The 56,751-nt window shown below is 73.3% G+C and carries 49 protein-coding genes and 1 riboswitch (1 of these 50 only partly in view); of the genes, 19 read left to right on the top strand and 30 right to left on the bottom strand.

What is annotated here, in order from left to right; all coding sequences use genetic code 11:
- Window positions 1–274: 274 nt before the first annotated feature.
- The 3 genes from ABTX81_RS08875 to ABTX81_RS08885 are packed head-to-tail and all read right to left on the bottom strand — an operon-like array spanning window position 275 to window position 3,506.
- Window positions 275–1,354 (bottom strand): threonine aldolase family protein, encoded by a 1,080-nt coding sequence (locus ABTX81_RS08875; protein WP_350542801.1) that lies wholly within the window; start codon window positions 1,352–1,354, stop codon window positions 275–277.
- Window positions 1,351–2,109, bottom strand: coding sequence for an SDR family oxidoreductase (locus tag ABTX81_RS08880; RefSeq protein WP_350542539.1), 759 nt, complete (start codon window positions 2,107–2,109; stop codon window positions 1,351–1,353). Before ABTX81_RS08880 ends, ABTX81_RS08875 begins: the two co-directional genes overlap by 4 nt.
- Window positions 2,106–3,506: a DUF6421 family protein gene (locus tag ABTX81_RS08885; protein ID WP_350542540.1), complete on the bottom strand. Its 1,401-nt coding sequence runs from the start codon at window positions 3,504–3,506 to the stop codon at window positions 2,106–2,108. Before ABTX81_RS08885 ends, ABTX81_RS08880 begins: the two co-directional genes overlap by 4 nt.
- 354 nt (window positions 3,507–3,860) lie before the next feature.
- On the opposite strand from ABTX81_RS08885, the gene ABTX81_RS08890 reads away from it, so the two are divergent.
- On the top strand, window positions 3,861–4,436 hold the full coding sequence (locus tag ABTX81_RS08890; RefSeq protein ID WP_350542541.1) for a DUF5134 domain-containing protein: 576 nt from the start codon (window positions 3,861–3,863) through the stop codon (window positions 4,434–4,436).
- A 153-nt stretch (window positions 4,437–4,589) separates the two neighbouring features.
- Window positions 4,590–5,552: a M56 family metallopeptidase gene (locus ABTX81_RS08895; protein ID WP_350542542.1), complete on the top strand. Its 963-nt coding sequence runs from the start codon at window positions 4,590–4,592 to the stop codon at window positions 5,550–5,552.
- A gap of 56 nt (window positions 5,553–5,608) precedes the next feature.
- Here ABTX81_RS08895 and ABTX81_RS08900 read toward each other — a convergent pair whose 3' ends face one another.
- Window positions 5,609–6,040 (bottom strand): MarR family winged helix-turn-helix transcriptional regulator, encoded by a 432-nt coding sequence (locus tag ABTX81_RS08900; protein WP_350542543.1) that lies wholly within the window; start codon window positions 6,038–6,040, stop codon window positions 5,609–5,611.
- 88 nt (window positions 6,041–6,128) lie between these two features.
- Here ABTX81_RS08900 and ABTX81_RS08905 point away from each other — a divergent pair, with 88 nt between their 5' ends.
- The gene (locus ABTX81_RS08905) at window positions 6,129–7,652 is read left to right on the top strand and encodes an MFS transporter (RefSeq protein WP_350542544.1); all 1,524 of its coding nucleotides are present in this window, start codon (window positions 6,129–6,131) and stop codon (window positions 7,650–7,652) included.
- A 257-nt stretch (window positions 7,653–7,909) separates the two neighbouring features.
- Window positions 7,910–8,515, top strand: coding sequence for a TetR/AcrR family transcriptional regulator (locus tag ABTX81_RS08910; RefSeq protein ID WP_350542545.1), 606 nt, complete (start codon window positions 7,910–7,912; stop codon window positions 8,513–8,515).
- A gap of 76 nt (window positions 8,516–8,591) precedes the next feature.
- On the opposite strand, the gene ABTX81_RS08915 is transcribed toward ABTX81_RS08910, so the two are convergent.
- Window positions 8,592–9,458 (bottom strand): Sco1979 family transcriptional regulator, encoded by an 867-nt coding sequence (locus tag ABTX81_RS08915; RefSeq protein WP_350542546.1) that lies wholly within the window; start codon window positions 9,456–9,458, stop codon window positions 8,592–8,594.
- Between the two features lie 415 nt (window positions 9,459–9,873).
- Between ABTX81_RS08915 and ABTX81_RS08920 the strand changes: the two genes are divergently transcribed.
- Window positions 9,874–10,401: an ATP-binding protein gene (locus tag ABTX81_RS08920; RefSeq protein WP_350542547.1), complete on the top strand. Its 528-nt coding sequence runs from the start codon at window positions 9,874–9,876 to the stop codon at window positions 10,399–10,401.
- 330 nt (window positions 10,402–10,731) lie between these two features.
- On the opposite strand, the gene ABTX81_RS08925 is transcribed toward ABTX81_RS08920, so the two are convergent.
- Window positions 10,732–10,995 carry a DUF397 domain-containing protein gene (locus ABTX81_RS08925; RefSeq protein ID WP_350542548.1) on the bottom strand — a complete coding sequence of 88 codons (264 nt, stop codon included), beginning with the start codon at window positions 10,993–10,995 and terminating at the stop codon, window positions 10,732–10,734.
- 513 nt (window positions 10,996–11,508) lie between these two features.
- Between ABTX81_RS08925 and ABTX81_RS08930 the strand changes: the two genes are divergently transcribed.
- The 3 genes from ABTX81_RS08930 to ABTX81_RS08940 all read left to right on the top strand — a co-directional run bounded on the left by ABTX81_RS08930 (window position 11,509) and on the right by ABTX81_RS08940 (window position 14,772).
- Window positions 11,509–12,426, top strand: coding sequence for a hypothetical protein (locus ABTX81_RS08930; RefSeq protein ID WP_350542549.1), 918 nt, complete (start codon window positions 11,509–11,511; stop codon window positions 12,424–12,426).
- A gap of 525 nt (window positions 12,427–12,951) precedes the next feature.
- A riboswitch (cyclic di-AMP (ydaO/yuaA leader) is annotated at window positions 12,952–13,080 on the top strand.
- On the top strand, window positions 13,067–14,413 hold the full coding sequence (locus ABTX81_RS08935; protein WP_350542550.1) for a transglycosylase family protein: 1,347 nt from the start codon (window positions 13,067–13,069) through the stop codon (window positions 14,411–14,413). It overlaps the preceding riboswitch by 14 nt.
- Before the next feature lie 158 nt (window positions 14,414–14,571).
- Window positions 14,572–14,772 (top strand): hypothetical protein, encoded by a 201-nt coding sequence (locus tag ABTX81_RS08940; RefSeq protein ID WP_350542551.1) that lies wholly within the window; start codon window positions 14,572–14,574, stop codon window positions 14,770–14,772.
- A 58-nt stretch (window positions 14,773–14,830) separates the two neighbouring features.
- Here ABTX81_RS08940 and ABTX81_RS08945 read toward each other — a convergent pair whose 3' ends face one another.
- The 7 genes from ABTX81_RS08945 to ABTX81_RS08975 all read right to left on the bottom strand — a co-directional run bounded on the left by ABTX81_RS08945 (window position 14,831) and on the right by ABTX81_RS08975 (window position 25,635).
- Window positions 14,831–15,850, bottom strand: a complete 1,020-nt coding sequence (locus ABTX81_RS08945; RefSeq protein WP_350542552.1) for a LacI family DNA-binding transcriptional regulator — start codon at window positions 15,848–15,850, stop codon at window positions 14,831–14,833.
- A 25-nt stretch (window positions 15,851–15,875) separates the two neighbouring features.
- A complete protein-coding gene (locus ABTX81_RS08950; protein WP_350542553.1) occupies window positions 15,876–17,582 on the bottom strand; it encodes a glycoside hydrolase family 13 protein in 1,707 nt (568 codons plus the stop codon).
- A 61-nt stretch (window positions 17,583–17,643) separates the two neighbouring features.
- A complete protein-coding gene (locus ABTX81_RS08955) occupies window positions 17,644–18,555 on the bottom strand; it encodes a sugar ABC transporter permease (protein WP_350542554.1) in 912 nt (303 codons plus the stop codon).
- Between the two features lie 37 nt (window positions 18,556–18,592).
- The gene (locus ABTX81_RS08960; protein WP_350542555.1) at window positions 18,593–19,594 is read right to left on the bottom strand and encodes a carbohydrate ABC transporter permease; all 1,002 of its coding nucleotides are present in this window, start codon (window positions 19,592–19,594) and stop codon (window positions 18,593–18,595) included.
- A 113-nt stretch (window positions 19,595–19,707) separates the two neighbouring features.
- Window positions 19,708–20,985 (bottom strand): extracellular solute-binding protein, encoded by a 1,278-nt coding sequence (locus ABTX81_RS08965; protein ID WP_350542556.1) that lies wholly within the window; start codon window positions 20,983–20,985, stop codon window positions 19,708–19,710.
- Window positions 20,986–21,292: 307 nt separating this feature from the next.
- Window positions 21,293–22,378, bottom strand: a complete 1,086-nt coding sequence (locus tag ABTX81_RS08970; RefSeq protein ID WP_350542557.1) for an aldose epimerase family protein — start codon at window positions 22,376–22,378, stop codon at window positions 21,293–21,295.
- 221 nt (window positions 22,379–22,599) lie between these two features.
- Window positions 22,600–25,635: an ATP-binding protein gene (locus tag ABTX81_RS08975; RefSeq protein ID WP_350542558.1), complete on the bottom strand. Its 3,036-nt coding sequence runs from the start codon at window positions 25,633–25,635 to the stop codon at window positions 22,600–22,602.
- A gap of 294 nt (window positions 25,636–25,929) precedes the next feature.
- Between ABTX81_RS08975 and ABTX81_RS08980 the strand changes: the two genes are divergently transcribed.
- The 3 genes from ABTX81_RS08980 (at window position 25,930) to ABTX81_RS08990 (ending at window position 29,178) form a co-directional block, all read left to right on the top strand.
- A complete protein-coding gene (locus ABTX81_RS08980) occupies window positions 25,930–26,877 on the top strand; it encodes a terpene synthase family protein (RefSeq protein WP_350542559.1) in 948 nt (315 codons plus the stop codon).
- 218 nt (window positions 26,878–27,095) lie between these two features.
- Window positions 27,096–28,619 (top strand): acetaldehyde dehydrogenase ExaC, encoded by a 1,524-nt coding sequence (gene exaC, locus ABTX81_RS08985; protein WP_350542560.1) that lies wholly within the window; start codon window positions 27,096–27,098, stop codon window positions 28,617–28,619.
- 235 nt (window positions 28,620–28,854) lie between these two features.
- On the top strand, window positions 28,855–29,178 hold the full coding sequence (locus tag ABTX81_RS08990; protein WP_350542561.1) for a nuclear transport factor 2-like protein: 324 nt from the start codon (window positions 28,855–28,857) through the stop codon (window positions 29,176–29,178).
- A gap of 10 nt (window positions 29,179–29,188) precedes the next feature.
- Here the strand turns inward: ABTX81_RS08990 and ABTX81_RS08995 are convergent, their stop codons facing one another.
- A complete protein-coding gene (locus tag ABTX81_RS08995) occupies window positions 29,189–30,442 on the bottom strand; it encodes a serine hydrolase (protein WP_350542562.1) in 1,254 nt (417 codons plus the stop codon).
- Between the two features lie 30 nt (window positions 30,443–30,472).
- Between ABTX81_RS08995 and ABTX81_RS09000 the strand changes: the two genes are divergently transcribed.
- The 4 genes from ABTX81_RS09000 (at window position 30,473) to ABTX81_RS09015 (ending at window position 36,509) form a co-directional block, all read left to right on the top strand.
- The gene (locus tag ABTX81_RS09000) at window positions 30,473–31,015 is read left to right on the top strand and encodes an NUDIX hydrolase (RefSeq protein WP_350542563.1); all 543 of its coding nucleotides are present in this window, start codon (window positions 30,473–30,475) and stop codon (window positions 31,013–31,015) included.
- Between the two features lie 21 nt (window positions 31,016–31,036).
- Window positions 31,037–31,873, top strand: a complete 837-nt coding sequence (locus ABTX81_RS09005; protein WP_350542564.1) for a TetR/AcrR family transcriptional regulator — start codon at window positions 31,037–31,039, stop codon at window positions 31,871–31,873.
- A 133-nt stretch (window positions 31,874–32,006) separates the two neighbouring features.
- The gene (locus ABTX81_RS09010; protein WP_350542565.1) at window positions 32,007–33,932 is read left to right on the top strand and encodes a hypothetical protein; all 1,926 of its coding nucleotides are present in this window, start codon (window positions 32,007–32,009) and stop codon (window positions 33,930–33,932) included.
- A 285-nt stretch (window positions 33,933–34,217) separates the two neighbouring features.
- A complete protein-coding gene (locus tag ABTX81_RS09015) occupies window positions 34,218–36,509 on the top strand; it encodes a glycosyl hydrolase family 18 protein (protein ID WP_350542566.1) in 2,292 nt (763 codons plus the stop codon).
- 59 nt (window positions 36,510–36,568) lie between these two features.
- Here the strand turns inward: ABTX81_RS09015 and ABTX81_RS09020 are convergent, their stop codons facing one another.
- From ABTX81_RS09020 to ABTX81_RS09070, 11 genes are all read right to left on the bottom strand, one after another.
- A complete protein-coding gene (locus ABTX81_RS09020) occupies window positions 36,569–37,276 on the bottom strand; it encodes a spermidine synthase family protein (protein WP_350542567.1) in 708 nt (235 codons plus the stop codon).
- A gap of 103 nt (window positions 37,277–37,379) precedes the next feature.
- Complete coding sequence (locus tag ABTX81_RS09025) at window positions 37,380–38,438, bottom strand: YeiH family protein (protein ID WP_350542568.1); 1,059 nt, start codon at window positions 38,436–38,438, stop codon at window positions 37,380–37,382.
- Window positions 38,439–38,445: 7 nt separating this feature from the next.
- Window positions 38,446–39,012, bottom strand: a complete 567-nt coding sequence (locus ABTX81_RS09030) for a cysteine dioxygenase family protein (protein WP_350542569.1) — start codon at window positions 39,010–39,012, stop codon at window positions 38,446–38,448.
- A gap of 86 nt (window positions 39,013–39,098) precedes the next feature.
- Window positions 39,099–40,004 carry a LysR family transcriptional regulator gene (locus ABTX81_RS09035; RefSeq protein ID WP_350542570.1) on the bottom strand — a complete coding sequence of 302 codons (906 nt, stop codon included), beginning with the start codon at window positions 40,002–40,004 and terminating at the stop codon, window positions 39,099–39,101.
- Between the two features lie 126 nt (window positions 40,005–40,130).
- A complete protein-coding gene (locus ABTX81_RS09040; protein WP_350542571.1) occupies window positions 40,131–41,000 on the bottom strand; it encodes an amino acid ABC transporter permease in 870 nt (289 codons plus the stop codon).
- On the bottom strand, window positions 40,997–41,641 hold the full coding sequence (locus tag ABTX81_RS09045) for an amino acid ABC transporter permease (protein ID WP_350542572.1): 645 nt from the start codon (window positions 41,639–41,641) through the stop codon (window positions 40,997–40,999). Before ABTX81_RS09045 ends, ABTX81_RS09040 begins: the two co-directional genes overlap by 4 nt.
- Window positions 41,642–41,655: 14 nt before the next feature.
- On the bottom strand, window positions 41,656–42,543 hold the full coding sequence (locus ABTX81_RS09050) for a glutamate ABC transporter substrate-binding protein (RefSeq protein WP_350542573.1): 888 nt from the start codon (window positions 42,541–42,543) through the stop codon (window positions 41,656–41,658).
- 10 nt (window positions 42,544–42,553) lie between these two features.
- Entirely contained in the window at window positions 42,554–43,282 is a 729-nt protein-coding gene (locus tag ABTX81_RS09055) for an amino acid ABC transporter ATP-binding protein (protein WP_350542802.1), read from the bottom strand.
- Between the two features lie 50 nt (window positions 43,283–43,332).
- Window positions 43,333–43,575: a LapA family protein gene (locus ABTX81_RS09060; protein ID WP_344337169.1), complete on the bottom strand. Its 243-nt coding sequence runs from the start codon at window positions 43,573–43,575 to the stop codon at window positions 43,333–43,335.
- Window positions 43,576–43,700: 125 nt separating this feature from the next.
- Entirely contained in the window at window positions 43,701–45,473 is a 1,773-nt protein-coding gene (locus ABTX81_RS09065; protein WP_350542574.1) for an ABC transporter ATP-binding protein, read from the bottom strand.
- Window positions 45,470–47,368, bottom strand: coding sequence for an ABC transporter ATP-binding protein (locus tag ABTX81_RS09070; RefSeq protein ID WP_350542575.1), 1,899 nt, complete (start codon window positions 47,366–47,368; stop codon window positions 45,470–45,472). The genes ABTX81_RS09065 and ABTX81_RS09070 overlap by 4 nt, the downstream gene beginning before the upstream one ends.
- A 268-nt stretch (window positions 47,369–47,636) precedes the next feature.
- On the opposite strand from ABTX81_RS09070, the gene ABTX81_RS09075 reads away from it, so the two are divergent.
- Window positions 47,637–48,500 (top strand): aldo/keto reductase, encoded by an 864-nt coding sequence (locus ABTX81_RS09075; protein WP_350542576.1) that lies wholly within the window; start codon window positions 47,637–47,639, stop codon window positions 48,498–48,500.
- Between the two features lie 205 nt (window positions 48,501–48,705).
- On the opposite strand, the gene ABTX81_RS09080 is transcribed toward ABTX81_RS09075, so the two are convergent.
- Window positions 48,706–49,572, bottom strand: coding sequence for a MarR family winged helix-turn-helix transcriptional regulator (locus tag ABTX81_RS09080; protein ID WP_350542577.1), 867 nt, complete (start codon window positions 49,570–49,572; stop codon window positions 48,706–48,708).
- Window positions 49,573–50,148: 576 nt separating this feature from the next.
- On the opposite strand from ABTX81_RS09080, the gene fabG reads away from it, so the two are divergent.
- Window positions 50,149–50,916, top strand: a complete 768-nt coding sequence (gene fabG, locus ABTX81_RS09085; RefSeq protein ID WP_350542578.1) for a 3-oxoacyl-ACP reductase FabG — start codon at window positions 50,149–50,151, stop codon at window positions 50,914–50,916.
- 231 nt (window positions 50,917–51,147) lie between these two features.
- On the top strand, window positions 51,148–51,906 hold the full coding sequence (locus ABTX81_RS09090) for a phosphatase PAP2 family protein (protein WP_350542579.1): 759 nt from the start codon (window positions 51,148–51,150) through the stop codon (window positions 51,904–51,906).
- On the opposite strand, the gene ABTX81_RS09095 is transcribed toward ABTX81_RS09090, so the two are convergent.
- Window positions 51,903–52,091, bottom strand: a complete 189-nt coding sequence (locus tag ABTX81_RS09095; protein WP_030392181.1) for an I78 family peptidase inhibitor — start codon at window positions 52,089–52,091, stop codon at window positions 51,903–51,905. The genes ABTX81_RS09090 and ABTX81_RS09095 overlap by 4 nt on opposite strands.
- A 134-nt stretch (window positions 52,092–52,225) precedes the next feature.
- On the opposite strand from ABTX81_RS09095, the gene ABTX81_RS09100 reads away from it, so the two are divergent.
- A complete protein-coding gene (locus tag ABTX81_RS09100) occupies window positions 52,226–52,498 on the top strand; it encodes a DUF6343 family protein (RefSeq protein WP_350542580.1) in 273 nt (90 codons plus the stop codon).
- A gap of 100 nt (window positions 52,499–52,598) precedes the next feature.
- Here the strand turns inward: ABTX81_RS09100 and ABTX81_RS09105 are convergent, their stop codons facing one another.
- From ABTX81_RS09105 to hpnH, 3 genes are all read right to left on the bottom strand, one after another.
- Window positions 52,599–54,068, bottom strand: coding sequence for an aspartate aminotransferase family protein (locus ABTX81_RS09105; protein WP_350542581.1), 1,470 nt, complete (start codon window positions 54,066–54,068; stop codon window positions 52,599–52,601).
- Window positions 54,058–55,995, bottom strand: coding sequence for a 1-deoxy-D-xylulose-5-phosphate synthase (gene dxs, locus ABTX81_RS09110; RefSeq protein ID WP_350542582.1), 1,938 nt, complete (start codon window positions 55,993–55,995; stop codon window positions 54,058–54,060). The genes ABTX81_RS09105 and dxs overlap by 11 nt, the downstream gene beginning before the upstream one ends.
- Before the next feature lie 136 nt (window positions 55,996–56,131).
- Window positions 56,132–56,751: the 3' portion of an adenosyl-hopene transferase HpnH gene (hpnH, locus tag ABTX81_RS09115; RefSeq protein ID WP_350542583.1), read on the bottom strand. It continues 406 nt past the right edge of the window; 620 of the gene's 1,026 nt are visible here — the last part of the coding sequence; its start codon lies off the right edge, out of view — the gene reads right to left on this strand; the stop codon is at window positions 56,132–56,134.

Raw genomic sequence — 56,751 nt, forward strand, 5'->3', positions numbered from 1 at the left:
CGTTGACTTTTGGCACGCTGTTGAGTTCTCAAGGAACGGACGCTTCCATCAGGCGGCTTTCACACCGGCCCTCCGGGCGCTTCGTTCTTTCGTGTTTCCAGCTTATCAGATGTTTTCCGCTCCGTTTTCCGGAGTTTCATTCAACCGACTTCGCTTTCCGCTTGTCCCCGCTCTCTCGCGGCGACTCCGGAACTGTATGGGAGGCGGCACGCCACATGCAAATCGTCCCGCCCTGCTGGCGCAGGACGGGACGATCGGCGCTCGGAGCAGCAGCTCAGGCGCGGCCCATCTCCTCGGCGATGGCCGCCGCGAAGGCGTCGATGTCGGCCTCCGTGGTGTCGAAGGAACACATCCAGCGGACCTCGCCGGTGTGCTCGTTCCAGAAGTAGAAGCGGTAGCGCTTCTGCAGCCGCTCGCTCACCTCGCGCGGGAGGATCGCGAACACGGCGTTCGCCTGGGCCGGGCGGACGACGGTCACGCCGTCGATCTCGCGGACGGCCGCCTCCAGCCGGCCGGCCATCGCGTTGGCGTGGCCGGCGTTGCGGAGGTAGAGGTCGCCGGAGAGCAGCGCCTCGAACTGGACCGAGACGAAGCGCATCTTCGACGCGAGCTGCATCGAGGTCTTGCGCAGGAACTTGATGTTCCGGACCTTCTCGGGGTTGAGCACGACCACGCACTCACCGAGGAGCAGGCCGTTCTTCGTGCCGCCGAAGGACAGCACGTCGACGCCGACGTCCGTGGTGAAGGCGCGCAGCGGCACGCCGAGCGAGGCGGCGGCGTTGGCCAGGCGCGAGCCGTCCACGTGGACCAGCATGCCGAGCTGGTGCGCGTGGTCGACGATCGCCCGGATCTCCTCCACGGTGTAGAGGGTGCCGAGTTCGGTGCTCTGGGTGATCGAGACCGCGAGCGGCTGCGCGCGGTGCTCGTCGCCGTAGCCCCAGGCCTGCTGGTCGATGAGCTCGGGGGTGAGCTTGCCGTCCGGGGTGGGGACGGTGAGCAGCTTGATGCCGCCCATCTTCTCCGGCGCGCCGCCCTCGTCCACGTTGATGTGGGCGGTGTCGGCCGCGATCACCGCGCCCCAGCGCGGGAGCAGGGCCTGCAGGGCGACGACGTTGGCGCCGGTGCCGTTGAAGACGGGGTACGCCTCGGCCTGCTCGCCGAAGTGGCGGCGGAAGACGTCCTGCAGGTGGGCGGTGTAGTCGTCCTCGCCGTAGGCGACCTGGTGGCCGCCGTTGGCGAGGGCTATCGCGGCGAGGATCTCGGGGTGCACGCCGGCGTAGTTGTCGCTGGCGAAGCCGCGGACGGCAGGGTCGTGCCGCCGTACCGCGTCCGTGGTGCCGGAGGGGTCGGTCATCGGGCTGTCAGCCACAGGTGCTGTCCGTTCAGTTCTTCTGCGGGGCGGTCCCAGAGGCCCGCCAGGTGTGCGGCGAGGTCGGCGGTGTCGGTGAAGCCGGCGAACTTCGCGTCCGGCTTCTCGGCACGCATCTCGGGACTGACCAGCGCCTTGATCACCAGGATGGCAGCCGCGGCGGTGGGCTTGCCGTCCTCGGCGGTGGTCTCCTTGCGGAAGGAGTCCGCCATGGCGAGCGTCCAGGCCTCGGTGGCGGCCTTGGCGGCGGCGTAGGCGGCGCCGCCCGAGGTGGGCTTGTGGGCGGCGGCGGCGGAGATCATCGCGTACCGACCGGACTCGCTGCGGACCAGCGCGGGCTGGAAGGCCAGCGAGGTGTGCTGGAGCGTGCGCACGACGGTGTCGTGCAGGAAGTCCCAGTCGTCGATCCGGCTCTCGAAGAAGCTCTTGCTGCCTCGCCAGCCGCCCACCAGGTGGAAGACGCCGTCGACGTGGCCGTGCTCGGCCTCCAGGTGGTCGGCCCAGTCGTGGACCTCCTGCGGGTCGAGGAGGTCGATGACCTGGCCGCTGATCCGCGCGCCGCGCACGGCGACGCGCACGGTGTCGAGCGCGGCCTCCAGGCGCTGGGCGTCGATGTCGGCCCCGACGACGGTGGCGCCGTCGGCGGCGAGGCGGCGCAGCACGGCCTGGCCGGCCGGGCCGCTGGCTCCGGCCACGGCGATGACCTTGCCGGTCAGCGGTCCCTTGGGTGCGGTGGTCACGCGGCAGCTCCCTGCAGGCCGGCACCGGTGATGCCGGCGGTCGAGGCGATGACGCCGCCGAGCTTCTTCGAGAGGGCCTCGTAGAACATGCTCAGCGGGAACTCGTCGGGGAGCACAGCGTCGCACAGGGCCTTGTTGAGCGCCTTGCCGTCGGTGATGTCGAACGGCAGCGCCTCGGTGCCCTTGGCCCAGGTGGAGGCGGGGTGCGGGGTGAGGTAGCGGGAGACCAGCTCGTAGGCGGCGACCCAGTGGGCCGGCTTGGGGCGGTCGATGCCCTCGCGGTAGAGGGTCTCGATCTCGGCGCAGAGCGCGTTGGTGACCTGCGGGGCGCGGTCCCAGTCGATGCTGAGGCGGTTGTCGCGCCACTGGAGCGCGTTGTGCTTGTGCAGGTAGGCGAAGAGCAGCTGGCCGCCCATGCCGTCGTAGTTGCGCACCCGGTCGCCGCTGAGCGGGAAGCGGAAGAGGCGGTCGAAGAGGACGGCGTACTGGACGTCGCGGGCGTGCTCGTTGCCCTCGGCCTCCAGCTGCACCGCCTCCTTGAAGGTGGTGAGGTCGCAGCGGAGCTCCTCCAGGCCGTACATCCAGAACGGGCTGCGCTGCTTGATCATGAAGGGGTCGAACGGCAGGTCGCCGTGGCTGTGGGTCCGGTCGTGGATGAGGTCCCAGAGCACGAAGGTCTGCTGGGTGCGCTCCTGGTCCTGGAGCAGGCTCGCGGCGTCGGCGGGGATCTCCAGGCCGAGCAGGTCGACGGCGTTGCCGGTGACGACGCGGAAGCGGGCGGCCTCGCGGTCGCAGAAGATGCCGCCCCAGGTGAAACGTTCCGGCGCCTTGCGCACGGCCACGGTCTCGGGGAAGAGGACGGCGGAGTTGGTGTCGTAGCCGGCCGTGAAGTCGGTGAAGGTGATCGGCACGAACATCGGGTTGTCGAAGCGGGTGCGCTCCAGCTCGGCGAGCCACTCGGGCCAGACGACGTTCAGCAGCACGGCCTCGAGGTTGCGGTCCGGGTTGCCGTTCTGGGTGTACATCGGGAAGACGACCAGGTGCTGCAGGCCGTCCTCGCGCTGGTCGGCGGGCTGGAAGGCGAGCAGCGAGTCCAGGAAGTCGGGCTCCCGGTAGCCGGTGTCGGCCCACTTGGCCAGGTCGGCGTCGACCGCGGCCAGGTAGGCGGCGTCGTGCGGGAAGTGCGGGGCCAGCTCCGCGACGGCGGTGCGCACGGTGGCGACCAGCGGGTCGACGGTCTGGCGCTGCACGGCGGCCAGGTCGATGGAGCCGTCCTTGGACTGCAGGGGGCGCAGGGTCTCGACGGCGTCCTTCAGTCGCAGCCAGGCCGGGTGCTCGGCGAGGTTCTGGGCCGGGGCGTCGGCCGCCACAGCGAGCCTTGGCGAAAGATTCTGCATCGTGGACTCACTTCGACAGGAGGGTTTTCAACGAGACCACCATAAGTACGAAAGGTTCTCCTGTTCAAGGGGGGGCCTGGCGGCGGATCTTCCGTGACCCGCCGACGGCGCGGGCGCGGCCGGTGCGCGAACAGGGCGCGGAACCTTCCGGACGGGGCGGGACGAAGGCCCCCAAGGCGACCATGCCGCGCGTGTCCGGGGCCCGCCACCGGGGAAGAAGTCCGGGGCCGGCGCGGACGGACGGTCCGCACCACGCCGGGCACGCCCATGCGCCCCCGGACACGCCCTGCTGCACGCGGCGGCGAGCGCCGATCGTGGACGGGACGCCCGTCCGCGCCGCCCGGGAGGCCGACGTTGCACGGTCCGAACCTGGTCAGCTGGCTGCTCGCCGTCCTCACGGCGGCCTCCGGGGGCTACTGCCTCTCCCGGCTGCGCCACGCCCCGTGCGCACCGGCGGAGGGCACGGCCCGCCCGGCGGGCACCGGGTGGCGGCTGCGCGCTCATGAGTCGGACCTCGCCGAGGGGCTGATGGGCTGTGGGATGGCGGCCATGACGGTGGCCGGGTCGGCCGTGCCGGGCGAGGTGTGGGCCTGGGTGTACGGCCCGCCCGCGGTGTTCCTGCTGCTGGCGGCCGCCCGCCGCCCGGCCCGGCGCGCGCACCGGCTGCACCATGCCGTCGGCGCGCTGGCGATGACATACATGGCGCTGGTGATGGCGGCCGCGCCCGGCCACGTCGGGCACCACGCGACGGCGGACTCGCCGGCGCTGACCGGGGCGCTGCTGGTCTACTTCGGCGGCTGCGCGCTCTGGTCCGGCAGCCGGCTGCTGAGCGGGCCCGGCGGCACGGTGCCGGTGCCCTCGGCCGGGCTCCCCCGGGCCTGCCGGCTGTCGGTGGTCATCGGCATGTTCGCCATGCTGCTGACCATGTAGCCGCCGTACGGCGCCGCCGGAAGCCGCCGCGCCGGGGCCGGGTCGTGGCGTTGGTCACTGGGTGGCCGAAAGTCGTGCCACCCCGCCCCGGCAGCGCATAAGTTGGCGGGAAGCGCACTGTCGCGCTCCGTGCGTCCTCGGGGAGCCCATGCCATGACGGCCCTGCTCGGCCTGCTGCTGCTCGGACTGCTGCTCGCCACCACCGCTCCCCGGCTGCTGACCCGGGCGCGCTGGGTGGAGCGTGAACCGGTGCTGGCGCTGCTGGTCTGGCAGTGCCTGGTGGTGGCCGTGCTGCTGTGCTGCGCGCTGAGCCTGGTGCTCGCCGCGATGGCCGCCCTCCCCGCCCTGCGCGCGGTGCTGTTCTCCTGCGCCCCGACCGGTGTCGAGGCCGCGTACGGACTGCACAACGCCGAGGGCTGGGGCCGACTCTGCGCGGCGGTGCTGGCGGCGGGCGGCCTGCAGACGGTGGTCGCGCTGACCCGCGAGGTCCGGACGGCGAAGGCGCTGCGCGCCCGTCGGCACGCCCAACTCGCCGAGCTGTCACCGCCGTTGCCGGAGTCGATCGAACCGGCCTCGGGGCAGGGCGCCCGGCCGCGCCGGGAGCGGCTGGTGGTGCTGGAGAACGTCCGCCCGGAGGCCTGGTCGCTGCCGGGGCAGGACTCCCGGCTGGTGGTGACCACCGGGGCGATGCGGCAGCTGACCGACCGGGAGCTGGCGGCGGTTCTCAGCCACGAGCGCGGGCACGTCCGGGCCCGGCACCACTGGCTGGCCCAGGGCGCCCAGGCGCTCGCCTCCGGATTCCCCGGGGTCGGGGTGTTCAGCGCGTTCCGGGACCAGGTCGGCGAGTTGGTGGAGCTGGCGGCGGACGACCGGGCGGCGCGCCGGCACGGGCGGCACACCACGGCCCTGGCGCTGGCGGAGATGAATCTGGCGCGCGGGGTGTTCGGTTCCTGCCCGCCCGGGCTGGCACAGTCCCCGAAGCGGGTGGACCGGCTGCTGGCGGGGCGCCCTCGGCTGTCCGTCCCGAACCGGCTGCGGCTGACCCTGGTCGCGCTGGCGGCGCCGGCCGCGGTCGTGGTGCTGGCCGCCACGCCGGGGCTGCTCGCCCTGCGCTGACCGCCGCCGGGCCGGCCGCCCGGAGGAGCGGCAGCGGAATCGGGAGGGGCGGCGGGTCAGTCCGTGATCGGCCCGCAGGGGGCCACCGGGTCGTCGGCCAGGGTGAGCGAGAGCACCTCGCGGTGCAGCGGGCGCGCCTCGGTGTAGCGCCGGTGGCCGTCCTCGGTGAGCGCGACCTTGATGCCGCGCCGGTCGTCGGTGCACATCGCGCGGGTGACCAGTCCGGCCTTCTCCAGCCGGCCGATCAGCCGGGAGAGCGCGCTCTGGCTGAGGTGCACGGTGGGGGCCAGCTCCTGGACGCGCAGCCCGTGGCCGGTGCCGTCGCAGCCCTCGACCAGGCGTTCCAGCACTTCGAACTCGCTCATGCCCAGGCCGTGCTTCTCGCCGAGCTCGCGGTCGAGCAGGCAGGCGGTCTGGGCATGCCGGGCCAGCAGGTCGCGCCACTGGGCGACCAGACCTGCCTCCGCCGGGGAGTCGAGTTCAGCCACGCCGCCACAGTATCACAGGCGGGAGCAACTTATGCGTTAACATCTTATTCACTTGCATTGGATGCATGTGCATGTAGTCTCTTGCGCCATGACCACAGCGACCGCCACGACACCCGACGCATCGTCAGCTGCCGGGGGCCACTGGACTCCCCGCCTCTGGGGCACCCTGATCGTGCTCTGCGCCGCGCTCTTCCTGGACGCCCTCGACGTCTCGATGGTGGGCATCGCCCTGCCGTCCATCGCCTCCGAACTGCACCTGTCCACCTCCACCCTCCAGTGGGTGGTCTCCGGCTACGTGCTCGGCTACGGCGGCCTGCTGCTGCTCGGCGGCCGCACCGCCGACCTGCTCGGACGCCGCCGGGTCTTCCTGACCGCGCTCGCCGTCTTCGCCGCCGCCTCCCTGCTCGGCGGCCTGGTCGACGACGGCGGCCTGCTGATCGCCGCCCGCTTCCTCAAGGGCGTCGCGGCCGCCTTCACCGCGCCGGCCGGCCTGTCGATCATCACCACGACGTTCCCCGAGGGCCCGGCCCGCAACCGGGCGCTGTCGATCTACACCACCTGCGGCGCCAGCGGCTTCTCGCTCGGCCTGGTGCTGAGCGGACTGCTCACCTCGGTCGGCTGGCGCTGGACCTTCCTGATGCCGGTCCCGATCGCGCTGATCGCCCTGGCCTTCGCCGTGCGGCTGCTCCCCCGCCCGGTCGAGGAGAAGGCGCACGGCCGCTACGACGTGCTCGGCGCGATCACCGGCACCGCCGCCGTCCTACTGCTGGTCTTCACCGCCACCGAGGCGCAGGGCGCGGGCTGGCTCAGCGCCCGCACCCTGGGCTCGCTCGCCGTCGTGGTGCTGCTCGTCGCCGCCTTCCTGGTGGTCGAGAGCCGCACCGCGCACCCGCTGGTGCGGCTCGGCATCTTCCGCAACGGCGCGGTCGCCCGGGCCAATGTGATCGCCTTCGCGATGGCCGGCGCGTACGGCGGCTTCCAGTTCGTGGTCACCCTCTACCTGCAGGACCTGCTCGGCTGGTCGGCCCTGGCGATGGCGCTCGGGCTGCTCCCGGCCGGGGCGATGATCGCCCTCTCGGCGCCGTTCATGGGCCCGGTGGTGGACCGCTTCGGCACCGGCCGCCTGCTGCCGATCGGCCTGCTCGCCCTGGTCGGCGCGTTCGCGCTGTTCCTGCGGCTGGACGAGCACAGCTCCTACCCGGCGCTGGTGCTCCCGTCGATCGTCCTGCTCGGCGTCGGCTTCGCGCTGGCCTTCCCCTCGGTGAACATCGCCGCCACCGACGGCGTGGCCGACGAGGAGCAGGGACTCGCCTCCGGACTGGTGAACACCGGGATCCAGGTGGGCACCGCGGTCGTCCTGGCCGGCGCCACCGCGATCATCACCGCCGGCACCGGGGGCGGCACCGGCGCCCAGGCCCAGCTCGACGGGTACCGGCCCGCGCTGCTCTTCGTCACCGGGGTCGCCCTGGTCGGTCTGGTGATCGCCGTCACGGGTGCCGTGCTCGACCGGCGGAAGAAGTCAACTCCCCCAGCGGTGCCGGACTATGATTATCCGTCAATGGGCCGGGAAGACCTGGCTGTGCGGCGCGGCGAGATCCTCAGCAAGAGCTGACCCACCGGCACGGGACGACGACGGGGGCTGCCCGACCGGCGGGCTCCCGACTCCCACCCTCGCCGTCGGGCAGGCGCCGGCTCTACCAAACCCCCGTGTTGGTAGGGCCGGCGCCTCCGTACGAACCGAACCGGACCGCCCGACCAAGGGACGGACGCCGCGGTTCGGTCGCCGGCCCGGCCAGTATATTGGCCGCCAGCCAACGAACGTACGGAGCAGACACGATGGCACCTCGCGGGGATTCGGTCAATGAGGAGATGCGTCAGCGCTCCCGGCGACGCATCATGCGGGCCACCGTCGAACTGGTCGACCAGCGCGGATACGCGGGCACCACGCTGACCGACATCGCCGAGCGGGCCGGGCTCGCGCGCGGGCTGCTGTCCTACTACTTCGACGGCAAACGGCTGCTGATGCAGTCCGCGACCCACCGGATGATGCACCAGACGCTCTCCGCCGCCCTCGACGAGCTGGCCCCCGACGCGGGCCCGGAGGCCCGGCTGGCCCGGGCCATCGACGCGGTGCTCGGCCTGGCCATGGACCATCCGCGGGTGATGCGCTCGCACCTCGCGCTGATCCTCGACCCGGACACCGGCGCCTTCGTCCAGGACCCGGAGCAGCAGCGGCTGGGCGCCATCCTCCAGGGGCTGCTGCGCGACTGGGGCGCGCCGGACCCGGCGGCCGAGCACGCCGTGCTGCGCAGCGCGCTGATGGGCGGTTGCATAGGCGTGCTGCTGCCCGGGGCGGAGCTGCCGCTGGCGCCGATCCGCGCCGACCTGTTCGGCCGCTACGACCTGCCCTGGCAGCTGGGCCGCCCGCCGCAGCCGCTGCCGCCGGAACGGGAGCGGCCGCCGGCCCGCGGCTGACCCGCGGCGGCCGGCGGCCGCTCCCCCGTCGTGCTCCGGTCGCCTCCCGGTCCCCCGGCCGGCTCCCGGCTCCCGCTCAGCGCTCCTTCAGGATCGAGGCCAGCAGGTCGATGGTGCGCTCGGGCGTGAGACTGTCCACGCAGAGCCGCTCCATGACCTGGATGTAGGCGTCGACGTCGTCGCGCTTGTCCAGGTAGAGCGCGCTGGTCAGCTGTTCCAGGTACACCACGTCGGCGAGGTCCTGCTCGGGGAAGCGCAGGATGGTGAACGCACCGGACTCACCGGCGTGCGCGCCGAATCGGAACGGCATGACCTGGATGACGACGTTGGCCTGCTCGGCGGCGTCGATCAGGTACTGGACCTGGCCGCGCATCACCTTGGGCCCGCCGACCGGACGGCGCAGCGCGGCCTCGTCGATGACCGCCCAGAGCCGCGGGCTGTTGCCCTCGGTGAGCAGCTTCTGACGGCGCATGCGCAGGCTGACCCGGCGTTCCACCTCCTCCTCGCTGATCACCGGCCGGCTCTGGCCGAAAACCGCCCGCGCGTACTCCTCGGACTGGAGCAGGCCGGGGACGAACTGGACCTCGTAGGTACGGATGAGGGCAGCGGCCTCCTCCAGGCCGACATAGGTCTGGAACCAGCCCGGCAGGACGTCGTTGAAGCTGTGCCACCAGCCCGACTTGTTCGCCTCGCGGACCAGGCCGAGCAGTGCCTCGCGTTCGAGGCCGTCGTCCACGCCGTAGAGGCTGAGCAGGTCGGCGACGTCGCGTTCCTTGAAGCTGACCCGGCCGAGTTCCATGCGGCTGATCTTGGACTCGGACGCGCGAATCGCGTAGCCCGCGTCCTCGCGGGTGATGCCGCGCGTCTCGCGGAGCCGGCGCAGCTGGGAGCCGAGGAGGATCCGGCGGACCATCGAGCCGCCGCCCGGCTGAACTGTGGTCATGCGGTCCTAACCTCCACCTAGGGCAAACAGCGCACAGTCTGCCATCAGTTGAGCGCTCACGGTGCCGATACTGACGGATGTTCCTATCAGTTCTGCACTCCTCACACCAGGATGCACGTGCAGACGGCGCTTGCATATGCCATTTGAACGACTGCACGTGAATCGACTCTTGCATCTGCAGTGAGCGCAGAGCACGATGGTGCACGTGCACCTGCACATCCCTGGCAATCCCGCGGGCTCCGCGTCGACCCCACGCGCGACTCCGTGCACCGGCCCGGTAGCGCCCCCGCGCCTCCGGGCCCTCGTGCGCGCGCGCCTGGTCGAGGGGGCGGCCGCGCGGCCGAGCGAGTCGGAGGTGACCGGCATGACCCCGGCGGGTCCAGCCGTGTCCGCCCCCTTATGGGAGGAGCTCTTCATGAGCACCGGAACGGCTTTGGCAGTCGACCCCCTTGTGGTCACCTGTACGCTCGCACCCCGCTACGAGGCCGTAAGAACCGCGCGCGACTTCGCCAGGAACGCCCTGCAGCGGTGGGGGCTGGGCGAGCTCTTCGACGACGTCGCGCTGGTGGCATCCGAGCTGGTGACCAACGCGCTGCGGCACGCGATCGGCGCGTGTCCCACCGCCGCGGACGACTACGACTTCCCCACCCAACCGGCCGTCGAGGGCCGGCTGCCGATCCGAATAAGCCTCGTGCACCGCGCTCCCCAGGTGGTCTGCGCGGTGAGCGATCCCAGCAGCATCGGCCCGGTGGCCCGGGAGGCGGACTTCGTGGCGGAGTCCGGCCGGGGCCTGCACCTGGTCGACTCGTTCAGCCGCTCCTGGGGCTGGCACCCGCTGGGCAGCGGCAAGGTCGTCTGGGCCCTGTTCGAGGCGGAGGAGGCCCAGCGGCCGACACCCGCCCCGGTGGCCGAGTTCGGCGGACGGCACCGGCGCTCGGCCTGATCGGCGCTCAGGTCGGCGGGTACCCGGGCGGCTCCGCGTCCGGCGGAACGTCCCCACGGAACCACCACAGCACGGCGAACGACACCCCGGTAGTGGCGACCGGCGGCCCTCGGGCAGCGGGCACCGGCAGCCCCCGGCGGTGGCGGCCCCCCTTCCGGTCCGTGTGACGGCGGCCCGGTACGGCGGCGGCCCACGCGCGAGCCGTGACGTTTCGGGCGCGCCCTGGCGCGGGGACCCCGGGCCGCGGCCGGGCGGACATCCGGACAAAGACAAAGGCCGTCGTGGTGTCAGCACCCACGACGGCCCCCCGATGGTGAAGCCGACGGCCGGTCAGACCGCCAGGTGGTCGAACTCCCCGTCCTTGGCCCCCAGGAGCAGTGCGGCGATCTCGGCCCGGGTGTAGATGAGGGCCGGCCCGTCCGGGAACCGCGAGTTGCGCATCGCCACCTCGCCCCCCGGGAGGGCGGCGAACTCGACGCAGTTCCCCTGGGAGTTGCTGTGCAGGCTCTTCTGCCAGACCACACCCTCGAGGTCGGTGGCGGCCATCCCGTTGTACGGGCCGTACGTGTCGTGCGTGTCGCGCGTGTCGTGCATAGAAATCTCCCGAAGAGCTCCGGAGTGGGTCGTTCAGCTCGGCGCCCCGGCCTCGGCCGAACGGACGGGCCGGCCCCGTACCGGCCCGGCACAACGCCTCACTTGACGTGATGATAGCTCCAGTGCACGTGCATCAGCACGGGACGTTGCAGGTGCACGGCCTTTTCGACACCGAACCGGAACTCTTCACCGGGCCCCCTGCTGACGGTACGTAAACGGACAAAGGCGACTGAATCGGCAAGCCTCCGATAACCGCCCGTAGGCGACCACCCGCCGAGTGTTGATCTTCGAACGCCGGGAGTCGTCCTTTCGTGACCCTCCGTCAGGTCGCCCGGGCGCTGTGAGACATCTCACGCGCGGAGGCGGCAACGCGGTTCCCGTTCCCGCGCATCTGAGGGGGTACCGGGAGAACTGCCGCCCGGGGGCCGGTTATGTCCGATTTTCGCAGTGGCCGTCCCGGCTGCTCGGTAGCCGACTGCGGACCGGGTGGACCGATGTCCTACGATCTCCGCCATGAGCACCGCAGCCATCCCGGGCGCGCCACTGCCCGTCCGCACTCCAGGCTCCCGTGCGCGGGGGCGCCACCGCCGTCCCGAGCGCCCCGAGATCCCGGCCGGTTCCCCGGCCCTGCTGCTCGCCGTCCCCACGGCCGCCGGGCCCGACTCCCGGCCCGTCGTCGAGGAGCTGCTGTCCATCGTCCGCAGCGAGCAGAACGGCGTCCGGACCGCCGCCGGCTACCTGCCCTCCGGTGACGCCGACGGCGAGACGGGCGACGAGCGCACCGTCGCCGAGCTGCTGGCCGAGGCGGCCGGGGCCGGCCTGCCCGCGCCGGTCGTGGTGCCGCTGGTGCCCGGCCCGCACGACTTCCTCCCCGGACTGCACGCGCTGGCCGCCGAGTACGGCGCCTTCGTCACCGACGCGCTGGGCCCGCACCCGCTGCTCGCCGAGGCCGTCCACGTCCGCCTCTCCGAGGCCGGACTGGCCCGCGCCGACCGGGCCCGGCTGTTCGCCATCGCGACCGCCGCCGACGGCGTGGTGCTCACCACCGTCGGCGGGCAGGCCGCGGCCGACGCCGCCGGCATCACCGGCATGCTGCTGGCCGCCCGGCTCGCCGTGCCGGTCGTGGCCGCCGCGCTGGACGTGCCCGGCTCGGTCGCCGACGCCGTCGCCCACCTCAAGGAGATGGGCGCCCAGAACCCGGCGCTGGCCCCGCTGGTGATCGGCCCGGAGGCGGACGCCGAACTGCTCGCCACGGCCGCCGAGGAGTCCGGCTGCCCGTCGGCCGCGCCGCTGGGCGCCTACCAGGCGGTCGGCCAGCTGGTCGCCTCCACCTACCTGGCCGCGCTGCCGGCCGTCGACCCCGGGGCCGACGGGGCCGGCGCCGCCGAGGAGGACGGCCCCCGCGCCGTCGGACGGCACGCCGCCCAGTAGCACCCCCCGCGCGAAGGGCCCGGAACGGACGCACCGTTCCGGGCCCTTCTCCGTGCCCCAGGGCCCCGTGCGGGCGGATCGAGCGCGCCGGCGGCGGCGGTGACGCCCCCTCCGGCGGTACCCGGGGGCGTGATGTCCGCTCTGCGGTGCTTTGCCCGGTGATGTGCTCCGCGCGGCCGGTGGCCGGACGGAGGCCGTCCGACGCCTCCTCGGCGCCCGCCGGTGCGCGTCCCTTTCCCGGGACGGCCGCGGCGCGCGGGCGCGGTGCCGGCGTCCTGAGGCACAGGCAGGTGCGTTGACCGCGAACGGTGTTGCGGGAAACCGGTCATTTCCGATCATGAAGGACGGCCGCCCGACCGGGTTTTCGTCAACCGTGACGAGCGTCACACATGTTTGCGGTTTGAACTCGCCTCTGCTTAACGTGCTCCCCGTTCGTGGCCACACGGACCCAGCACGTCCGCGACGCCGAGTCCTGCCGTCGGGCGCGCTGGCAGCGCAATGCACCACGGCAGGAGCGGGGGAACCACAGGTAGTTCGCCCAGGACCGGTCCTCACGGGCCGGCCCCGGGCTAGGGGTGAAGCCGCGCCCACAGCGCGGCCGGGCAACTCCAGCCCGAATCCGACAGCTCACCTCGCAGGCGTGGGAGAGGACCGCGTCTTCATGCTGCCCACCAACGGCACCCGACTGTCCGGCCGTACCCGTCGCGCGATCGCCGCCCTCGGCGTCGCGGGCATCGGCCTCACCATCCCCTGCCTCACCGCCGGCACCGCCTCGGCCGCCTCCGTCGCCACCTGGGACAAGGTCGCCCAGTGCGAGAGCGGCGGCAACTGGAGCATCAACACCGGCAACGGCTTCTACGGCGGCCTCCAGTTCACCAACTCCACCTGGTCCGCGTTCGGCGGCACCGCGTTCGCCGCGCGCGCCGACCTCGCCACCAAGGACCAGCAGATCGCGACCGCCGAGAAGGTCCTGGCCGTCCAGGGCCCCGGCGCCTGGCCGGTCTGCTCGGTCCAGGCCGGTCTGACCAAGGGCGGCACCCCGGCCGCGGTGGACACCTCCGCCGCCGCCGAGCCCGCCGCCCAGACTCCGGCCCCGGCCGCCAAGCCGGCCGAGAAGCCCGCCGCGCAGCAGCCGGCCGCCAAGCCCGCCGCCGAGCCGCGGACCCAGGCCCCGGCCGCCACCACCCCCGCCCCCGCCGCCGCGCAGCGCCAGGGCGGCCAGCAGTGGCGTCAGCAGACCGGCCAGCAGACCGGTCAGCAGGCCGCCGAGGACTACACCGTGGTCGCCGGCGACTGGCTGTCCAGCATCGCCGACGAGCACCAGGTCCAGGGCGGCTGGCAGCGGCTGTACGAGCTGAACCGCGCCACCCTGGCCGACGGCCCGCACACCATCTACCCGGGCCAGCACCTGACCCTGGGCGAGCGCGGCGGCGAGCAGGGCTTCGACTGGTTCAACCGCTCCCAGGGCGGCAAGACCCAGACCCAGACCCAGACCCAGACCCAGCCCCAGACCCAGGCCCCGGCCACGCAGACCCAGAGCCAGACCCAGAGCCAGGCGCCCGCCGCCAAGCCGACGAGCAAGCCCGCCGCGCAGGCCGAGACCCAGGCCCCGGCCCAGACCGCCACCGGCAGCATGGCCGCCGCCGTCGCCTTCGCCCAGTCGAAGGTCGGCCAGGCCTACGTCTACGGCGGCACCGGCAACGGCGGCTGGGACTGCTCCGGCCTGACCCAGGCCGCGCTGCGCGCCGCGGGCGTCTCCGTCCCGCGCGTCGCCGCCGACCAGGCCGCCGCGTCCACCCACGTCTCGCTGGACGCCCTCAAGCCGGGCGACCTGCTGTTCTGGTCCAACAACGGCAAGGACTCCGGCGTCTACCACGTCGCGCTCTACATCGGCGACGGCAAGTACATCGAGGCCGCCAACCCGAGCTCGGGCGTGCGCCAGCAGACGATCGCCAACTGGGCCCCGGACTTCGCCGGCCGGGTCTGATCCCGTCACACCGCCGCCCCCGGGGAGAGTCCGGTCGCTCCCCCCGGGGGCGGTGGCGTGCCCGGGCGCGCCGGATCGTGCCCGGTCGCCGGGCGGCCATGGTCAAACCGGGGTGACGCCGGGCATGCTGCTGCTCTGCACCCGAGAAGGAGTCACCCATGGCCCAGGTCACCGTCTCGCTCGACGCCAACCTCGCGATCGACGTGATGATGCTCTCCGGCACCAAGAGCCCGCAGGACGCCGTCGAACTGATCCTCCGCGACTACCTGGAGCGGGGCCGGCGCACCGAGACCCGCACCGGCGACGCCGCCGACGGCCACCGGGTCGGCCAGGAGCGCCCGGCCGCGCAGGAGGGCTGAGCGGGCACGCCGAAGGGGCCCGGGAGCGGATCGCTCCCGGGCCCTCCGTGGTCCCCCCTCAGCGCGCGCGGGCCCCGGTCGAGCCGCGCATCACCAGCTCCGGCTGGAACATGAACTCCCCGCGCTGCGCGGCGTTCCCGCCGACCTCCTCCAGCAGCGCGTCCACCGCGGCGGTGGCCATCGCCTCCACCGGCTGGCGGACCGTGGTCAGCGGCGGCTCGGTGAAGGCGATCAGCGGCGAGTCGTCGAAGCCGACCACCGAGACGTCCTGCGGCACCGACAGGCCCCGCTGACGGACCGCCCGGATCGCGCCGAGCGCCATCATGTCGCTGCCGCAGACGATCGCCGTACAGCCCTTGTCGAGCAGTGCCCCGGCCGCCGCGTGCCCGCCCTCCACGCTGAACAGCGTGTGGTGGACGAGCCCCCCGGCCTCCTCGGCGGAGAGCCCGAGCACCTCCCGCATGGCGGCGGTGAAGCCCTCGATCTTGCGCAGCACCGGCACGTACCGCCGCTGTCCGACGGCCAGGCCGATCCGCTCGTGGCCGAGTTCGGCCAGGTGCTGGACGGCCATCCACATCGCGGCGCGGTCGTCCGGCGAGATGAACGGCGCGTCGATCCGCTCGCTGTAGCCGTTGATCAGCACGAACGGCACCCCGCGCCCGGCCAGCCGGGCGTACCGGTCGTGGTCGGCGGTGGAGTCGGCGTGCAGGCCGGAGACGAAGACGATGCCCGCCACGCCCCGGTCGACCAGCATCTCGACCAGTTCGTCCTCGGTCGAGCCGCCCGGCGTCTGGGTGCAGAGCACCGGTGTGAAGCCGTGCCGGCTCAGCACCTGCTCGATCACCTGGGCCAGGGCCGGGAAGATCGGGTTGCTCAACTCCGGGGTGATCAGCCCGATCAGCCCGGCGCTGCGCTGGCGCAGCCGGGTCGGCCGCTCGTAGCCGAGCACGTCCAGGGCCGCCAGCACGGTCTGCCGGGTGGTGGCCGAGACGTTCGCCTTGCCGTTGAGTACGCGGGAGACGGTGGCTTCGCTGACCCCCGCCTGCGCCGCGATGTCTGATAGTCGCGCCGTAGTCACGGTTCCAGAGCCTATTGCAACCACGTCAGACCGCCCACCAGTCGGTGCTGTCCGCGGCGAGCACCGCCTCGCCGTCCGCCACCACCGGGTCGGCGCCGGCGGAGGTGAGCAGCAGCCGGCCGGGCGCCGGTATCCGCACCGGGGCGCCGGTGGTGTTGACGGTGCAGACGAAGGAGCCGCGGCGGAACAGCAGGGTGCCCTCGGGGCCGTCCAGCCATTCGACGTCGGTGCCGGCGCCGAGTTCGGGCCGGGCCTTGCGGACGGCCAGCGCCGAGCGGTAGAGCTCCAGGGTGGAGGTCGGGTCGCCGGTCTGCGCCTCGACGCTGAGGGCGGCCCACTCGGCGGGCTGGGGCAGCCAGGAGGGTCCGCCGGCGGTCGGGCCGAAGCCGTACGGAGCCTCGGTGCCGGACCACGGGATCGGGACGCGGCAGCCGTCGCGGTAGCCGTCCTGGCCGGCCTGGCGGAAGAACGACGGGTCCTGGCGGACCTCGTCGGGCAGGTCGGTGACGTCCGGCAGGCCGAGCTCCTCGCCCTGGTAGACGTAGGCGGAGCCGGGCAGCGCGAGCATCAGCAGGGTGGCGGCGCGGGCGCGGCGCAGGCCGAGTTCGCGGTCGCCGGGGGTGCGGATCTGGGTGCCGAGGCCGGGCGGGTTGGCGAACCGGGTGGCGTGCCGGGTGACGTCGTGGTTGGAGAGCACCCAGGTGGTGGGGGCGTCGACGGGGCGCATCGAGTCGAGCGAGAGGTCGATCACGGCGCGCAGTTCGGCGGCGTCCCAGGAGGTGCCGAGGTACTGGAAGTTGAACGCCTGGTGGAGTTCGTCGGGCCGCACGTAGTTGGCGGTGCGCTGGACGGTGGGGGTCCAGGCCTCGGCGACGCCGATCCGCTGTCCCGGGTACTCGTCGAGGATCTTCCGCCAGCTGCGGTAGATCTCGTGCACGCCGTCCTGGTCGAAGAAGGGCATGACGTCGTTGCCGAGCAGCTTGAGCTGGTCGGCGCCGCCGAGGTCGGGCAGGCCGGGGGCCTTGACCAGGCCGTGGGCGACGTCGATGCGGAAGCCGTCGACGCCCATGTCCAGCCAGAAGCGCAGGATGGAGCGGAACTCGTCGGCGACGGCCGGGTTGTCCCAGTTGAAGTCGGGCTGCTCGGGGGCGAACAGGTGCAGGTACCAGTCGCCGGGGGTGCCGTCCGGGTCCTCGGTGCGGGTCCAGGCCGGACCGCCGAAGATGGACTCCCAGTCGTTGGGCGGCAGTTCGCCGTTCCCGCCCTTGCCGGGGCGGAAGTGGTAGCGGTCGCGCAGCGGGGAGCCGGGCCCTTCGCGCAGGGCGCGCTTGAACCACTCGTGCTGGTCGGAGGAGTGGTTGGGGACGAGGTCCACGATGATCCGCAGGCCCAGCTGGTGGGCGTCGCGGATCAGCGCGTCGGCGTCCAGCAGGGTGCCGAACATCGGGTCGACGGCCCGGTAGTCGGCGACGTCGTAGCCGGCGTCGGCCTGCGGGGAGGCGTAGAACGGCGAGAGCCAGACGGCGTCCACGCCGAGGTCGCGCAGGTAGGGCAGGCGGCTGCGGATGCCGGGCAGGTCGCCCATGCCGTCGCCGTTGGAGTCGGCGAAGCTGCGCGGGTACACCTGGTAGATGACCGCGTCCCGCCACCAGCCTCTGTCCGCGGCGGCACCGGCCTCGTGAGCGGTGGCGTCGGCGGCGGGCCGGGAGGTGTCGGCCAGGTTCTGGGTCATGGACGGTATCCCTTGGGGAGTGTGGCGGGCGGAGCGGTCGGGACGTCGGCGGGGACGTCGGTCAGGACTTCGAGGCGCCGGCGGTCAGGCCGGTCACCAGGTGGCGCTGCACCAGGTAGAAGAGGACCGAGGAGGGGATGGCGATCAGCACGGCGGTGGCGGCCATCAGGTTCCACTGGGCGTCGTGCTCGCTGACGAAGGTCTGGAGTCCGACGGCCAGGGTGTACTTGTCGGAGCTGAGCATGAAGGTGGAGGCGAAGGCGACCTCGGCCCAGGCGGTGAGGAAGGAGTAGAACGCGGCGACCGCCAGGCCGGGGCGGGCGAGCGGCAGCACCAGCCGCCAGAAGGTGCCGAACGGGGTGAGGCCGTCGACCCGGCCGGCCTCGTCGATCTCCACCGGGATGGTGTCGAAGTAGCCCTTCATCAGCCAGGCGCAGTACGGCACGGTGGTGGTCGAGTAGACCAGGATCAGGCCGACGTAGCTGTCCAGCAGGTCGAGCTCGGAGAGGATCGTGTACATCGGCACGATCAGCACCGCGATCGGGAACATCTGGGTGACCAGCAGCGACCACATCAGCGGCTTGTGGCCGGGGAAGCGCATCCGGGAGACGGCGTAGCCGGTGGAGGCGGCGATCAGCACGCCGAACACGGTGGTGACGCCGGAGACCAGGAAGGCATTGCCGAACCACCGGAAGAAGTCGGTGTCGAACAGCACCGTCTCGTAGTTCGAGAGGGTCAGCTTGCCGAGGATCTCGCCGGGGTGCAGGTAGTCGGTCTTGTCCGGGCCGAACGAGACGTAGAGGATCCACGCCACCGGGAACAGCGCGATCAGGCTGGCCAGGATCAGCGCGCCGTGCATCAGGGCCTTGGCGAGCGGGCCGGTCCCGCCGCGGGGGCGGACCTTGGCCGGCCGGGCGGCGGGGGCCGCGGGGCGCGCGGCGAGGGGGGTGGGTCGGTCGGTGGTGGTGCTCATCGGGGTGCCTCCTTCGTGGTCGCTGGGTTCGCCGGGGTCAGCCGTTCGCCCGCTCGTTGCGGGCGAGCCAGCGGCGGTAGAAGGCGGTGAAGACGATCAGGATGGAGAGCAGGATGACGCCGTAGGCGGCGGACTGCGCGTAGTCCCGGGGCTGCTGGCCGAAGCCGAGCCGGTAGGCCCAGGTGACCAGCAGCTGGGCGTCGGGGGCGCCGTTGCCGAACAGCAGGAAGATGACGGCGAACTGGTTGAACGTCCAGATGATGCCGAGCAGGACGACGATCGAGGAGACGGTGCGCAGGCCGGGCAGGGTGACGTGGCGGAACCGCTGCCAGGCGGTGGCGCCGTCCATCTCGGCGGCCTCGTACAGCTCGGCGGGGATCGACTGGAGGCCGCCGAGCAGCGAGATCATCATGAACGGCACGCCGACCCAGGTGTTGACCAGGACGGCGGCGGCCTTCTGCGCGGTCGGGTCGTCCAGCCAGCCGGGCTCGGGCAGGTGCAGGGCGGAGAGCAGGCCGTTGACGGCGCCGCCGTCGGCGAGCATCAGCCGCCAGGAGAAGACGGTGACGAAGGTCGGCACGGCCCAGGGCAGGATGAGCAGCATCCGGTAGACGGCGCGACCGCGCAGCTTCTGGTTGAGCAGCAGGGCGAGGCCCAGGCCGATGGTGTAGTGCAGGCCGACGCAGAGCGCGGTCCAGGCGATGGTCCAGACGAAGTGCGACCAGAAGCGGTCGTACGAGCCGGGGCCCCAGAGGATGTCGGCGTAGTTGTCGAAGCCGACGAAGTGGTAACTGGCCGGGATCTCGTTGGCGCCGATCTTGCGGGCGACGTTGAGGCTGTTGGCGTCGGTGAGGGTGAGCCAGAGGCCCTCGGCGAGCGGGTAGAGCACCAGGACGCCGAGTACGAGGATGACCGGTGCGATCATCGCGTAGGCGTACCAGTGCTTGGCGTACGAGCGCTTGAGGCGCTCCATCAGGCCCGGACGCGGATCGCGCTGCCGGCTGCCCTGGCCGGTGGCGCCCTGCACGGCGACTGACATGGTTCGACACCTTCTCGGGGGAGGTCCGCCGCCTCGCTTCGGCGACTGCTGCTACGGGTCCGGCCGCCCGGCCCGCCGGGGGAACGGCGGGCCGGACGGCTGGGAGGGAAGGACTACTTGGCGAAGCCCGGGAGGAGCTTGGCGTAGTCCGTGGCGACGGTGTTCAGGCCGTCCTGGGTCGCGGTGCCCTGGACGATCTTGCCGAGGTTGGTGCCCAGCGACGCGAACAGCGAGCTGTACTCCGGCAGTTCGGGGCGCGGCTTGGCGCTCGACAGCACGGCCTGGAAGCCGGCGATGCCGGGGTCGGCCTTGACCTCGGGGGTGAAGGCGTCGTCGCGGGTCGGCAGGGTGGAGTTCTTCTGGGCGACGAAGGCCTGGCTCTCGGCCGAGGTCATGAAGGCGGCGAACTTCTCGGCAGCGGCCTTGTGGGCCTTGTCGGCGCCGGCGTAGACGGAGATGTTGTGGCCGCCGGTCGGGGCGCCGCCCTTGCCCGCGGAGCCGCCCGGGACCGGGGCGATGCCCAGGTTGGCCTTGTCGGCGAAGGCGGAGCCCTTGTAGATGTTGGTGATCTCCCAGGGGCCCTGGATGATCGCCGCGACCTTGCCGCTGTTGAAGGCGTCCATCATGTGCGCGTAGGCGTCGGTGGTGACGTCGGCCTTGGCGGTGCCGGGCGCGGTGAACAGGGACTTGTAGGTCTCGACGGCCTTGACGGCCTCCGGCCCGGCGACGGTGATCTTCTTGCCCTTGGCGTCGACGGTGTCGGTGCCCTCGCCGAACAGGAACGGCATCGCGTAGTAGCCGTCGGCGGCCTTCAGCCAGAAGCCGTCGACGCCGGCCTTCTCCTTGACGGTGGCGGCGGCGGTCTTCAGCTCGTCCCAGGTGGTGGGGGCGGCGGTGATGCCGGCCTTGGCGAAGATCTCCTTGTTGTACAGCAGGCCGAGGGTGTCGGTGACCAGCGGCACGCCGTACAGCTTGCCCTCGTAGGTGGCCTGCTGGATCAGGCTGGGCTGGAACTTGGCGGAGTCGGCGGCGGCCGGGGTGCCGTCCAGCGGCTCCAGGTAGCCGGCCTTGGCGAAGGCGGCGGTCCAGCCGACCTCGGAGCGGAACACGTCCGGAGCGCCCTTGGCCCCCATCGCGGTCTGGAGCTTGTTCTGCGCCTGGTCGAACGGCACGTTGACGAAGTCGACCTTGACGCCCGGGTTGGCCGCCTCGAACTTCTTGACGAGCTCCTGGTAGTTCGGCGCCTCGTTGGTGGCGTTCGAGGTGTCCCAGTAGGTGAGGGTGACCGGCCCGTCGGCCTTGCCGTCCGAGCTGGAGCCGCTGCTGCCACAGGCAGCCATCGAGACCGCGAGGGCCACAACGAGGGCAGAGGCCGCGATGCCACGCCGCATGAGAACTCCTTGGAGGGTGGGGGTGCCCGAGATAACCGGAGACAGGCGCATAATGGCTGCCTTGCCTCGCGCCGACCGCACCGTTGCTGCCGCCGGGCTCGGAAGGAAGTTAACAGCGGGGCAACAGCCACCGAAAGTCCTTGCAGCAAGTTTCTGCAAGAAACGGCGATCGTTACACCCGCGTGTCCTCCACGTTGCCGCACGGTAGTTGACAGCCGGGCACGATATTGGGTTTTGTCCGGTTTGCCCCGGTCGGCCGCGACCGCCGGGGCCACCCTCCGTGGTGAAAGCTCCTTGCAGCGCCCCGTCAGCCGGCCGTTCCGAGCCGCAGCACGGTGGTCGAGCGGAACTCCTCCCCCGGGCGCAGCTCGGTGCTCGGGAAGGCCGGGTGGTGCGGGGAGTCCGGGAAGTGCTGGGTCTCCAGCGCGATCCCGGCGAACGGCCCGTACGGCACCCCGCGCGCGCCGGTGACCCGGCCCTGGAAGGTGTTGGCCGTGTAGACCTGGATGCCGGGCTCGGTGGTCAGCACCTCCAGGGTCCGGCCGCTGACCGGGTCCTCCAGCCGCGCCGCCCGCACCGGGGCGCCGTCCGCCGGACGGGGCCGCAGCACCCAGTTGTGGTCGTACCCGCCGGGCCCGGCCAGCTGCGGGTGGCCGTCGTGCACCGACTTGCCGATCGGCCGGGCGGTGGTGAAGTCGAACGGCGTCCCGGCCACCGGCTCGACCCGGCCGTACGGGATCTGCCGCTCGTCGGCGGGGGTGTAGCCGTCGGCGTCCAGGGTGAGCAGGTGGCCGAGGACGTCGCCGGAGCCCTCGCCGGCCAGGTTGACGTACGCGTGGTTGGTGAGGTTGACCACGGTCGGCGCGGTGGTGACCGCGTGGTAGCGGATCGCCAGCTCGCCGTCCGCGTCGAGGGTGTAGTCGACGGTGACGTCGAGCGCGCCCGGGAAGCCCTGGTCGCCGTCGGGGCTGTGCAGCGTCAGCCGGACGCCGCCGGGCACCTCCTCGGCCGCCCACATCCGGTGGGCGAAGCCGTCCGGGCCGCCGTGCAGGGTGACCCCGCCGCCGGTCGGGGCGAGCCGGTGCTCCTCGCCGTCGACGGTGATGACGCTGCCGGCGATCCGGTTGGCGTAGCGGCCGACCACGGTGCCGTAGTGGCGGGCCGGGCCGAGGATGTCGGCGAGCCGGTCGGTGGAGAGCAGCAGCTGGGCGGGGCGGCCCTCGCGGTCGGGGGCGACCAGGGTGTGCAGGGTGGCGCCGAGGGTGAGCACGCTCGCCTCGTACGGGCCCGCGCGCAGCGTCCACCGCTCGATCGCGGCGCCGGCGCCCGAGGGCTCGAAGGGCTCGCGCCGCACGCTGGTGGTCTGCGGCCCGTTCGCCGGGGGCGTCGCCATGGCCTGCTCCTCACTGGCGGGCCGCGGGAGGGCGCCCGCCCTTCGCCGGGTACCGGGCCCCGCGTGGGCCCGGGTCGGCGTCAGCCTAGTCAGAGGGGACGGCGCGGGGGCGCTCATCGAGTGCCCGCGCGCCGTCCGACGCTCCGTGCGCCGTCTGACGCTCCGTGCGCCGTCCGACGCTCCGTGTGCCGTCCGACGCTCCGTGTGCCGGGGCCGGGGTGTCAGCGGTCGGGGCCGAATCCGCCGCCGGGGCCGCCCGGCCGGTCGAGCGGGTCGGAGCCGTCGCGCTGCGCGGGCGGCAGGCCGAGCGCGGCGGCCAGGCCGTCGGGTCCGCTGCCCGCCTTGCGGTAGACGGCGGCCAGCCGGCGGTTGACCAGGCTGAGCGGGAGCGCCAGGTGGTCGGCGATCCGCTGCGCCGGCACGCCCCGCACGGCCAGTTCGGCGACGTCCCACTCCGGCTGGCTGAGCGTCTCCCGCACGTCGCCGAGCCGGTTGGGCCGCAGGCCGTAGTTGGCCAGCTCGCGCCGGGCCCGGTCGACCAGCCCGTCCGCCGCGCAGTGCTGGGCCAGCTCGATGCCCTGGTAGAGGTACTCCTGGGCGTCCTCCAGCCGGCCGACCCGGCGCAGCGCGGCTCCGAGGTCGACCAGCGCGACGGCGTGCTCGTAGCCGGCCGGCGACTGACCGAGGTAGGTGACCGCCCGCTCCAGCAGCTCGACCGCCTGCTGGCCGTCCTCGATCTGGGCGGACAGCCGCAGCGCCGTGCCGATCGCCGAGGCGGTGCCGAACCGCTCCGCGTCGACGACCGAGCGGCGGGCGTACGCGCGGGCCCGCTCCGGTTCGTCCCCGGCAATCGCGATGGCCAGGTGCCCGGCCCAGGGCGCCCAGACCGTGTTGTGCCAGCCCCGGACGTCCAGCTGGGTGCCGGCCTCGGTGAGCGCGGCGGCCGCGCCGGCGGGCCGGCCGACGGCGAGCAGCAGCTTGCCGTAGAGCGAGGCGGCGTCGGGCAGCACCATCGCGGTGGCGTGGTACGGCGGGTGGAAGCCGAACTCGAGGGCGAGCTCCCAGGCCTCGTGGCTGCGGCCGCGGGCGATCAGGGTGTCGATCAGCACGCCGACCGCGTCCCAGGCCAGCGGCAGTTTGGAGCCGATCCGCTCGGAGAGCCGCAGCGCCCGGCGCAGGAAGTCCTCGGCCTCGGCGAGCAGGCCGCGCCGGAAGCGGGCCAGACCCATCAGGAAGTAGGCGAAGCCCCGGTGGGCACCGCTCCAGCCCGCCACCTCGAACTGCACGATGGCGTCCGAGAACAGCCGCTCGGCCTGGGCGATCCGGTCGTTGTAGGTGTAGGACAGGCCGAGCGTGGCGGGCAGTTCGAAGCCCCAGGTGTTGTCGGTCCAGCCGAGGCCCTTGGGCAGCCGGCCGTTCTCCAGCACGTCGTCGGCGTGCCGCAGCACCTCGGCCGAGGGCTCGCCGCGCAGGGTGAGGTCCCAGGCCCGCAGCGCCAGCACCGCCCGGTCGGCCGCCTCCCGCCCGGTGAGGCTCTCGCACAGCGCGCCGAGCCGGGCGGAGCGGGCCGGCCCGTCCTCCTCGGACTTCCGGTAGGCGTGCCACATGAACGACGCGGCCTCCAGCCGCAGCCGGCCCGCCGGGTCCCCGACGGTGCGCTCCGCCTCGTCCTGGCAGACCACGGCGGCCTGGCGCAGCTCGCCGCTGTGCGCGAGTACCTCGGAGAGCCGGAAGGTGGCGTCGACCCGCAGCGAGGGGCGCAGCGGTCCCTCCTCCGGGTCGAGCGCGAGCTTCAGCTGGTTGACGGTGGCGACGGGGTCGGTGAGCAGGGCGGAGCAGCCCAGCTCGTACAGCACCTCGGCGCGGTCCTGGTCGTCCGGCGGCTCGGCGAGCGCGCGGTGCAGACAGCGCTGGGCGGCCTCGGGCGCGCCGATCAGCAGGTGTTCGGAGGCGGCCCGGCGCAGTTTGCGGACGGTGCGGTCGTCGCCCTCGCCCGCGAAGGTCTCCACCAGGTGGCGGGAGGCGGCGAGCAGGCCGAGCCCGGCGTTCTCGATCTCGGCGGCGGCCACGCCGTGCATGCCGGTGCGGGTGGCCTCGGGCATGGTGTTGTAGATCGAGCTGGCGATCAGCGGGTGGACGAACTCGAGGTTGCCGTTCGGGGTCCTGGTCAGGACGCGCTGCTTGCGCAGTTCGTCGATGGACTGGCGGGCGCCCTCGCTGGTCTGGGCGGAGATCCGGGTGGCGAGGTCGGGCCGGATGTCGGTGCCGAGCATCGCGGCGGCCCAGGCGAAGCGCAGGGTGGCGGCGCCCAGCCGGTCCAGCCAGGACTTGAGGGTCATCCCGGTGGCGTCGACGGCGAGTTCGCGCAGCTGCTGGGAGTTCTCCTCGACCGGGTCCAGCGCCTGGTCGCGGACCTGGTCGAGCAGCGCGACGACCTCGAAGGGGTTGCCGTTGACGACGTTCCAGAACTCGTAGCAGAAGGCCTCCTCGGCCTTGTCGCCGAGTTCGGCGCGGATCATGTCGGTGACGGCGACCAGTGACAGCCGGCTCAGCTCGTGCCGGCGGGTGGCCAGCGCGGCGACGGCGCGGTGGTAGTCCACGGACTCCTGCTGCCAGTCGGCGCTGTCGTCGCGGTAGGCGAAGACCAGCAGGACCGGCAGTTCGCGGGCCCGGACGGCGAACTGGGCCAGCCAGCCGAGCGACTCGAGGTCGGCCCAGTGCAGGTCGTCGACGATCATCACCAGCGGGGCGCGCCGCGGGGCGAGCTGGGTGAGGACGAAGTCGAGGCCGTCGCGGACGCCCTGCGGGTCGAGGCGGCGGGCGCCCTTCCGGGGCTGCTTGAGGCCCATCGCCGGTCCGACGACCTCCTCCCAGGTGCCCATCACCTGGGAGAACTCGCCGGGCTCCAGGCTGCCGAGCACCGGCTGGAGGAGCTGGCGCAGCACGTGGTACGGCTCGTTGAACTGGCGCTCGCCGCCGCGGGCGAACAGCACGGTGGCGCCTTCGCGCAGCATGGCGATCCGGCGGACCTCGTGCAGCAGGCTGGTCTTGCCGATGCCGGGCCGGCCGGAGAAGGTGAGCAGCTCGCCGATCTCGGTGCCGCCGGCCGCGAAGTCGCGGCAGAGCTTGTCCACCGCGGCCTCGGCGGAGCGGAGTTCGGCGTCGCGGTCGCGCAGTCTGATGCGATTGGGGGCGCCTTCGGCCTCCCGCGCGCCGGGCATCGCCTCCGCCCGGAAATCCCTGTCCCGCTCGGTCACCGTCGTGCCTCCGCCTCGCCGATCCCTGCTCGTGGAGCCGAGGTTAGCGCCGCAAGGGGCCTGGTGGAGTGTATTCACGCAGGCGAGGGGCGAGTTGAGGGGTTTGGAGGACCAGCCGAGGGCAATTGCCCTATATCCCTAACGTCGGATCATTGCATCAGATACTCTACGCCCCGCGTGCCAAGTTGATCATGCCCTGACCAATCCTCCCCCTCCGGCAGCGCAGCCCCAACTCCCCCGCCAATACCCGAAATACCCATCAGAGCCCCCACCCTTCGCAGCTCCGGGAGTCCGATGTCTGACGACACCTCACTTCAGATTCCGTTCCCGCACCGTCGCAGCGACCACGGGCCGTACGCCACCGAACTGCACCGCGCCTGGCTGACCCGCCATCCACTGCTGCCCGACCCTACCCACCCGTCCTACGCGCACTGGGACGTGGTCGACCTCGCGGCGCTCGGCTACCCCGACGCCGGACCGGACGAACTCGCGCTGGCCGCCGACCTCATGGGTTTCTACTTCCTCTTCGACGACCAGTTCGACGGCCCGCTCGGCCGCCGCCCCACCGAGGTCGCGCCGATCTGCGACCGGCTGATCGCCGTCCTGCACGGCGCGTCGGCCGACCGCGGCTCGCCGGTGGAGACCGCCTTCGCCGACCTGTGGGCGCGCAGCGTCCAGGGCATGCCGGCGCGCTGGCAGGCGCGCGCCGCGTACAACTGGGAGTACTACCTCGCCTCGCACCCCGCCGAGGCGGCCGGGCGGATCAGCCCGCGCCCGCCCGACCGGGCCGGCTACCAGGTGCTGCGGCGCGGCACCGCCGCGATGGAGACCATCTTCGACATGATCGAGCGGCTCGGGCACTTCGAGGTGCCGCCGGCCGTGCTGCACCACCCGGTGCTGCGGCAGCTGCGCCAGCTCGCCGCCGACATCCCCTCGCTGACCAACGACGTGCGCTCGTTCCCGCTGGAGGCGCCGCGCGGCGACGTCAACAACCTGGTGATGATCGTGCGGCGGGAGCGGGACTGCTCGGCCGAGGAGGCCTGCTCCGTGGTGATGACCGAGGCGCAGCTGATGGCCGAACGCTCCCACGAGCTGTACGAGGGGCTGCCCGACGTGTACCGGGAGCTCGGCCTGGCCCGGGTGGAGCGGATCATCGCCCAGCGCTACGCCGACGGCCTGGTCACCTGGCTGGCCGGCTACCTGAGCTGGGAACGCCGCACCGGGCGCTACCAGGAGGCCTAGACGGCGCGCGCCACCCTGCGTCGACCGCCGTCGTACGGACCGTAGCCGAACCGGCCGTTCCCCGGCTAGGGTGCTGCCCGGCGGACGCCCCCGGCCCAAGGGGGCGCCCGACCCGCGTGTGTGTCCGTACCCTCCGCCGGGCCGCCCCTGCGCGGCCCGGCGCACCGCTCCGGCCCGCGCGCCGGAGCGGTGCCCCGACAGCGAGGAGGCACCAGAGCATGCCGGTCTACCAGCCCCCCGGGCAGCCCGGATCCATCGTCGACTACCGCCCCCGCTACGAGCACTGGATCGGCGGCCGGTGGACGCCGCCGGCCCTCGGCCGGTACTTCGAGAACCCCAGCCCGGTCACCGGCGAGGTCTTCACCGAGGTCGCCCGCGGCACCGCCGAGGACGTCGAGGCCGCGCTGGACGCCGCCCACGCCGCCGCCCCGGCCTGGGGCCGCACCCCGCCCGCCGAGCGCGCCCAGGTGCTGCTGCGGCTCGCCGACCGGATCGAGCAGAACCTCGAACGGCTCGCGGTCGCCGAGAGCTGGGAGAACGGCAAGCCGGTCCGCGAGACGCTCGGCGCCGACCTGCCGCTGGCGGTCGACCAGTTGCGCTACTTCGCCGGCGCGCTGCGCGCCCAGGAGGGCGGCGTCTCCCAGCTCGACGAGGACACCGTGGCGTACCACTTCCACGAGCCGCTGGGCGTCGTCGGCCAGATCATCCCGTGGAACTTCCCGATCCTGATGGCGGTCTGGAAGATCGCCCCGGCGCTGGCGGCCGGCAACACCGTGGTGCTGAAGCCGGCCGAGCAGACCCCGGCCTCCGTGCTGCTGCTGGTCGAGCTGACCGCCGACCTGCTGCCGCCGGGCGTGCTCAACGTGGTCAACGGCTACGGCCTGGAGGCCGGCCGCCCGCTCGCCTCCAGCGACCGGATCCGGAAGATCGCCTTCACCGGCGAGACCACCACCGGCCGGCTGATCTCGCAGTACGCCAGCGGCAACCTCATCCCGGTCTCGCTGGAGCTCGGCGGCAAGAGCCCCAACCTGTTCTTCGCCGACGTCGCCGCCGAACCGGACGCCTTCTACGACAAGGCCGTCGAGGGCTTCGCGATGTTCGCCCTCAACCAGGGCGAGGTCTGCACCTGCCCCAGCCGGGCGCTGATCGAGTCCGCGGTCTACGACCGGCTGCTCGCCGACGGCCTGGAGCGGGTGCGCGCGATGCGCCAGGGCAACCCGCTGGACACCGAGACCCAGGTCGGCGCGCAGGCCAGCGCCGAGCAGCTGCGCAAGATCCTCTCCTACGTCGAGATCGGCCAGGCCGAGGGCGCCAAGGTGCTGGCCGGCGGCGAGCGGGCCGACCTCGGCGGCTCGCTGTCCGGCGGCTACTACGTCACGCCGACCGTCTTCGAGGGCGTCAACGGGATGCGGGTCTTCCAGGAGGAGATCTTCGGCCCCGTGGTCGCGGTGACCCGCTTCGAGGACTTCGACGACGCGGTCACGCTCGCCAACGACACCCTGTACGGGCTCGGCGCCGGCGTCTGGACCCGCGACGGCTCCACCGCCTACCGGGCGGGCCGGGCCATCCAGGCCGGCCGGGTCTGGACCAACTGCTACCACGCCTATCCGGCCCACGCCGCGTTCGGCGGCTACAAGAACTCCGGCATCGGCCGGGAGGGCCACAAGGCCGTCCTGGAGCACTACCAGCAGACCAAGAACCTACTGGTCAGCTACTCCCCGCAGGCCACCGGCCTGTTCTAGGCCGCCGCGGTCACCGCACCCCGGAACGCGGAGTGGGAAGCCGGGCCGGCCGACTTCCCACTCCGTACGCCACTCCCCGTGGCCCGATCGGGCACCCCTGGGGGGTAAATCACCCGTACCGGGATCCAAGCACATGAATCACCGGAAATCCCCGACGCGCCGCCGACATGCGCGGCAAGTCCCGGCCAACGTCCTAAACAGGAGTCCCGACCCGCTTCGACTCCTGGGAGACCGGATGACCATCGCCCCCGCCAAACTCTCCGACCCGACCGTGCGCGCCGCCGTCACCGCGATCAACGCCGGCGACCGGAAGGCCTTCGTGGACCTGCTCGCCCCGGACGCGACCATGTCCGACGACGGCTCCGAGCGCGACCTCCAGGACTGGATCGACCGCGAGATCTTCACCGTCCACGGCCACATGGAGGTCCGCTCCGAATCCGACGGCGGCCGGGCGCTGATCGCCGACTACCGCAACGAGACCTGGGGCGAGATGCGCACCGCCTGGAAGTTCACCGTCGAGGGCGGCCGGATCAGCCACTTCGCGACCGGCCAGGCCTGACCCCGGGCCCTCAGGCCACCCCGAGGCACTCCCGCACCGCCCGGATCAGCGTGCGGGAGCGGATGTCCCCGGTGACGCCGGGCTGCATGCCGTTGGTGACGTAGCCGAAGCCGATCCCGAGTTCCGGGTCGGCGAAGCCCAGCGAGCCGCCCCGGCCCGGGTGGCCGAAGCTCGCCGGCGAGGCCATCGGCGCGGTCGGGCTGTGCCGGAAGAAGCCCAGCCCAAAGGTGGAGTTGACGATCAGCACCCGGTCCGGGCCGCTGACCACCGGACCGACCGCCCGGGCCAGCACCTCGGGCCCGAGCAGCGGCGGCAGCGTCCCGCCGCCGCCGCTGTGCCGGTCCGCCGCGCCGATCAGCGCCGCGTAGAACCGGGCCACCGAGCGCGCGGTGCCGATCCCGCCCGCGCCGGGGATCTCGGCGGACTGCACCGCCGGGTCGTTCAGGTCCACCCCGGGCAGCACCGAGGCGAACGCCCGGGCGGTCAGCGAGGCCGGGTCCCGGTAGGCCTCCCGCACGGACTGCTTGGGACGCAGCCGCAGCCCGCTCGGACCGGTCCGGGCGGCCTGCGGCGCGGGCAGGTCGACCAGCCGGCCGACCCGGGGCGCGGCGGCGGCCGGCAGGCCGATCCACAGGTCGAGGCCGAGCGGCCGGGCGATCTCCTGCGCGAAGTACTGGCCCACGGTGCGCCCGCTCACCCGGCGCACCACCTCGCCGACCAGCCAGCCGAAGGTGTACGGGTGGTAGCCATGCGCCGTGCCGGGCTCCCAGGCGGGCGCCTGGGCGGCCACCGCGGCCGCCGCCCGCTCCCAGGTGAGCACGTCCTCCAGCCGCAGCGGCACGTCCAGCGCCGGCACCCCCGCCTGGTGCGACAGCAGCCAGCTCACCGGCACCCCGGCCTTGCCGGCCGCCCCGAACTCCGGCCAGTACGAGACGACCGGGGCGTCCAGGTCGAGCTGCCCGCGCTCGGCGAGCAGCAGCGCGGTGGTGGCGGTCAGGCCCTTGGTGACCGAGCGCAGCACCTGCGCGGTGTCCGCGGTCCACGGCACGGCCGGCGCGGGCCGCCCGCCGACCTCGGGCCGGGCGTCACCGCCCCACAGGTCGACCACCTTGCGGCCGCCGGCGTACAGCGCGAACGCCGCGCCGAGCTCCCCGTACTCGCGGAAGTTGCGCTCGAAGGCCTCCCGCACCGGCTCGAAGCCCCCGGCCGTCTCGCCCCAGATCTCCACCACCGCGCGTGCCGCCCTCGTCGTTCGTCCGTCCATGAATCGCCCGGAAACCCTAACCTGTCGGTCATGACCGAGCCTGCGCAGAGCAATCCCGCCGATCCGGCCGATCCCGCCGATGAGCTGCTGGACGTCGTCGACGAGCACGACCGGGTGACCGGGACCGCGCCGCGCGGGGAGGTGTACCGGCGGGGACTGATCCACCGGTGCGTCTTCATCCTGGTGCGCGACCCGGCCGGGCGGATCTTCGTGCACCGGCGCACCGACACCAAGCTGTTCGCCCCGGGCGCGTACGACATGTTCGTCGGCGGCGTGGTGGGCGCCGGCGAGACCTACCAGCGGGCCGCCGTGCGGGAGGCCGAGGAGGAGCTCGGCGTCACCGGCATCGCCCCGCGCCCGCTGTTCCGCTTCCTGTTCCGCGGCGGCGGCCTCGCCTGGTGGTCGGACGTGTACGAGGCCGCGTGGGACGGCCCGGTGTCCCCGCAGGAGTCCGAGGTGGCCTGGCACGCCTGGCTCACCCCGGCCGAGCTGGCCGGGCGGCTGGAGCGCGACGTGTTCGTCCCGGACGGCCGGGAGGCCTACCGCCGCTACCTTGAGCACCACCCGGCCTGACCGGCGGATAGGGTGGCGCGCATGGCATCCCGCACGCCGTCGGCCCCCTCCCCCGCGTCCACGCCCGCGCGCGGCGACCGCCCGGAGCCCGCCGGGCGCCCGCGCCGCCGGCTCAGCGTGGACGAGCGGCGCGAGCAGCTGATCGCGGTGGCGCTGGAGCTGTTCAGCCACCGCCCGCCGGAGGAGGTGTCGATCGACGACATCGCCGCCGCCGCGGGCGCCTCCCGGCCGCTGGTCTACCACTACTTCCCGGGCAAGCAGGCGATCTACGAGGAGTCGCTGCGCCGGGCCGGCCGGGAGCTGTCGGCCCGGTTCGAGGAGCCGGCCGAGGGCCCGCTCTCCGAGCGCCTGTACCGGGTGATGGGCCGCTACCTGGACTTCGTGCAGAGCCACGGCCCCGGGTTCGCGGCGCTGCTGCGCGGCGGCTCGGTGACGGCCAGCACCAACACCTCGGCGGTGATCGACGAGGTCCGGCAGGCCGCGCACGACCAGATCCTCGGCCATCTGGCGCTGCCCTCGCCCAGCCCGGGGCTGCGGCTGACCGTCCGGGCCTGGATCGCCAACGCCGAGATCACCTCGCTGGAGTGGCTGGCCGACCGCTCGGTGCCGCTGGAGGACCTGCAGCTGCACCTGGTGCAGGAGTTCGTGGCGGCGCTCACCCTGACCGCCGCCCGGGAGCCCGCGCTGGCCGCCGAGCTGGCCGGCTTCTTCGCCGACGAGCGCCCGGACGGCCCGACCGGACGGCTGGTGGCCGACCTGGCGGGCCTGCTGGCCGTCCCGGGCCTGGCCGACGCCCTCACCGCCCTGGCCGCCGCTCCCGGTCCGGCCGGGCGGCCCGGGACCCCGGACGCCGGCTGACGCCGGACGGCCGGTTCTGCCGCGTCGGCGGCCTCTGATAGGAATGTGCACGGATCTGACGGCCCGCCGGTCACCCCCGGGCCGGGGTCCACGGACCACGAACGCAGAGCGAGCAGAGCGGGGGGCTCAACAGTTGACCCAGGACGGCCAGTTCAGCGCGGAGGCCAACCCCTTCGCGGCCGCGGAGCGGGTCTCCGCGACCCTCGGCAGCCTCACCGACGCCCTCCTCGGCGCCCGGACCTCGCGCCATCCGGCGGCCGCGCTGACCGCCCTGCGGACCGCCGGGCACCCCGCCGCCGACGCCCTGTTCCACCTTCCGCTGGCGCCCAACGGCCCGGTGCACACCGCCGTCGACCGGCTCGGCACCGTGGTCACCGCCGGCACCGCCCGCCCGGGCACCGGCGCCGCGCTGGCCCCGCTGGCGACCGGCGCGCTGCTGGCCCGCTACGGCGCCGGCCCGGTCCGCGGCGCGGCGGCCGGCTCCGCCGAGGAGGTCACCGCCGAGCACTTCGAGCTGCCGGTGACCGGCGAGCCCGCCGACCCCAAGCTCCGCCCCGCCTTCGCCGCGCCGCTGGCCGCGCTGGCGGCCGGTCAGCAGACCCGCCAACCGGTCGAACTGCCCACCGGCGCGGGCGCCGAGGTCCGGCTGGTCGTCCCGCCGGGCTTCCACACCCTCACCTGCCCGGACGGCCCGCCCGGGGTCTCCGCCCGGACGGTGCGCACCGGCCCGGTGGACGGCATCCCGGCCGGCGGCGGGATCGCCCCGGCCACCGGCGCGGCCGCCGCCGCCCTGACCGCGCATCTGGCCGAGACCGCCGAGGAGCTGTTCAGCGGCGCCGGTACCGCCGAGCGCCGCGACTTCGCGCTGATCGCCGCCGCCCTGGCGGACGTTGTCACCGCCTCCGGCGCCGTCTACGCGGGCATCGGCGCCTTCCACCTGGCCGGCCGGCCGACCGACGCCACCCTGGTCGTCTCGCTGGCCCGCCACCCGCTGCCGATCACCGGCCTGGCCACCGAACTGGCCACCGTGCGCCGGCACGCCGAGGTCTGGACGGTGCTGCTGCCCGCCGGGCCGGCCGCCGTCCTGGTCGAGGGGCGCAGCGTCCCGGTGCCGGGCCCGCTGGCCGCCGACGGGGGGCGCCGCTGGGCGGTCACCTCGGTGGTGGAGGCGTTCGTACCGCTGCCGGACGGCGTCTCGGTGCTCTGCGTGCAGCTGACGACCGCCCAGCCGCAGGACTGGGAGCTGTACGCGGACGTCTTCGCCGAGGTGCTGAAGAGCGTGCAGTTCGCCTGGGACGGTGTGCCCGCGGCCCCGGTCGCGCCGGCGCCCGTGGCCGCCGTCCCCGCCCAGGCCGCGCCCGCCGTCCCCGCCTCCGCACCGGCCGCCGCGCCCGTGCCGGCCCCGACCGCCGCCGTCCCCGCCCAGGCCGCGCCCGCCACGCCCCCGGTGCCGCCGGCACCGCAGGCACCGCAGGCACCGCAGGCACCGCAGGCACCGCAGGCACCGCAGGCACCGCAGGCACCGCAGGCACCGCAGGCACCGCAGGCACCCGAGGAGGACGCCACGCCGGTGCGCATCCCGCCGGCCGACTTCAACCCCTTCGCCCCGGTCGCCGACCCGACCCCGGCCCAGCCGATCCTGGTGCCCGACGACGCCGCGCAGCCGCCCGCCCCGCCCAAGGGCACCCCGGTCATGGTCCCGCCGCCGGACTTCGACCCCTTCGGCATCCTCGGCACCCCGGCCGCGGAGCCGGCGGCCCCGGAGAGCGCCGACGCCCCCCGGCCGCCCAAGGGCACGCCCGTGATGGTGCCCCCGCCGGACTTCGACCCCTTCGGCATCATGGGGGCCGCCCCGGCCGCCGAACCGCTGCCGGCCGCCGCCCCGCAGCCTTCGGCCGCCCCGGTCACCGACCCGTTCGGCACGGTCACCGCGGCCGAGCAGGCCGCCGACCCGTTCGGCACCACGATCCCGGCGCCGCGCTCCGCGGCCGTCCCGCCGCCGCCCAGCGCCCCGCCGGCCGTCCCCGGCTCCGCTCCGGAGCAGGATCCCTTCGGCTGAGATCGGACCCTCACCACCCCACCGCCCTGGCGACCCCGGTCGCCGGGGCGGTCGCCGTCTGCCCCCGGTCATGTTCACGATCGACAACTGGTACAGACCTATTGCCAGTTCACCCGTCCGCTCCCTACGCTCGGCACAGGATCCTCCGTGGCACCCCGACGGCCCGAGGACCGGTTCCGCGCCGCCCCCATGGCCCGGAGCACGCTGCTCCACGCACCTGACACCTCCCCACGGGTTACGGGGCGTCCGGGCCTGCCCCGGGACCCCAGGACAGGAGCCACATCCATGCGCAAACGTCGGATCAGCCTGCCGCTGCTCGCGGCCGGGACCCTGCTCGTCCCCCTGCTCGGTGCCGCCCTCCCCGCCACCCTGGCCCACGCCGCCGCCGACGCGGCCGCGCAGGCCGCCGCCGGGTCGCTGACCGCGTCCCTCACCAAGGGCAGCGACTGGGGCAGCGGCTACGAGGGCAGCTACACCATCACCAACGGCTCCAGCGCCCCGGTCAACGGCTGGACGCTGGAGTTCGACCTGCCCAGCGGCAACACCGTGGCCGGCCTCTGGAACGCCTCGTACACCACCTCGGCCTCCCACGTCACGGTGAAGAACCCCGGCTGGGCCTCCACCCTGCCGGTCGGCGGCACCTACAGCGTCGGCTTCAACATCGCCTACTCGGGCAGCTACCAGCCCCTGGCGAACTGCAAGCTGAACGGCAAGCCGTGCGACGGCAGCGGCGACGACCTGACCCCGCCGACCGTCCCGGGTGCCCTGAAGTCCGGCACCGTCACCCAGACCACGGCGGCGCTCTCCTGGACGGCGAGCACCGACAACGTCGGCGTCACCGGGTACGACGTCTACAAGGACGGCACCAAGGTGGCCACCACCGACGGCACCGCCACCGGCGTCACGGTGCAGGGCCTGACCGGCGGCACCACCTACCAGTTCACCGTCCAGGCCTTCGACGCGGCGGGCAACCGCTCGGCGGCGGCCGGCCCGGTGAGCGTCACCACCCCGCCGCCGATCGAGGACAAGGAGGCGCCGACCACGCCGGGCACCCCGGCCGTCACCGGCACGGACTCCAGCTCGGTCTCGCTCAGCTGGGCGGCCAGCACCGACAACGTCAGCGTCACCGCCTACGACATCACCGCGAGCAACGGCGTGGTGACCACGGTCACCAGCCCCTCCGGCACCGTCGGCGGCCTGGCCCCGGACACCGAGTACACCTTCACCGTCAAGGCCCGCGACGCGGCCGGCAACGTCTCCCCGGTCTCCGGCCCGGTCACCGCCCGCACCAAGAAGGGCGGCACCGGCGGCGCGCTGAAGATCGGCTACTTCACCCAGTGGAGCATCTACGCCCGCGGCTACAGCGTGAAGCAGCTCGACACCTCCGGCTCGGCCGGCCGGCTCTCGGTGATCAACTACGCCTTCGCCAACATCCACCCGAACACCAAGCAGTGCTTCATCACCAACAAGGCGGCCGGGCCGGACAACGACCCGAACGCGGGCGACGGCGCCGGTGACGCCTGGGCCGACTTCGGCAAGGGCTGGGACGCCGGCAACTCGGTGGCCGGCACCACCGACACCTGGGACCAGAAGCTGGCCGGCAACTTCAACCAGCTGAAGCAGCTCAAGGCCAAGTACCCCAACCTCAAGATCCAGATCTCGCTGGGCGGTTGGTCCTACAGCAAGTGGTTCTCCGACGCGGCGGCCACCGACGCCTCCCGCAAGGCGCTGGTCAGCTCCTGCATCGACATGTACATCAAGGGCAACCTGCCGGTGATCGACGGCCGCGGCGGCGCGGGCAGCGCGGCCGGCATCTTCGACGGCATCGACCTCGACTGGGAGTGGCCGAACTCCGACGGGCACACCGGGAACATCTTCCGGCCCGCCGACAAGGCCAACTACACCCTGCTGGCCCAGGAGTTCCGCCGCCAGCTGGACGCCCTCGGCGCCACCACCGGCAAGCACTACACGCTGAGCGCCTTCCTCCCGGCCGACCCGGCCAAGGTCACCGCGGGCATCGACGTCCCGGGCCTGTTCGGCGCCTTCGACTTCGCCACCATCCAGGGCTACGACTACCACGGCGGCTGGGAGATGGTCACCAACCAGCAGTCCGGCATCAAGGTCGCCGCCGGCGACCCGAACCCGCCGGCCCGCCAGTTCAGCTCCGAGGTCGCGATCGCCGCGTACGTCGACGGCGGCGCCCCGAAGAGCAAGCTCACGCTGGGCATCCCGTTCTACGGACGCGGCTGGACGGGCGTGCCGCGCGGCACCACCAACGGCCTCTTCCAGACCGCGACGGGCCCCGGCCCGGGCACCTACGAGGCGGGCTTCGAGGACTACAAGAAGCTCAAGGAGATGGCCACCAGCGGCGGTTACACCATCTACCGCGACCCGGTGGCCGGCCACGCCTACATCTACAACGGGAGCGTCTTCTACACCTACGACGACCCGACCGAGATCGCCCGCAAGACCGCCTGGATCAAGTCCCAGGGGCTGGCCGGCGCGATGGTCTGGGCCTTCGACGGTGACACCCCGAACGGGGAGCTGATGGCCGCGGTGGACAACGGTCTGAAGTAGCCGCACACGTCGTCACACCCGGGGAGTCACACCCGTACGGTGCCTGGCCCGTCACGCGCTCACCGCGCGCGGCGGGCCAGGTGCACGACGTCCGGCACGCCCCGGGCCACCGCGACCTCCCGGGTCGCCACGTCCGTGAAGCCGGCCGCCCGCAGCGCCTCCTCGAAGGCCGCGGACGGCCGGGCGCTCCACACCGCCAGCACCCCGCCCGGCTCCAGCCGCCGCCGCAGCGCCGCCAGCCCGTCCGGGCCGTACAGCCCGGCGTTGGCGTCGGTGACCGTCCAGTCCGGACCGTTGTCGATGTCCAGGCAGAGCGCGTGGTGGCGGACGCCGTCGGCGCCGGCCAGGTAGTCCAGCAGGTCGGTGTGCAGCACCTCGACCCTCGGGTCGTCCAGCGCCCCGGCCGAGAAGGCGGCCAGCGGGCCGCCGCGGTGCCACGCGATGATCGCGCCCTCGCGCTCCACCACGGCGATCCGCCCCCAGCGCGGCTCGGCCGCCGCACGGGCCAGCGAGAAGCCGACGCCCAGGCCGCCGATCAGCACCGAGGGCGCCGTCACCGGCCCGGTCCGCTCCAGCTCGTCCAGCGCCGCCCGGACCAGCAGCCGCTCGGAGCGCCCGTCGGCGGTGTCCATCAGGAAGCAGCCGTTGGCGATGATCTCGTAGGTCCCCCCGCGCCGCCGCAACGCCACCTCCCCGTACGGGCCCTCGCGCCGGTCGAGCGTGACGACGGCGTCGGAGCCGTCCCGTGCGGGCGGTGCGGTGGGCATGCGGGTTCCTCTGCGGTGCTCGGGGACACGGGCGCACAGGCCGGCCGACCCGGCCGGACCACCCGCCCGACCCTAGTCCAGCCGGCGCCCGGACGCCCGGTGTTTACCCGGTGGCCAGCACCCCGGCGTAGGAGACCCCCGCGACCACCACCCAGGAGCCGAGCCCGAGCAGCGCGATCCGGCCGCCGGTACGCACCATGGTCGGCAGATGGACGGCGCTGCCGAGCCCGAACAGGGCGGCCGCGAGCAGCAGTTCCTGGGCGTCCCCGGCGAGCGAGAGGGCCCGCTCGGGCAGCACCCCGGTGGTGCGCAGCGCGATCATGGCCAGGAAGCCGGCGACGAACAGCGGCACCAGCGGCGGCCGCTTGCCGGGCGCCTCGGCGGTGTCGGCGCGCCGGCGCGAGCGCCGGGCGGCCACCGCGACCCCGGCGACCAGCGGCGCGAGCAGGACCACCCGCATCAGCTTGACCAGCACGGCCTCGCGCAGCGCGCCCGCCCCGCCGCTCTGCGCGGTGGCCACCACCTGCCCGACGTCGTGCACGCTGGCGCCGACCCAGCGGCCGAAGCCGCTCGCGTCCAGGCCGAGCGGGTGCTGGAGCAGCGGCAGGACGGCGATGGCCAGGGTGCCGCAGAGGGTGACCAGGGCGACGGAGGCGGCGACGTCCTCCTCGTCGCTGCCGGCGGCCTGGCTGACCGCGCCGATCGCCGAGGCGCCGCAGATCGAGTAGCCGGTGGCGACCAGCAGCGGCTGGTCGCCGGGCAGGCCGAGCCGGCGCCCGAGCCAGAGGGTGCCGGCGAAGGTGGCGGCGACCACCGCGAGCACCATGGCGACGGTGGCCCAGCCGAGGCCGAGCACATCGCCGAGGCTCAGTTTGAGGCCGAGCAGCACGATGCCCACCCGCATCAGCCGCTTGCCGGCGGTGGAGAGCCCGGGCCGGGCGACGCCGCGCACCACCGGGCGCAGGCCGGGCAGGTGGGCGGCGGCGACACCGAGCACCACGGCGGCGGTGAGCCTGGGCACGGCGGGGACGGCCTGGTGGACGGCGAAGGCGGCGGCGACGCCGAGCCCGGCGAGCAGCAGGCCGGGGGCGTTGCCGCCGAGCGGGGGCAGGGCGCGGGTGCGCGGCACGCGGACGGCGCGGTCCCGGAGGGTCAGGGCCATCGGGGGTTCACCGCTGTTCGCCGGCGGGCAGCCGGTAGACCCGCCGGATGCTGGTGCCGAGCCGGGAGACGTCGGCGCCGTACACATGGATGGAGATGGCGGTGGTGCCGCAGGCGTTGCGCACCAGGTGGATGTCGCCGGGCGGGGCGAAGGCGGCGACGGTGCCGGCCGGGCCGACCACGTGCTCGGTCTCGACCAGGTGGGCGGTGCGCCCGTCGGAGACCAGCCGGTAGCGGGTCTCGCTCTCCTGGCCCTGGTGGACGCCGGCCACGCACCAGGAGACGTGGTCGTGGATCGGGGTGTGCTGGCCGGGCAGCCAGACCAGGGCGACCACGGAGAAGGCGCCGTCGTCCTCGGCGTGCAGGACGTGCTGGCGGTAGCGCTCGGGGTCGCCCTCGCGCTGGTCCTCGGTGAGCAGTTCGCCGTCGCCGAGGTGCGGGGCGAGCCGTTCGCCGACCAGGTACGCGGTGAGCTCGGGTGGCAGGCCGCGGTCCACGACCGCGCGGATCTCGCCGACGAGGGCGGTCATGCGCTCGGTGAGCCGGCCGCTGCCGACCGTGGCTGACGTTGTCATGCCAGCAGGTTCGCCGCCGCCGACCCATCACGTCCAAGGAGGGTTCTTTCGCTCTCCCCCAACCACCGCTTATCGGTGGGCGGTGCTCAGCAGCCCACCCGCGCCGCGGCGGCCTGCCGCAGGTGGTCCAGGACCAGCGCGGTCGCCGGGATCCGTCGGTGCTCGCGGAGCACGTACGCGCTGACCTGGCGCCGCAGGTGCGGCTCGACGGCCCGGCCGGTGACCTTGCGGTGGCACATGAAGGAGAGCACCAGCGCGGGCATCAGGGCGATCCCGACCCCGGCGGCGACCAGGCTCTGCACGGCGAGGTTGTCGTCGGTGGAGAACACGATGTCCGGGGCGAAGCCCTCCTCGGCGCAGACGTGCAGCAGGTTGGCCCGGCAGCGCGGACAGCCGGCGATCCACCGCTCGCCGTCGAGGTCGGCGAGCCGTACGGCGTGCCGGCGCCCGAGCGGGTGGCCGACCGGCAGCAGCACGGTCAGCAGGTCCTCCATCAGCGGGATCTCGTCCAGCTCGTCCGGCACCTCGGCGGGCGCCCCCGGGTAGCGGAAGGCCAGCGCGATGTCGCACTCCCCGCGCAGCAGCCGCTGGACCGAGTCCGGCGGCTCGGCCTCCAGGAGTTCGACCCGCACACCGGGGTGCTCGGCGAGCAGCCGGGCCATCGCCTCCGGTATCAGGGTGGCGTTGGCGCTGGGGAAGGCGCAGACCCGCACGCGTCCGGCGCGCAGCCGGCCCAGCGCGGCGAGCTGCTGCTGGGCGGCGGAAAGGCTGCCGAGGATCTGCTCGGCGTGCCGGGCGAGCGCCTCGCCGGCCTCGGTGAGCCGCAGCCCGCGCCCGGCCCGGGTGAACAGCGGCAGGCCGACGGTGCGCTCCAGGGCCTTCATCTGCTGGGTGATGGCGGGCTGGGTGTAGCCGAGTTCGCGGGCCGCCGCCGAGTAGGAGCCGGCCCGGACGACCTCGTGGAAGGTCCGGATGTGCCGCGAGTCGAACACCGGCTCCACTGTCCCTCCGCCCGGCCGTCGTGTCACTGGTCCGGCAATCATAAGCAGAGTTTGGAGGTACCCAGCCAGACCTCGGCCGCACCTATGGTTTACCGGCGAACCGCCCGTCCCGCCCGGTCACGGCCGCGCGGACGGCGGCACCCCCATCGACACCTCGGCCGGCGCCACCGGGGCCCCGCCGCGCGCGCTCGGGCTGCGCCGGCTGCGCCGCTCGACCCAGTGCGCGAACCAGGAGAGCAGCAGGCACATGCCGATGTAGATCGGCGCGATCACCATCACCACCGGGATGAACGGCAGGTCGTAGTCCAGGTTGGTGGCGATCAGCTTGCCGGCGTGCAGGAACTCCTCGTAGGTGATCAGGAAGCCCAGCGAGGTGTCCTTGAGCGCCACCACCAGCTGGCTGATGATCGCCGGCAGCATCGCCCGGGCGGCCTGCGGCACCAGGACGTACGCCATCACCTGGGACTTGCGCATGCCGAGTGCGAAGGCCGCCTCCCGCTGGCCCTTGGGCACCGCGAGCACACCGGCCCGGAACACCTCGGCGAGCACCGACCCGTTGTAGAGGACCAGCCCGGCCACCAGCGCCCAGAGCGGTTCGACCTTGAGGGCGACGAAGATGAAGAAGATCATCACCAGCAGCGGCATCGCCCGGAAGAACTCCACGACCAGGGTGGACACCCAGCGCACCGCCCGGTGGTCGGAGAGCCGCCCGACGGCGAGCAGCGCGCCGAACGGCAGCGCGAAGAGCACCGTCCAGCCGAAGGCCTTGAGGGTGTTGGCGAGCCCGCGCAGCAGCAGGTCCTGGACGCCCTGGTACTGGAAGGCCGTCCACTTGGCCGCGGTGAACTGGTTGGTGTGGAAGAGCATGTAGACGATCCAGCCGAGCAGCGCGGCGATCGCCAGCAGCGCGATCCCGCCGTACAGCCGGTGCCGGGCGAGCGCCTTCGGGCCGGGGATGTCGTAGAGCGCCGAGGATTCCGCCGTCATCGCGACACCGCCAGTCGTCGTTCCAGCAGGTTGAACACGGCACTGATGGCCAGGGTGATGATCAGATAGCCGACGGCGATCCAGACGAACGTCCAGACGATGCTGTAGCCCAGCTCGTTGATGGTCCGGTAGGTGCCGAGCAGCTCGGTGACGCTGAAGGAGCCGGCGATCGCCGTGTTCTTCGCCAGGGCGATCATCACACTGCCGATCGGTGCCACCACCGAGCGGTACGCCTGCGGCAGCACCACCAGCCCCATCGTCTGGCCGAAGGTCATGCCCAGGCTGCGCGCCGCCTCGCCCTGCCCGACCGGCACCGTGTTCACCCCCGAGCGCATCGCCTCGCAGACGAACGCCGAGGTGTAGCAGCCGAGCGCGAGCACCGCGAAGGTGAAGAACGGCAGGGTGATGTCGAACCGGGGCAGGCCCAGCACGACGATGAAGAACAGCAGGGTCAGCGGGGTGTTGCGCAGCAGGGTGACCCAGGTGGTGCCGAACGCCCGCAGCGGGCGCACCGGCGAGACCCGGAAGCTCGCCATCAGCACCCCGAGCACCAGCGCCAGCACGGCGCTCACCGCGAACAGCGCGAGGGTGCCGAGGAAGCCCTCCCAGTAGGTGGACCAGTTGTCGGTCAGCGTCTTCACAGGCCGGCCCTTCCTCAGTACCGGTCGATCGGCGGCGGGGCGGGCGCGGGCACCCCGGACAGGCCGAGGGTCGCGTCGTACGCCTTCTTCCAGTCGCCGTTCGCCTCGTGGTGCGCCAGCGCGTCGTTGAGGGCGCCGCGCAGCACGGTGTCGTTCTTCGGCGTGCCGATCCCGTAGGGCTCCTGGGAGAACGGCTCCCCCACCACCTTGAGCTCGTCCGGCACCTTGGCCGCGTAGCCCATCAGGATGGTGTTGTCGGTGGTGACGGCGTCCACCTGGGAGGTGATCAGGTTGTCGACGCAGGCGGAGTAGGTGTCGTACCCGATCAGGTGCGCCTTCGGGTACTGCTTCTGGATCCGCTGGTACGGGGTGGAGCCGGACGCCGAGCAGACCTTCTTGCCGTCCAGGTCCTGCGGCCCGTGGATGTCCTTGTTGTTCTTGCGCACCAGCAGCGACTGCCCGGCCAGGAAGTACGGCCCGGCGAAGCCGACCAGCTTCTTGCGGTTGTCGTTGATGGTGTAGGTGCCGACGTAGTAGTCGACCTGGCCGTTCTGCAGCGCGGTCTCGCGGTTGGCGGAGGCGATGGTGCGGAACTCGATCCGGTCCGGGCCGAATCCGAGGTCGGCGGCGACCATCTTGGCGATCTCGATGTCGAAGCCGGAGTACTCCCCGGTCGCCGGGTTCTTCTGGCCCAGGTAGGGCTGGTCCTCCTTGGCGCCGACCACCAGGTGCCCCCGGCCGCGGGCCGCGTCCAGGGTCGGCGAGCCGCTCACCGGGGCGCCGGTCGCGACCTGGTAGCTGGGCAGCGCGCTGGGCTGCGGCCCCTTCGGCGGCGGGGTGCCGGCCTTGCCGCAGCCGGCCAGCAGCACGGCGGCGGCCGCGAGGGTCACGATCTTCTTCACGGGCCCGGCCTCAGTGCTTGAGGATCTTGGAGAGAAAGTCCCGGGCCCGCTCGCTCTCCGGGGCGCCGAAGAAGTCCTCCGGGGCGCGGTCCTCGACGATCCGTCCGTCGGCCATGAAGACCACCCGGTTGGCGGAGGCCCGGGCGAAGCCCATCTCGTGGGTCACCACGACCATCGTCATGCCCTCGTGCGCCAGTCGGCGCATCACGTCCAGCACCTCGTTGATCATCTCGGGGTCGAGTGCCGAGGTCGGCTCGTCGAACAGCAGTGCCTTGGGGTCCATGGCCAGCGCCCGGGCGATCGCCACCCGCTGCTGCTGGCCGCCGGAGAGCTGGGCCGGGTACTTGTCCGCCTGCGAGGCCAGCCCGACCCGTTCCAGCAGCGCCCGGGACTTGGCGTCGGCCTCCGCCCGGGACCGGCCGCGCACCTTCACCTGCGCCAGCGAGACGTTCTGCAGCACGGTCTTGTGCGCGAACAGGTTGAAGGACTGGAACACCATCCCGACCTCGGCGCGAAGCCGGGCCAGCCCCTTGCCCTCCTCGGGCAGGGGCCGGCCGTCGATCACGATGGAGCCCGACTCGACCGGCTCCAGCCGGTTGATGGCCCGGCAGAGCGTGGACTTCCCCGAGCCGGAGGGGCCGATCACCACCACGACCTCGCCCCGGCCGACGGTCAGCTCGACGTCCTGCAGCACGTGCAGCGCCCCGAAGTGCTTGTTGACGCCGCGTAACTCGATCAGCGGGGTGAAGCCGCCGGGCCCCGGGGCGGGCGGCGGCTCGGCGGCGGCGCTCACTTACCGCGCCGGCCCTTCAGCAGCCAGCCGAGCGCCACGCCGGCGACCAGGGTGGCCAGCAGCGCGATCCAGAGCGGGGCGGTCACGGTGAACACCCAGAACTGGATCTTCACCTTGTCGAGGTTGGCGAACAGGAACCACGCGGCGAGCACGACGATGACGCCGATGCCGATGTAGCGGGTGGGAATCCCACCGATCTCGCTGCGCCTGGTACCCGAGGAGTCCGAAATCTTGGTCACCCCAGCATTCTGAGGGTGATTGGGGGCATTTGCCCGGATGCGCGGCCGGGAGGACCCGCACGGGTCGACTTCGTCCCGTGCGGGTTCACCGCCCGTCACCCTCCGTCAGCGTTCGTCAGCCTTCGTCAGCGTTCGTCGCGCCAGGACCTCCAGAGCGCCGCGTACGGGCCGCCGGCCGCCACCAGCTCGGGATGGCTGCCGTACTCGCTGATCCGCCCGTCCTCGACCACCGCGATCACATCCGCGTCGTGCGCGGTGTGCAGCCGGTGCGCGATGGCGATCACCGTCCGGCCCTCCAGCACCCGGGAGAGCGAACGCTCCAGGTGCCGGGCCGCCCGCGGGTCCAGCAGCGAGGTGGCCTCGTCCAGCACCAGGGTGTGCGGATCGGCCAGCACCAGCCGGGCCAGCGCCAGCTGCTGGGCCTGCGGCGGCGTCAGCACGGTGCCGCCGGAGCCGACCTCGGTGTCCAGCCCGGCCGGCAGCGCGTCCACCCACGCCCCGGCGTCCACCGCGTCCAGCGCCCGGCGCAGCTCGGCGTCGTCGGCGTCCGGCGCGGCCAGCCGCAGGTTGTCGCGCAGCGTCCCGACGAAGACGTGGTGCTCCTGGTTGACCAGCGCGACCTCGGCACGCACCCGCTCGGCCGGCATCAGCGACAGCGCCGCCCCGCCGAGCGTCACACTGCCCCGGCCGGGCGCGTAGATCCCGGCCAGCAGCCGGCCCAGGGTGGACTTGCCCGCCCCGGACGGCCCGACCAGCGCCACCCGGCTGCCGGGGGCGACGTCCAGGCTGATGCCGTGCAGCACGTCGGCTCCCTCCCGGTAGCCGAAGCGCACGTCCCGCGCCTCGACCCGCCGCCCGCTCGGCCGGACCTCCTCGTCGCTCCGTGCCCGCGGCACCTCGTGCACGCCGACCAGCCGGGCCAGCGAGGCCTGGCCGATCTGCAGCTCGTCGTACCAGCGCAGGATCCGGTCGACCGGCGCCGCCATCGCCTGGGCGTAGAGCACCCCGGTGGTCAGCTGGCCCACGGTGATCGAACCCCGCAGGGCGAGCAGCCCGCCGAGCACCAGCGGACCCAGCACGGCCAGCGTGTAGGCCGCGTCGATGGTCGGGAACCAGAGCGAGCGCAGCCAGAGCGTGTACCGCTCCCAGGCGATCCACTCCCCCAGCTTGCGGTCCGCCAGCCGGACCCGCTGCTCGCCCAGCCGCAGCGCCTCGACGGTCCGTCCGGCGTCGACCGTCTCGGCCAGGACGGAGTTCACCGCCGCGTACCCCGCCGACTCGTGGCGGTAGGACTGCGGGGCGCGCCGGAAGTACCAGCGGGAGGAGGCCAGCAGCGGCGGCAGGCCGATCAGCGAGGTGAGCGCGAGCAGCGGCGAGGTGACCACCAGCGCGCCGAACACCAGCAGCAGCGTGACGACCGCCACGGCCAGCTCCGGCACCGCCTCGCGCACCGACTTGTCCAGCCGGTCGATGTCGGTGGTGCCCCGGGAGACCAGGTCGCCCGTCCCGGCCCGCTCCAGGACGCCGGTCGGCAGCGCCACCGAGCGGACCAGGAAGTCCTCCCGCAGGTCGGCCAGCACCCGCTCGCCGAGCACCGCGCCGCGCAGCCGCGAGCCCCAGGTGAAGGCGGACTGCACCGCGAGCGCGAGCAGGTACCACGCCACGGCGACCGCGATGGTGGACTCCGCGGTGCCGGTGGCCAGCGACTCGACGAGCGTGCCGAGCACCCAGGGGCCGACCAGCGCCGCCGTGGTGGCCACCGTGTGCAGCCCGACCACCGCGGCGAAGGCGCCCCGGTGACGCCGGGCCAGCAGCCGCAGGTAGTCGCGCACGGCGGCCGGGGAGCCGACCGGCAGGGTGGTGGCCGGTCCCTGCTCCCGGTGGACGGGGGGCTTCATGCGTCACTCCTCGAACCGGTCCGGGTGGTACTGGTACGGGCCGGCGGTGCCCCCGCCGGCTCCGGATCCTCCGCACGGGTGACCACCGCCCGGTAGGCCGGCTCACCGCGCATCAGCTCGCGGTGGACGCCGGCCGCGGCCACCCGGCCGTCGCGGACCAGCACCACCCGGTCCGCCTGGTCGAGCAGCAGCGGGCTGGTGGCGAAGACCACCGTGGTGCGCCCCTCGCGGTTCTTCCGCAACCCGGCGGCGATCCGGGACTCGGTGTGCGCGTCGACCGCGCTGGTCGGCTCGTCCAGCACCAGCACCGGCGGGTCGGCCAGCAACGAGCGGGCCAGCGCCAACCGCTGCCGCTGCCCACCGGACAGCGACCGCCCCCGCTCGGTGATCTCCGCCGCCATGACGGTTCCCCCTGTCGCGGCCTCCGGGGCTCCCGGACCGGCCGCCGGGCGCTCGGACCCGCCGCCGGCACCCGGCGCTCCGGCACCCCCTACAGCCGGGGCCGCCGAAGCGTCCGCCAGGGCGTCGAGCACGTCCTGCGCCCGGGCGGCGGCGAGCGCGTCCCACGGGTCGACCCGGCCGGAGGCGGGGATGTCGAAGAGCGCCGCCAGGGTGCCGGAGAGCAGCACCGGCTCCTTGTCGTGCACCAGCACCGCGGCCCGCGCCTCGGCCAGCGGGACGGCGTCCAGCTCGGTGCCGCCGAGCCGCACGGACGGCCCCGGCCGCTCGTCCTCGCCCACCGGGACGTGCCCGCCGAGCCGTTCGGCGAGCGCGCCGGCGAAGTCCGGGTCGCCGCAGACCACGGCGGTCAGCTCGCCGGCCCGGACGGTCAGCCCGGTGACCGGGTCGAACAGGTCGGAGCGCGCCGGGTCGGCGAGCGAGCCGGCCCCGGCGCCGTCCGTCCGGGCGAGCGCGAGCACCCGGACCGCGCGCCCGGCGGAGACCCGGGCCACGCTCCAGGCGTGCGCCGCCTCGCCGATGATCCGCAGCGGCGCGGCGAGGAACGCGATGGCGCCGTAGACGGCGACCAGGGTGCCGACCGAGATCCGCCCGTCAGCCGCCAGGTGGGCGCCGTACCAGGTGACGCCGACGACGAAGAGACCGGGCAGCAGCACCTGCTGGGCCTGCATCAGGGACCAGATCCGGGCCGAGCGGACGGCCGCGGCGCGGACCTTCTGGGAGGCCCGCCGGTAGCGGTCGAGGAAGAGCTCCTCGCCGCCGATGCCGCGCAGCACCCGGAGCCCGGCCACCGTGTCGGCGGCCAGCTCGGTGGCCTTGCCGCCGAGGGCGCGCTGCTCGGTGTAGCGGCGCTCGAGCGGCCCGAGCAGCGGCCAGACCGAGACGGCGAGCACGGGCACCCCGAGCAGCACGGCCAGTCCGAGCACCGGTTCGACGGCCAGCACCGCGGCGCCGACCCCCAGCCAGACGGCGACGGCGCCGCGCAGCCGGGCGACGAGTTCGACGTACCAGCCGATCTTCTCGACGTCCCCGCTGCCGACCGCGACGATCTCGCCGGTGGCGATCCGCCGGGACAGCCCGGAGCCGAGGTGGGAGGCCTGACGGGCGACCAGCTGACGGACCTGGCAGGCCGCGTGGATCCAGTTCCAGACCGCCTGGCGGTGCAGCAGGACGGTGGCGAGCGCGGACACCGCGGTCATCGCCAGGGCGAGCGCTCCGGCCCGCCACAGGGCGCCGGAGTCGCCGTCGACGACGGCCTGGACGCCGAGGCCGACCAGCAGCGGCAGGGCGGCCTGGCAGCCCAGCTCCAGCAGCGACCAGCAGGTGGCGAGCACCTGCCCGCGCCGCTGGCCGCGCTGGAGCCAGCGCAGGAAGGCGACCGGGGAGGAGAGGTCGGGACGGCCGGGATCGGCCAGGGGGAGGGTTTTGAGCAGCATGACGCTCCGTTGCGGGGCGGTGCGGGCGGAGGGTGCGGAGACGGCCGGTATGGTCACGGCCGTGGGTCGTCAGGAGGTCATGGCAGCGAGCGTGCCAACTCGGATGTGACCTGCGCAACAGGTTTTCCGGGGACCCGGCCGACGCCGTAGGGTTATGCACGCGCCGGTAGCAGGCGTCGGAAAATTCCCAGACCGGGGAACATTTCCGGCCATCGCGCCGGTTGCCCCATCGGAACCACAGGGACGACCAGGAGAGGGCACTCCTTCCGTGAGCAACATCCCCAGCGTCACGCTCAACGACGGCACCCGGATCCCCCAGCTCGGCTTCGGGGTCTGGCAGGTGCCGGACGCGGAGGCCACCGCCGCCGTCCGCAGCGCGATCGAGGCCGGCTACCGCTCGATCGACACCGCCGCGATCTACGAGAACGAGGCCGGCACCGGCAAGGCGATCGCCGAGGCCCTGGCCGGCGGCGTCGCCCGCGAGGACCTCTACATCACCACCAAGCTGTGGAACTCCGGCACCCGCGACTGGTCCGGCGAGCAGGGCCGCGACGCGGTGCTGCGCGAGTTCGACGCCTCGCTCGACCGGCTCGGCCTGGACTACCTCGACCTCTACCTCATCCACTGGCCGCGCCCGATGCACGGCAGCTACCTCAACGTCTGGAAGGCGCTGGAGCAGCTGAAGGCCGACGGCCGGGTCCGCTCGGTCGGCGTCTCCAACTTCGGCACCGAGCAGCTCACCCGGCTCGCCGAGGAGTCCTCGCTCCTGCCGGCGCTGAACCAGGTCGAGCTGCACCCGTACTTCCCGCAGGAGGAGCTGCGCGCCTTCCACGCCGGGCACGGCATCGCCACCGAGGCGTGGAGCCCGCTCGGCCAGGGCAAGGAGCTGCTGGCCGAGCCGGAGCTCGCGCGGATCGCCGCGAAGCACGGCCGCACCGTCGCCCAGGTGGTGCTCCGCTGGCACCTGCAGAACGGCGTCATCGCGATCCCGAAGTCGGTCACCCCGGCGCGGATCAAGGAGAACCTGGACGTCGCCGGCTTCGAGCTGGACGCCGAGGACCTCGCCGCGATCGCCGGGATCGCCACCGGCACCCGGATCGGTCCGGACCCGCAGGAGTTCGACTGGAACTGACCGGCCCGGCGGCCCCGGCCGCCCGACCGTACGTCAACACGGCGAAGGCCGCCCTCCCCGAGCGGGGTGGGCGGCCTTCGCCGTGTTGACCTGCGAGAGCCGTCACCGGCCCGGGGTCAGCGGGCTCGGGTCGGCCGGCGGACGACTGGCGACCGACCGGCGGCCGACTGGTGAATCGTTTTGGCGGACCGCCGTGACGTTCCGGCTAGAGCCGGGCCGCCTTGGCGATCAGCGCGAGCGCGGCCTCGTGCTCGTCCTCCTCCAGCGGCGCCAGCAGCAGTTGCTGCACCTGGGCCACCCCCGCGGCCGAACGGTGCAGCAGGTCCTGTCCCGCCGGTGAGAGCGAGAGCAGGTTGCGCCGGCCGTCCGAGGGGTCGCGGCGACGCTGGACCAGGCCGCGCCGGACCAGCCGGCTGACCATCTCGGCCATCGTGGCCTTGTCCAGCGAGGCCAGCTCGCCCACCGTGCGCTGGTCGGCGCCCGGCTCCAGTTCGAGGGCGTCCAGCACCGCGTACTGCGGCGCCGTCAGCTCCGAACCGACGTGCTCCGACCAGAGCTTGGTGTGCACCTGCTGGCTCACCCGGATGAGGTAGCCGATCGCCCGCTGGGCGTCCAGCATCGGTCGCGCGTCCGTGAGGACGGCGACCTGAGCCGGTTCCAGTCTGGCTATCTTGGCCATCACGCGGACGATCTCCAGCTGCTCCTCCGGAGTGAGCGGCTCGAAGAGCGTGCGCTGCACGCGGACCACTCCGCCGGTGGCCTCGCGGACAGCCTGGGCGCCGCTCTGCGAGAGAGCGAGCAGCTTGCGCCGGCCGTCGGCCGGGTCTCGGCGCCGCAGCACCAGGCCGCGCCGGACCAGCCGGGCGACCATCTCGGCCATCGTGGCCTTGTCGAGCGAGGCACGCTCGCCGACCGTGCGCTGGTCAGCGCCCGGTTCGAGGGCGAGCACCAGCAGGACCGCGAACTGCGGAGCCGTGAGATCGGCTCCGACGTGTTCGGACCACAGGCGGGTGTGGACCTGCTGTGCAACGCGGATGAGGTGTCCGGGCGACTGCTGCAGTCGCGCGGACACGCGGGTCGTCGGGATCTCCCCCAGCACCATGTATCCGTCCCGATGTCACACCCGGTGTGTGTGGGACACCCGGGTGGGGCAGTAACGGCGAGTGGGCGTCCCGCTGTGAGGGAGGGCGCTCCAGCCGTGCAGCCGGTGGCTGCTGGCGGACACTATACAAACGGCAGGCCCTCGCTGGCAGGCAGGGGCGGATAGTAGACGCAGGTTCGGCAACATTGGCATATTTACGCGCCGCGCCGACCAGCCGGTAACCCGTTCGCAGGAGAAAGCCGACCGGTCGGTCCTTACCCACGGTCACCTGCGCCTTCGCCCTGGCCGCACCCCCTACCCGCCGGTAGGGTGTGGCCACCGGGACGGATCGGGACCCCGGGGCGACCGATGATCCCGGGTGCCGCCCGAGTGCTTCCTGGGAGTTCCCTGGACCCCGGACCGGTGCCCTGCCGGCCGGCGGCCCGGCCCCGGAGCGCGACCGGTGCCGGGCCGGCCGGCTGCGAGCCCCGGTCACCTGCAACTGACCTGCAACAACGCCCGATTACTCCGAAGACTCCGATGACCCCGAGAGAGACGAGACCGAGCATGACCGAGCAGACCACCACCCCCCGGGTCGCCGTCGTCACCGGCGCCGCGCGCGGACTCGGCGCCGCCACCGCCGTACGGCTGGCCGCCGACGGCTACGCCGTGGCCGTCCTCGACCTGGAGGAGTCGGCCGGCCGGGAGACCGTCGAGCGGATCACCGCCGCCGGCGGCCGCGCCCTCGCGGTCGGCGCCGACGTCTCGGACGCCGGACAGGTCCAGGCCGCCGTCGAGCGGATCGCCGGCGAGCTCGGCGCCCCGGTCGTGCTCGTCAACAACGCGGGCGTGCTGCGCGACAACCTGATCTTCAAGATGACCGAATCGGACTGGGACACGGTCATGAACGTGCACCTGCGCGGCGCGTTCCTGATGACCCGGGCGGTCCAGAAGCACATGGTGGACGCCGGTTTCGGACGCATCGTCAACCTCTCGTCCTCGTCCGCCCAGGGCAACCGCGGCCAGGCCAACTACTCCGCCGCCAAGGCCGGTCTGCAGGGCTTCACCAAGACCCTGGCGATCGAGCTCGGCAAGTTCGGCATCACCGCCAACGCGGTCGCCCCCGGCTTCATCGCCACCGACATGACCGCCGCCACCGCCGCCCGGGTCGGCATGGACTTCGAGGACTTCAAGGCCGCCGCCGCCACCCAGATCCCGGTCCAGCGGGTCGGCGTGCCGGAGGACGTGGCCCACGCCATCTCCTTCTTCGCCTCGGAGGGCGCCGGCTTCGTCTCCGGCCAGGTGGTCTACGTGGCCGGCGGCCCCCTCGACTGAGCCACCGAACCTACACAGGGTTACCACGGGGTGGGAACCGGCGCGGCCGGTCTCCCGCCCCGTTCTTTTTGCCCGGACTTGGGAAAAAGCACACGAACCCCTTACGGACATTCGATCTGAAAACGTCTTTGGATCGTCCTGAAACGGACCTGGGCCGATCGGAGAACGGCTTTGCCGGGAATTCCGAATCAGGCCGGGAATCACGCTGCGTTGCTGGGTAGGTTCACCGCCGTGCAAGCGCCGAGTGAACTGCCGCACCGCCCGGAGCACCTGACCACCCGCCGCGAACGCCGTCGTCCCACCCCTCGCGGGCCCCGCCCCCGCGGGCCGGCCCGGCCACCCCTCACCCGCCGGCAGACCGCCCTGCTGGCCCTGGCCGCGCTCGGCTACCTGCTGGTGGCCGCCGCCGTCCTGCTCGACACCTCACTGGTCGACCTCGACTGGAAGATACGGCTGTACCGCCCCTCCGAGCACTGGCCCGGCCTGCAGCCGCTGCTCGACACCTGGGTGGTGGCCGGTCAGCGCGGGCCCTCCGCGCTCGCCGCCTTCACCTGGCTCGGCTGGCGCGCCCGCCGGCTGGGCCGGGTCCGGCCGCTGCTGGTGATGGGCGCCGCCCTGCTGCTGCTCAACCTCACGGTCGGCGGGGTCAAGATCGTCACCGGCCGGCTCGGCCCGCACTACGCCCACTACATCGGCTCACCCGGGCTCTTCTCCGGCGGCACCATCTTCCCCTCCGGGCACACCGCGAACGCCGTGGTCACCTGGGGCGTGCTCGCCTACCTGGCGGCCCGCTGGCGGCGCACCGGCGCGCTGCTCGCGGCCGCCACCGCCTGGTCGGTCGGCCTCACCACGGTCTACCTGGGCACCCACTGGGTCACCGACGTGCTGGCCGGCTGGGCCGCCGGCCTGCTCGTGCTGCTCTCGCTCCCGCTGCTGGAACCCCTGGTGCTCGCCGCCGAGCGCCGGCTCACCCGGCGGAGGAGCGGTTAGCCCTCCCAGCTGCGCACCACCACGCCGTCGCGCACCGCGAGGTTGAGCCGCCCCTCCCGGTAGTCCATGGTCATCGCCGCCCCCTGCGGCAGCACCCGCACCGAGGCCCAGCCGTGCCGGCGGGCCAGCTCCTCGGCCCGCTCGACCCGCAGCCCCGCGTAGCCCTCCGCGTCCGTGTCCGTCATCGGCCCTCCCCGGCTCGTCCGGCGGACGTACGCTGGAATCGTAGACCGCCGGAACGGATCCGGCCGCACGGGCCCGGACGATCCGGACGACAGGGACGACAGGGACGACACGGACGACCGGGAGGTGACCGCGGATGCCCGCCACCACCCCGCGCCGGTGGCGCAGCGGCACCGAGCCCACCACCGCCCGCAGCGACCTCAAGCTGCGCTACCTGCTCTCGCTGGCCTTCACCCCGCTGTTCGCCCTGGCCACCGCGGGCTTCGCCTACTGGGCCGCGAACGCCCCCGCGTTCGGCGCGCCGAGCCGGGGCACCCTCACCGGTTTCGCGGTGGCCTGCGGGCTCCTCACCCTGTTCGCCGTCGTCGACCTCGTCATCGTCGTCCGGCGCCGCCGGACCGAACTCTGACGCGGTGTCTCCCGCGGGGTGGGAAGCCGGCCCCCGGCCTCCCACCCCGTGAACAGCGGCACCCCGTGAACAGCACCCCGCGAACGGCGGCGGCACTCCCTCAGCGGTTGCTGACCGCCTGCTTCACCAGCGTCCGCCCGAAGTCCCACATCAGGCCGCTCCCCCGGTGCGCGTCGTCCATCACCTCGGTGAAGGCCGCCATGAACCGGTCCACGTCCCGCTCCGTGATGATCAGCGGCGGGATCAGCTTGATCACCTCCAGGTGGTCCCCGGACACCTGGGTGAGGATCCGGTGCCGCTGGAGCAGCGGGACCACCACCATCTGGGCGAACAGCCCCTTGCGGGCCGCCTGGAGCGCCGTCCAGCCGGTCCGCAGCTTCAGCGACTTCGGCCGGCCGAACTCGATGCCGATCATCAGCCCGCGCCCGCGCACCTCGGCGAGCAGCTCGTAGCGGTCGACCAGCGCGGTCAGCCGCTCGCGGAAGTGGTCGCCGACCTTGCGGGCGTTCTCCACCACCCGCTCGTCCCGGATGACCTCCAGGGTCGCCAGGCCGGCCGCCATCGCCTGCGCGTTGGAGCCGAAGCTGGCCGAGTGCACCAGCACCCGGTCCATCGAGGAGTACACCTTCTCGAAGATCCAGCCCTTGCCGAGGGTCGCCCCGACCGGCACATAGCCCCCGGACAGCGCCTTGGCCGCGCAGACCAGGTCCGGCAGCACCCCGTCCTCGTGCTGGTAGGCGAAGAAGTCCCCGGTGCGCCCGATCCCGGTCTGCACCTCGTCGCAGATCAGCAGCGCCTTGTGGTCGTGCAGCAGCTCCTGGGCGGCCCGCAGCCAGCCGGGCGGGGTGGCGTGCACGCCCTTGCCCTGGATCGGCTCGACGATCAGCGCCGCGACGTCGCCGCGCTTCAGCTCCTTGGCCAGCGCCGCGAGGTCGCCGAGCGGGATCGCGGTGTCCGGCAGCAGCGGGTCGAAGCCCTTGCGGAACCCGCTCTCCCCGTTGACCGAGAGCGAGCCGGTGGTCAGCCCGTGGAAGGCGTGGTCCGCGTAGAGGATCCGCTTGCGGCCGGTGGCGTACCGGGCGAACTTGAGCGCGGTCTCCACCGCCTCGGTGCCGCTGTTGCCGAAGAACACCCGGTCCAGGCCGGGCGCGTGGGAGAGCAGCCGCTCGGCGAGCAGGCCGGGCAGCGGCGAGCAGTCGAAGCGGACCAGGTCCGGCAGGTCGAGGTCCATCACCTGCTGGACGGCCGAGCGGACCACCGGGTGGTGGCGGCCGAGCGCGAAGATGCCGAAACCGGCCAGCATGTCGAGGTACTCGTTGCCCTCGGCGTCGTAGAAGTACTGCCCCTCGGCCCGCTCGTAGTACTTGTCGAAGCCGATGGTGTGCAGCATCCGGGACAGCTGCGGGTTCAGATAGCGGCTCTGCAGCTCGTACCGCTCGCCGCCGCGCTCGGCGAGCAGGGCGGCCAGGTCGAAGCGCGGCCCGGTCCGCCCGGCGCCGTCGACGCGGTCGACGGGCTCCGGGAGGCCGGTACGGTCAAGGCGCTCGGTGCTGTCGGGGTCAGCCGGCATGGTGCTGGTTCGCTCCTCGGTTCGGAAGTCCCCGGTCCGGTAGTCCTCGGGCCGGAAGCAGGTGCTTGGCGAAGGCGGCGGTCTGGGCGGCGACCCCGGTGCCGGTCAGCCCGGTCTCCTCCAGGATCTCGCCGCGCGCGGCGTGCCCGAGGAACTCCTGCGGCAGGCCCAGCACCCGCACCGGGACGTCCACGTCCGCGTCCCGCAGCGCCTGGGCGACCGCCGAGCCGACCCCACCGGCGCGGCCGTTGTCCTCGACGGTGACCACCAGCCGGTGGGCGGCGGCGAGGGCGGGCAGCGCCGGGTCGACCGGTTTGACCCAGCGCGGGTCGACGACGGTCGCGGTGAACCCCTCGGCGAGCAGCAGCCGGGCCGCGTCCAGGGCGGCGCCGGCCATGCTGCCGACGGCGACCAGCAGGATCTGCGGCGCCTCCCCGGTGCGCAGCAGGACGTCCACGCCGCCGATCCGCTCGACGGCGGGCACGGCCGGGCCGACGGTGCCCTTGGGGAAGCGGACCACGGTCGGGGCGTCCTTGACCTCGACGGCCTCGCGCAGCTGGGCGCGCAGCTGGTCGGCGTCGCGCGGGGCGGCGAGCCGCAGGCCGGGGACGACCTGCAGGATCGACAGGTCCCACATGCCGTTGTGCGAGGCGCCGTCGTTGCCGGTGACGCCGGAGCGGTCGAGCACGAAGGTGACGCCCAGCTTGTGCAGGGCGACGTCCATCAGCACCTGGTCGAAGGCCCGGTTGAGGAAGGTCGCGTACACCGCCACCACCGGGTGCAGCCCGCCGGTGGCCAGGCCGGCCGCGCTGGTGACGGCGTGCTGCTCGGCGATGCCGACGTCGAAGGTGCGCTCCGGGTAGGCCTTGGCGAACGGGGCCAGCCCGACCGGCTGGAGCATCGCCGCGGTGATCGCCACCACGTCCGGCCGCTCGGCGCCGAGGGTCAGCAGTTCGTCGCCGAAGACCGAGGTCCAGGAGACGCCGTCGCTGGGCGAGATCGGCAGGCAGGTGTAGGGGTCGATCGGGTTGACGGCGTGGAAGCGGTCGGCCTCGTCCTGCTCGGCGGGCCGGTAGCCGCGGCCCTTGACGGTGAGGCAGTGCACGATGACCGGGCCGCCGAAGCCGCGCGCCTTGGTGAGCGCGGACTCCAGCGCGGCGAGGTCGTGGCCGTCGATCGGGCCGAGGTACTTCAGTCCGAGGTCCTCGAACATGCCCTGCGGGGCGAAGGCGTCCTTGAAGCCCTTCTTGGCGCCGTGCAGCGCGTCGAAGATCGGCTGGCCGACCACCGGCGTGCGCTGCAGCGCGTCCTTGCCCCAGGACAGGAAGCGCTCGTAGCCCTGGGTGGTGCGCAGCGCGGCGAGGTGGTTGGCGAGGCCGCCGATGGTGCGGGCGTAGGAGCGCTCGTTGTCGTTGACGACGATGACCAGCGGCCGGTCCTTGGCGGCGGCGATGTTGTTGAGCGCCTCCCAGGCGAGGCCGCCGGTGAGCGCGCCGTCGCCGATCACGGCCACCACCGGGTCGTCCCTGCCGAGCAGCTGGTTGGCCTTGGCCAGGCCGTCGGCGTAGGAGAGGGCGGTGGAGGCGTGCGAGTTCTCGACGAGGTCGTGCTCGGACTCGGCGCGGGAGGGGTAGCCGGACAGGCCGCCCTTGGATCGCAGCCGGGAGAAGTCCTGGCGGCCGGTGAGCAGCTTGTGGACGTAGCTCTGGTGGCCGGTGTCCCAGACGATCCGGTCGCGCGGGGAGTCGAAGACCCGGTGCAGCGCGATGGTCAGTTCGACGACGCCGAGGTTGGGCCCGAGGTGGCCGCCGGTGCGGGTGACGGCGTCGATCAGGAAGTCGCGGATCTCGTCGGCGAGCCGGGGCAGCTCGGCGGCCGGGAGGGTTCGCAGGTCCGCCGGGGATGTGACGCTGGAGAGCAGTGACATGGCTTTCACCTCACGACTCGGAGCGGTGCGCTGGTGCCCCCGCCGTGGCCGTGCCGCGCGGGGTGGTCCGGCCCGGGTCGGCGGCCCGGGCCGGACGGGGCGGCCGGCGGGGTGCGCCGGCCGCCGACGGGTCCGCTCAGCGGCTGCCGCTGGAGCCGACGGTCTCGGTGATCGCCCGCAGGGACTCCTTGAGGGAGCCCATGGTGGCGAGGACGGCGGTCGGCTCGTAGCCGCAGTGCGCCATGCAGTTGGCGCAGCGGGCGTCCTTGCCGCGGCCGTACTTGTCCCAGTCGGTCTTCTCGATCAGCTCCCGGTAGGTCGGCACATAGCCGTCGGCCATCAGGTAGCAGGGCCGCTGCCAGCCGAACAGCGAGTAGTTGGGGATGCCCCAGGCGGTGCACTCGAAGTCGACCTTGCCCTCCAGGAAGTCCAGGAAGAGCGGGCTGTGGTTGAGCCGCCAGCGCCGGCGCCGGCCGCCGGCGAAGGTCTTGCGGAACAGCTCGCGGGTCTGCTCGACGCCGAGGAAGTGCTCCTGGTCGGGCGCCTTCTCGTAGGCGAACGCCGGGGAGATCATCATCTCGTCGACCTTGAGGTCGTCGTTGAGGTAGTCGAGCACGTCGATGATGGTCTGCGGGGTGTCGGTGTTGAAGAAGGTGGAGTTGGTGGTCACCCGGAAGCCGCGCCGCTTGGCCTCCTTGATCGCCGCCACCGCCTCGTCGAAGGTGCCTTCCTTGGCCACCGAGGCGTCGTGCCGCT

Origin of the sequence: Kitasatospora sp. NPDC097605, assembly GCF_040302725.1 — a bacterium.
Classification (GTDB): Bacteria; Actinomycetota; Actinomycetes; order Streptomycetales; family Streptomycetaceae; genus Kitasatospora.

Bases quoted from the DNA above. Each gene is read 5' to 3' on its own strand.
- ABTX81_RS08875 (WP_350542801.1), bottom strand. From the start codon at position 1,354: ATGACCGACCCCTCCGGCACCACGGACGCGGTACGGCGGCACGACCCT.
- ABTX81_RS08885 (WP_350542540.1), bottom strand. From the start codon at position 3,506: ATGCAGAATCTTTCGCCAAGGCTCGCTGTGGCGGCCGACGCCCCGGCC.
- ABTX81_RS08895 (WP_350542542.1), top strand. From the start codon at position 4,590: ATGACGGCCCTGCTCGGCCTGCTGCTGCTCGGACTGCTGCTCGCCACC.
- ABTX81_RS08905 (WP_350542544.1), top strand. From the start codon at position 6,129: ATGACCACAGCGACCGCCACGACACCCGACGCATCGTCAGCTGCCGGG.
- ABTX81_RS08910 (WP_350542545.1), top strand. From the start codon at position 7,910: ATGCGTCAGCGCTCCCGGCGACGCATCATGCGGGCCACCGTCGAACTG.
- ABTX81_RS08915 (WP_350542546.1), bottom strand. From the start codon at position 9,458: ATGACCACAGTTCAGCCGGGCGGCGGCTCGATGGTCCGCCGGATCCTC.
- ABTX81_RS08920 (WP_350542547.1), top strand. From the start codon at position 9,874: ATGAGCACCGGAACGGCTTTGGCAGTCGACCCCCTTGTGGTCACCTGT.
- ABTX81_RS08925 (WP_350542548.1), bottom strand. From the start codon at position 10,995: ATGCACGACACGCGCGACACGCACGACACGTACGGCCCGTACAACGGG.
- ABTX81_RS08930 (WP_350542549.1), top strand. From the start codon at position 11,509: ATGAGCACCGCAGCCATCCCGGGCGCGCCACTGCCCGTCCGCACTCCA.
- ABTX81_RS08940 (WP_350542551.1), top strand. From the start codon at position 14,572: ATGGCCCAGGTCACCGTCTCGCTCGACGCCAACCTCGCGATCGACGTG.
- ABTX81_RS08950 (WP_350542553.1), bottom strand. From the start codon at position 17,582: ATGACCCAGAACCTGGCCGACACCTCCCGGCCCGCCGCCGACGCCACC.
- ABTX81_RS08955 (WP_350542554.1), bottom strand. From the start codon at position 18,555: ATGAGCACCACCACCGACCGACCCACCCCCCTCGCCGCGCGCCCCGCG.
- ABTX81_RS08960 (WP_350542555.1), bottom strand. From the start codon at position 19,594: ATGTCAGTCGCCGTGCAGGGCGCCACCGGCCAGGGCAGCCGGCAGCGC.
- ABTX81_RS08965 (WP_350542556.1), bottom strand. From the start codon at position 20,985: ATGCGGCGTGGCATCGCGGCCTCTGCCCTCGTTGTGGCCCTCGCGGTC.
- ABTX81_RS08970 (WP_350542557.1), bottom strand. From the start codon at position 22,378: ATGGCGACGCCCCCGGCGAACGGGCCGCAGACCACCAGCGTGCGGCGC.
- ABTX81_RS08980 (WP_350542559.1), top strand. From the start codon at position 25,930: ATGTCTGACGACACCTCACTTCAGATTCCGTTCCCGCACCGTCGCAGC.
- exaC (WP_350542560.1), top strand. From the start codon at position 27,096: ATGCCGGTCTACCAGCCCCCCGGGCAGCCCGGATCCATCGTCGACTAC.
- ABTX81_RS08990 (WP_350542561.1), top strand. From the start codon at position 28,855: ATGACCATCGCCCCCGCCAAACTCTCCGACCCGACCGTGCGCGCCGCC.
- ABTX81_RS08995 (WP_350542562.1), bottom strand. From the start codon at position 30,442: ATGGACGGACGAACGACGAGGGCGGCACGCGCGGTGGTGGAGATCTGG.
- ABTX81_RS09000 (WP_350542563.1), top strand. From the start codon at position 30,473: ATGACCGAGCCTGCGCAGAGCAATCCCGCCGATCCGGCCGATCCCGCC.
- ABTX81_RS09005 (WP_350542564.1), top strand. From the start codon at position 31,037: ATGGCATCCCGCACGCCGTCGGCCCCCTCCCCCGCGTCCACGCCCGCG.
- ABTX81_RS09015 (WP_350542566.1), top strand. From the start codon at position 34,218: ATGCGCAAACGTCGGATCAGCCTGCCGCTGCTCGCGGCCGGGACCCTG.
- ABTX81_RS09020 (WP_350542567.1), bottom strand. From the start codon at position 37,276: ATGCCCACCGCACCGCCCGCACGGGACGGCTCCGACGCCGTCGTCACG.
- ABTX81_RS09025 (WP_350542568.1), bottom strand. From the start codon at position 38,438: ATGGCCCTGACCCTCCGGGACCGCGCCGTCCGCGTGCCGCGCACCCGC.
- ABTX81_RS09030 (WP_350542569.1), bottom strand. From the start codon at position 39,012: ATGACAACGTCAGCCACGGTCGGCAGCGGCCGGCTCACCGAGCGCATG.
- ABTX81_RS09040 (WP_350542571.1), bottom strand. From the start codon at position 41,000: ATGACGGCGGAATCCTCGGCGCTCTACGACATCCCCGGCCCGAAGGCG.
- ABTX81_RS09065 (WP_350542574.1), bottom strand. From the start codon at position 45,473: ATGAAGCCCCCCGTCCACCGGGAGCAGGGACCGGCCACCACCCTGCCG.
- ABTX81_RS09070 (WP_350542575.1), bottom strand. From the start codon at position 47,368: ATGCTGCTCAAAACCCTCCCCCTGGCCGATCCCGGCCGTCCCGACCTC.
- fabG (WP_350542578.1), top strand. From the start codon at position 50,149: ATGACCGAGCAGACCACCACCCCCCGGGTCGCCGTCGTCACCGGCGCC.
- ABTX81_RS09095 (WP_030392181.1), bottom strand. From the start codon at position 52,091: ATGACGGACACGGACGCGGAGGGCTACGCGGGGCTGCGGGTCGAGCGG.
- ABTX81_RS09100 (WP_350542580.1), top strand. From the start codon at position 52,226: ATGCCCGCCACCACCCCGCGCCGGTGGCGCAGCGGCACCGAGCCCACC.
- ABTX81_RS09105 (WP_350542581.1), bottom strand. From the start codon at position 54,068: ATGCCGGCTGACCCCGACAGCACCGAGCGCCTTGACCGTACCGGCCTC.
- dxs (WP_350542582.1), bottom strand. From the start codon at position 55,995: ATGTCACTGCTCTCCAGCGTCACATCCCCGGCGGACCTGCGAACCCTC.